Source organism: Rhodococcus koreensis, from assembly GCF_900105905.1.
Taxonomy (GTDB): Bacteria; Actinomycetota; Actinomycetes; order Mycobacteriales; family Mycobacteriaceae; genus Rhodococcus_F; species Rhodococcus_F koreensis.
This window is the reverse complement of the sequence record NZ_FNSV01000005.1, coordinates 8,844,574-8,900,048: the sequence shown is the minus strand read 5'-3', so window position 1 is coordinate 8,900,048 and position 55,475 is coordinate 8,844,574. Positions and strand designations below refer to the sequence as shown.

Genomic DNA, 55,475 nt, shown 5'->3' with positions numbered 1-55,475 from the left:
CTGATTCGGATCGAGGTCGGAGGCCTGCCCGGGGTCCTTGGGGACGAACCGCTTCTGTGCGGCCTGCTTGGTGACTCCCATGCTCTTGCCGATTTCGGTCCACGACGCCCCCGAACGGCGGGCCTGGTCGACGAAGTGACCGATGAGGTGGTCCGCGATTTCGCCCAGATGCTCGGCGGCGAGAACCGCGTCGGTGAGTTGCTCGAGCGGGGCCTCCGAGTGCACCTTCTTGATCGCCTCGATGAGGTCGTCGAGGCGGATAGGCGGGGTGGCGGGCGTTGAATTCTCCATGCGTCAACTCTAAGTTGACGCTCTCGAATCGTCAACCCCAGGTTGTCGATCGACGCATTCACGCCGATCCGCCCCGAGCGGGCAATGAGCGACGGGCGGTCTGCTACGTTGATGACTAGCAGATCTAGGGATAGGTGTTCTATGCATATCGAGAAGGACCTGGTTGCCGCGTCGGCCACTCCCCTGGTACTCGGAATTCTCGCCGAGGGCGAGTCCTACGGGTACGCCATCCTGAAGCGAGTCAACGACCTGTCCGGCGGACGGATCCAGTGGACCGACGGCATGTTGTACCCCCTGCTGCATCGGCTCGAACGGCTGGGATTGGTGTCGGCGTCGTGGGGCGCCTCCGACAGCGGGCGCCGGCGCAAGCACTACACGATCACCGATACGGGCCGGGAAATGCTGGCGGAACGGCGCGCTCAGTGGGACGTGGTCGCGGACGCGCTGAGCCAGGTGTGGCGCTCCGTCCAACTGCCCCCGGCACCCGCGGAAGGATGGTCGTGATGGATACCGACAAGGAACTCGAATCTCAGATCGGTCAGTGGCGGGGGTACGTCGAGCGCCGTCACGCGATATCGTCCGCCGACACGGATGAGATGGAAGACCATCTACGCGATCAGATTTCGGATCTGTCCGCCGCCGGCCTGAAGACCGACGAGGCGTTCCTGGTCGCGGTCAAACGGATGGGCAACGTGGACGACATCTCCCGCGAGTTCGCGCGGGAGCACTCCGATCGGCTGTGGAAGCAACTCGTCCTGCTGCCCGCCGCGCCCGACGGCGGTCGCACCCGCCCCACCCGTGAACTGTTCGTCGTTCTCGGGTTCGCGGTCGGCGCAGCACTCGTCCTCAAGGCAGGCTTGGCGACACTCGACGAGCAGGACCTCGCCCGCAACGTCAGCCTGTTCGTTCTTCCCTTCCTCACCGGATACTTCGCGTGGAAACGGAAGGTGACGCACCGACTGGCCGCGGCACTGGTGGTGCCGTTCGCCCTGGCGGCGGTGCTGTTGAACGTCTTCCCGTTCGTCTCGAACGGCTCCACCGAGGTGATCGCGGCGATCCACACACCGATCGCGTTGTGGTTCGCGGTCGGCGTCGCGTACGTCGGCGGCCAGTGGCGGTCGGACCGGCGGCGGATGGATTTCATTCGATTCACCGGCGAATGGGTGGTCTACCTGACCCTCCTCGCCCTTGGTGGCGGCGTGCTCATCGGCCTGACCGTCAATGCTTTCGACGCCCTCGGCCTGAGCGTCGAGTGGGTCGTCGAGGACTGGGTGCTGCCGTTCGGAGCGGCCGGTGCGGTCATCGTCGCCGCATGGCTCGTGGAGGCGAAACAGAACGTCGTGGAGAACATCGCCCCCGTCCTCACGCGTGTGTTCACACCACTGACGACTCTCATGCTGCTGGTGCTGCTCGTCGCATTCGCGACGACCGGCAGCGTGGTCGACGTCGACCGGAACCTGCTGATCCTGATGGACCTCATCCTGGTCGTCGTCCTGGGCCTGCTGCTGTACGCGATTTCCGCCCGCGACCCCTACCTGCCGCCCGACCTGTTCGACCGCCTCCAACTCGTCCTCGTTGCGAGCGCCCTCGCGGTCGACCTGCTGATGCTGTTCGCCATGCTCACTCGAATCGCGGAATTCGGCTTCACACCGAACAAGGTGGCCGCACTCGGAATGAACCTGGTTCTCCTCGTCAACCTGACCTGGTCGGCCGTTCTCATCCTCGGGTTCCTGCGGGGCCGCCGCGAATTCGGCTCCACCGAACGCTGGCAGACCCGTTACCTCCCAGTGTTCGGTGTGTGGGCGGCGTTGATGGTCGGCGTGCTTCCACCACTGTTCGACTTCGCGTGACGACGTCGTGACCGCTTACCGGGATTCTTCCAATGCGCGCGATACCTTCCGAATGACGCTGCCGCTGCGTAACATCAAGCACATCTCGCTGGAATCCCTCTGGAGGCCGACGTGGGTGGACTTGGTATCGATCTCGGAACTGCCAACACTGTCGTCGGAACTCCCGACGACGGCATCGTACTGAACGAGCCTTCTTTCATGTTGGTTCGGACGAAGGAACCGAACCGTGCTCTCGCCATCGGCACCGAGGCGCGAAGTCTCGTCGGCCGTACGCCTATCGGAATAACTCCGGTGCGGCCGTTGCGTGACGGGGTGATCGTCGACCTGGAGTCGGCGCGGACCTTCGTGACGGCGATCGTCAAACGGGTGTCGCCGGGCAGGCGATACGGGGTGCGGCCCAAGGCCGTCATCTCGGTGCCCGCCGGCGCCACTCCGCTCGAGCGCAGGGCACTGCTCGAGGTCGGGCACGAGGCCGGCCTGCGAAAAGTGGGGTTGGTGCCCGAGCCGGTCGCGGGTGCCCTCGGCTGCGGAATCAACCCGCTCGAACCGCGCGCCCACCTCGTCGTCGACATCGGTGGCGGCACTTCGGAAATCACCGCCATCTGTTTCGGTGGCATTCTCTCCCACCGCAGTTGCCGACTTGCGGGCGACGAACTGACCAACGCGCTGTACCACTACCTGCGGGAGGAGCACAACATCGTCGTCGGCGAGCTCACCGCCGAGCGCGCGAAGCTGGGCGCACCGGACACCGACGAAGGGCAGTCGCTCGTCGTCGAGGGCCGCGACGCCGCCACCGGCCGGGCACGGTTCGTCACTCTCGAAACCGAGGAGATCGTGGATGCATTGCGGGCGACCACAGCCGGAATCGTCCATACCCTGACCGAATGCCTCGAAGACCTTCCGCCGCAGGCGATCGGCGACGTGATGTCGGAAGGGCTGCTCGTCATCGGCGGCGGGGCGATGCTGCGTGGCCTGTCGCAACTGCTCGAGGAGGCGTTCGGATTCCCGGTGAAGACGGCCGAACGCCCCCTCACCTGCGTCGCCGAAGGCGCCACCGCCTGTCTCGTGCACCCCGAGGTCGTTGCCGCCTACAGCAGCTGATCACCGGGTCGGCGCCGGAGCAGGTGGTCGCGGGAAGTAGTGCTCGAGAATCTTCTTGACCACGGGGCCTGAAGTCGCCGACCCGAAACCACCACCACGGACCAGCGCCGTCACCACGATCTCGGGGGCATCGAATGGCGCCACCGCGGAGAACCAGGCGTTCAGTCCCTCCCCCGGCGCCGACGGATCCTCCGCGGTTCCCGTCTTGGCGCCGGCCGGTACCGGGAGGTCCGCGAGTTGCCCGGCGGTCCCGGCCGCCGCGGACGCCCGCATTCCCGCCCGGACAGGATCGAGACGGTCGGCGAACGCGAGCCGCTGTGGGGCCGCCGTGGGGATGGGGATCAGTTCCGGCCCGTACGCCGCGGCGAGCTGAGGGGTCACCATCGCGCCGGTGGCGATCCCGGACGTCCATCGCGCAACCTGGATAGGGGTCGCGCTGACCGTGCCCTGCCCGATACCCATCAACAGCGTCGACCCGGGATACCACGTGGCTCCGATGCTTCCGACGTTCTCCGGGGTGCCGAGAAATCCCTCCGCCTCGCCGGGCAAGTCGATCCCGGACCGCCGTCCCGCGCCGAGTTGGCTCGCGACGTCCGCCATCTTCTCCGGGCCCAGGAGCTCACCGAGCTTGTAGAAGTACACGTTGTCGGACCATTGGATCGCCTGCAGCATATTGTTCGGGCCCATCGGCTGCCAGTTCCGGAAAGTGTGCCCACCGTAGGTGTAGGCAGCGCCGGTCTCGATCACCGCGTCGGGCGACAGCACCGGATACTGCATATCCGTCGACGCGACGACAATCTTGAATGTCGAGCCGGGCGGGACCGCGGTCTGGGTGGCGTTGTTGACCAACGCACTCGGGCCCGGGGTCTGGCTCTGCGCCGCAAGCGCGACGAGGTCGGCCGGGGGTCCGTAGACATTGTTGTCGGCGCCCGGGACGCTGGCGAGAGCCAGCACGGCCCCGGTCCGCGCATCCATCACGACGGCGGCGCCGAGGTCGCCCTTACTGGTGCGCATCGCCTCCACGAGCGCATCGGTGGCCAGGGTCTGCACACCGATGTCGAGGTGCAGGCGCAGATCGTGGCCCCGCACCGGGTCGACGCGCTCGCCGGTGGCCACCGGATTGCCGGACGGATCGACGTACATGCACTGTGTGCCGTCGCTGCCGCGGAGCAGAGCGTCGTACTGCTTCTCGAGTCCCGCTTTGCCGACCCGTGATCCGAGTGCGAGGTGAGGCCAGCGTTCCATGTCGTCGGCGTCGGCGACCCCGACGTGTCCGAGGATCGACGCGAGTACGGCACCGTACGGGTACTGCCTGCGACCGGACGGCACCACGAGGACACCGGGAAGGTGCGCATCCACGATGCGCCGAGCCTGGTCGGGCGCGACTGTGCCCACGGCCACCTGGGTTTCGCCCTCACCGCCGGCGTCGATCAGGTCCGACAACTCGTCGGGTGACTTCGCGAGCAACGCGGCGAGCCGGTTGCGGGCGTCGTCGTCGCTGTCCTCGAACATCCGAGCGACCACCGCGACGGCGTACTCGGCGACGTTCACTACGAGAGGGACACCGTTGCGGTCGACGATCAGTCCGCGTTCGGCAGGCAGGCGGATGCACCGCATCATCTGTGCATCACTCATCGCCCGATATTCCGCACCCCGGTCGTGCTGCACCTGCCAAGCGAACACCGACATGGCGACGAGTGCGGCGATCATCGTCATCGTGCCCGCCGACATTCCGCGTGGGCGGCGCCGGCGCCGGGGGTCGGGGGCCCACAGCGGTCGCGCGACGCCGTCTCGGCGCACCGCGAGTACCAGTCCGATGGCGGCGAATCCGACGATCGCGGCCGTCCCGCCGTAGCTGAAGAGCGGAATCGGCATTCCGGTGTGGGGCAGCAGCGACAGACTCTGACCGATCGACACCAGCGCGTGGATTCCGAACAACCCACCGATTCCGGCAGCGACGAGTGCAGCCTCCCGGGTCCGTGCCGTGCGCGCGGCGAGTGCGGCCCGCCACACGATCACCGACGTCGCCACCACGACGGCCAGGCCGGCGATCAGACCCCACCCGTACACCAGGCTGGCGAACGCCAGATCGTGCTCCGATTCGGGGAGAAACTGTGCCCGCACGTCGTACAGCGGGTCACGCGCCAGACCCCACAGGCCGCCACTGCCGATCGCGATGTTCGCCTGCAACTCAGCCCACCCCGCGCCTGCCGGGTCGGCGTTGCTCGACAGGAACACGTGGACCCGTTCGAGCTGATACGGCCGGAGGAACAGCACCGCGAGCGGCAGCGACGCGATCCCCATCACGAACAACGGGACCAGCGGCAGCAGCGGGACCCGCGCGAGGATGAGCATGAACCCGGCCGTCGCAACGAGCACGACGGCCGTCGACAGGTCGGGCTGGACCGCGACGAGTGCTACCGGCACCGCTGCAATCGCCAGGGTCGCGACGAATCGTGCGAGGGTGAACCCACCCGCGAGCATGCCCGCGGGCACCAGAATCAGGGCAAGCTTGGCCAACTCGGAAGGCTGAACGGTGAACACGCCGAAGTTCAGCCAGCGCTGCGCGCCCTTCGTCGCAACCCCCGCCAGGGGAACGGCCGCAAGCAACAGGGTCGCCACCGCGAACACCGCCCAGCCGAAGGCGCGGAGGTCACTGATCCGCAGGCGGGACACCACCCACATGATCGCGAGTCCGGCCACCGCGAAGAGGAGATGGCGAACGGCGTGCCCCGTCATCCCGGTCGCCGTGAGATTCAGGAGTCCGAGCACGACGAGGACGATCGCCGCCCCGACTATCCACGGGTCGGATTCACGCTTGCCGTCCTGCATGGCTGCCCCCGGCACTCAGCAGCGTGCGTTTTCGGCGGGCATCAGCAGCGGCTCGGACGCGGCTGTTGCCGGGGCGCTCGTGATCGCCGCGACGGCGAGCGCGGCCCCGGGCGGCAGATCGGTCCGGACGATGCCGTACACCTGCTGCGACCCGGGCTGAACGCGCTCCGACACGTCGCCGCCCGCCCGCACCTCGCCCGAACAGCGGTCGTACACGTTCACCCTCCAGGTCACGGCATCGACAGTCGCCGCCGGATCGAGGTGGACGTCGATCCGGATCTCGCACGCCTGCCCGGGCCCGCACTCCCCGTTGGCGCGCGTGGCCGTGACGAGCGTGATCGGCCCGGCGCTGCCGGGAGCACCGACGTCGACGGGTGGCGGCACTCGTCCGGCATCGGTCGTAGCCGGCGTGGGCTGTTCGGCCGGGGGTTCCGGTGGCGGCGACACGGGTCGAATCTGATTCTGCTCCTCGGGATTCACCGGATTCAGGACGGCGTCCCAACCTCGCCGCAGGTCCGACCACGCCCGCGGAGCCATCCACACTGCGGCGAAAAGTATCAGGATCGCGACGAGCCCGAGGGCTCCCTGCCTCCGCGAGGGCCGTCTCTTCCTGCGATGCCACGGATTCCGGGCCGGCGGGAACCAGCCCGGCGATGCAAGGGTGGAACCGGTGTCCACCGGCGGCGGCTTCTCACCGGCCGTCCGCTCCTCCACTGTCCGGTCGTCCGGGCGCGGCCGCCCCCTGGTCGCCGCGACCAGCCGGGCGAGCTGGCAGCGTTTCCGACTCTCCTCGGCGGCATCGACGTCGGGTTCGACAGCCAGACGAACTCGCTGCAGCAGCACGTCGAGATCTGTTGTTTCGAGCAGCGATTCGTGCAACCGGCCGGGCAGTGCCGAACCGCGACAGTTCGTCGCGATGCTTCGGAACAGCCCGGTAACCTCCTCGGTCACGTCGTGGCCGGACACCGCACCGCGCGCGTACTCGATCGTGAGATGCCCGCTGTCGGACACCGTCACGTTCCGGAGACGGATGCGGTCCTGCCCCTCGCTGCGCGCCGGTTCGAGCTGATCGAGCGCATCGGCAACGAGCAGCGACGCCTGTGCCGGTGACAGTATCGCCGCCGCGAGGAGCCTTCCGAGTGCCACACCACTGACAGGGGCGGCGTGATCGGGTTGTTCGGGCGGTTCGGATCGAGCATCGGCGGGTTCGTTTCTCCTCGTGAGGAGCCCTGTCACTGCTTCGATCATCGCGCACCCCGACGCTCGGCCTCCCGCGCCGTGGGAACGAGACCGGAGCGGGCGGCGACGGACCTTGAGTTGGGCTTACCCTGTGCCGAAATCCTTTACGCCTGCGTCATTCCATTTAACTCCGGCCGATGCTCCGGCGTCCGCGAAATCGTCCCGTCCGCTTCCGCACATTCTCGTCAGCGTGCACTCGGGGGCACACCGAAGGCCTGCATCACGACCGCACCCCAGTCCCGCCATACCGGGCAGGGCACAGGATCCCGGTGGTTCAGGAACCGGATCACCTCATCGTTGAAGGCAGCGGAGGTCGGTAGAGACGAGTGCGCGGCGCGAACCGGGCAACCGTTGCGTTCGACGTCCAGGCGCCAGCCGTGCGGCATCAGCGGAAGATCGGCGGCCGACGCGATACTCAGCACGCGCACGTCCTCGGGCAGTACCTCACCGAAAACGGCCTGTGCGGTACCCGCGGTACCGAGCAGTTGGCGCGCGGCGGGTGTGTCCGGGTCGAACTGAAAGAAGACGAAGTCGATCGCGGGCACCGCCCACCGCAACAGGTCGCCGAACACCCTGCCCGGTCGGTCGACTTCCGGCGGCGGAAATCCGAGCGGGGTCTCCGGGAACACACCCACCAGGATCAGCACGTCCACCTGTGCCCGACCTGTGGCGACCGCTTCCCACGCGATCCAGCCGGCGTGCGAATGCGCGGCAACGGTCAACGGCCGCTGCAAGTTCGCCGCCTGCTCGGTGAACACGGCGACCTGTTCCTCGACGGGTCGATGGGTGTCGGCCGGTTCGTAGGGGGCGCCCGTTCGGATCGGGCAGGTGGCGTCGCGTCGGGGCTGCCCACCCCCGGTTCCGGCGTAGGAAAAGTAGTACACCTGTTCGCATTCATACCCCAGCCGCTGCACGTCGGCCCGGTGGATCGTCCCCTCCCCCGAACGCGAGTCGATGCCGGACATGACGAGCAGCGAACCAGCCTGTCGTGGTCCGGGTTCCGGATCGTCGTAGACGCGGGTCCGAACGAAGATCACCGACACGATCGTCGACGCGACGAGCACCGCGGCGAGCGCCGCGACGGGCCGCCTCAGCGGCGCACGGCCCATCGCCCACACCGTCAGTCCCGTTGCCGCTGCCGATACCGGCACGAGCAGCACGGTGAGGGCAGGCACGCGGTCGGCCAGGGCGCCCAGTGCGAGGATCGCCGCGCAATACGGCACCATCACCTCGATTCGCAGGCCCCGGCGCCACGCCCGCCCCGTGGCCGCGCGCAGGCCGGCGCCGCCCTGCCACGGCACCGGCCCGAGTATCGACACCAGCACCGCGACGAGCGCTACCGCCGGCCAGAACGCCCGCGAGTACAGCATCGCGTAGGCGGTCGCATCGGCGCACGACGCCAGCAGGACGGGACCGAACGCAGTCGCGTAGAACGCTACGGCGAAGCGGATACGCCTCGTGTCGAGTCCACCGAGCAGCCAGGCCATCAGCATGATCCGCACGGCCGACACGACGCCCAGCAGCACGATGCACTGCGACCACGAGTCGGTGCGTACCAGCAGAAGTCGCAGGTCCGCGAACTGATCCAGCGGCGGCAGCGCGACGAGGTGCAACAGTCCCGGCCACACGGGGACCACCCCGCACAGCGCCAACACGACGACCAGCACCGCGGCGGCCGCCAACGGCCACCACCGCGCCCCGCGCCGCACCCACCGGGCCATACCCTTCGCTGTACTCGCAGTCGGTGGTCGTGCACAACCCGGTCGGCCGGCCACGCAGGACTTCGTGCCGGACAACGCGATTCCAGAGCGCGACATCCGTGACCTCGGCATGACCTCCGGCGGAAGAATGAACATGACATAGCCGGGGCGTATCGGGGAGGATGATCACCTGATGGACGGTGCGGAGGTCGGAAGCCACGGGTCGCTCATGACGTTCGACCAGTTCGAGGACATCTTCCGGGTGGCCGCCAGTATCGGCGTCGTGAGGGACGACTTTCACCGATTCGACGACGTCGTCACCGGGAAACTGTACGACCTGCTGCTGGTCGCCCAGTCAGATGCAGCGGCCCAGCACCGGCACGTCATCGAACTCACCGACCTGCCGATCACCAGAGGCCTGCAGGAGAACATCGGGTTGTTCCGGGAACTCGGCCCGCACCTTCGGGTCGACCCGATCCTCGCGCGACTGGCCGCCTACCCGCCGCTCGACGGCGTCCTCGCGGTCGACACCCGATCAGGGCTCCCCGACATCACCGGCGGACTGGGCGTCGCCCTCGCGCGCACCTTCCGCATCGTCTACCCCGAGCTGAGGACCCTGCGGGCCCGGACCACGCACTGGTCGCTGGTCAGCACCCTCGTCGACCTTTATCTCTGACGTCACCGGCGGCGGGCCACTGTCCGTTCACAGCTGTGGGAACACCCCTGGGGGTGCAAACATCCACCCCCGGATGGACGGCCGACCACCCCTCTGGGGGGAGTTGGCGGGGCCCTGTAACGGCGAAGACTGGTGTCAGTCCACAAGGGACACGGAAACCCACCCCCACCACACTCAGGAGAAACGCAATGAACTCGACCAAGACACGCATCGCCGCAGCCGCCGCAACAGGCGCCGCCCTCGGACTCGGAATGTTCCTGGGCCAGAGCGCCACTGCCGTCGCCGCACCCGCGCAGTCGACGTCGCCTCAGGTCGTCTCCCCGGACTCCGGGCTCTCCCCGTACAAGGTCGAGGTCAGGGACCGTATCGGTTGCGCCAATGCATGGCCCATGGTCGCATGCGACGCCCCCGACGAGGACGTGCCCCCGCAGGTCACCCTCGTCGAGCCGGGCACCACCCTGGTCGAGCCCGGTGGCACGTCCCTCTTCGGACCCGCATCCGCGACCATCCATCAGGTCAATTACCCCCTCGAGCCCGACGACGGCGTGATCTCCCACCCGCTCGATCCCGACATGCCCTGGATGTGATGTGACGACGACCTGGAGTAGACGACTCTGGATTGATGGATCTGCAGATTCTCGGCCGCCGGAGCCAATGGCACCGGCGGCCGAGGTGTGTGCGACGACGCGTGCCGTGCGCAGCCGGAGTATTTAGAAAGACGAACCATCACTGACATCCGTCCCCGCGAGGAGGACGATGAAACAGACCGGTCTCGCTCTGATCGTGGAACGAGTCGCGTTGTCGCGGTCTTTTCGAAACGATTCACCCTCTCCGCAGTTCCCGATCGAACGTGAGGCGGCCGAGATGACGGCAGAAAACGTGTTGGGCTCGCAGACCGCCGATCAAGAATGTCAGGACTGCGGCTACGAACCGGAGCTGAAGCGAACTCTGGGCTCCTTTCAGGTGTTCGCTGTCTCGTTCGCGTTCATCTCGGTGGCGGTCGGGATCTTCGGCACCTACGACGACGTACTTCGCGACGCCGGGCCGGTGGGGATCTGGCTCTGGATCGTCGTGGCGTTGGGGCAGACCCTGGTGGCGCTGGTGATCGCCCAATTCGCGGCCCGCATCCCACTCAGCGGCTCCTCCTACCAATGGGCGTCACGGCTCGCCAACCCGAAGGTCGGCTGGTTGTTCGGATGGCTGACCTTCTGTTACCTGGCCCTCGGCGTGGTGACGGTCGACAATGCGATGGCAAGCTCCGCCCTCATGCCGCTGTTCGGCATGGAGCCCGACGAGGGCACGGCGCGCATGATCACGCTCGCCGTGGTGCTTGTCCAAGCGGTGCTCGTCGTGTTTTCCACGCGCCTCGTCGGCTTGATCACGTCGGGCGCGGTAGGGCTCGAACTGGTGATCGTCGTGGTGCTGGCGATCGGGCTCTTCGTCGCCGTGGCGCTCACGGGCGAAGGCTCGGTCGGCAATCTCACCTCCCGCGGTGTCACCGAGGGCGCCCCCAACTATTTCGCCGTCGGCGGCGGATTGATGGCTGCGACGATCATGGGGCTTGCCACCCTCGTCGGCTTCGACTCCGCGGCGAACATGGCTGAGGAGGCCAAGGATCCGTTTCGCAGCGTCCCACGCGCGATCGTGGGATCGGTCGTGGCGGCGGCGGTGCTGGGCCTGGTGTTTCTGATCGCGCTCACGATCGCGATCAAAGATGTTCCCCGGATCAGCGACAGTGACACGCCGGTGGCGGCGATCCTGCGCGATCAGCTGGGTCCGGTGATGGAGAGGACACTGCTGGTCGCGATCGCGTTCGCCTTCTTCGGCGCGGGAATGGTGACCTTGGCGACCTGCTCGCGGATGGTGTTCGCGATGTCGCGCGACGCGCGTTTCCCCGCTCACCGGCTGATGCGCCGGGTCAATCCGCGCACGCAGACACCCATTCCGGCGACCATCTTGATCGTCGTCGTGGGGGTCGTCCTGATGGCCGCGCTGCCTGGCGGCGCACTGCTGGAGTTGCTCACGGTGGGAACGGTCATCTCGGCGGTCCTCTACGGCGGGATAATCGTCCTGTATCTCGCGGTCCGCAAACGATTGGATCGTAGGGCGGGCGCGTTCGATCTCGGGCGCTTCGAACTGCCGATCGCAATCGGTGCACTGGTGTGGTCGGCCTTCGTGGTGTTCGTGATCGTGTCGCCCTCGAGTGCGTTGACCTCCATACTGATTGCGATCGGGTTGCTCCTCGCCGGCGGGGTGTATTTCGCCTATCTGTTGATATTCAAACGCGAGGTACTGGACACCGAGCCCGGAGACGCCGATGTCTTCGCGCACTGACCGAGGTATGACGCCTCTGACCGCCGCCACCGTGCTCACCGGTGACGTGGTGCGTCCGGGCGATTCCGGGTACGAGCAAGCGCGGGTCGGCTGGAACCGCCTGTATTCCCGCTACCCCGAGGCCATCGTGTTCTGCTGCGACACGCAGGACGTGGTCAACGCGGTCTGCTGGGCCCGAGAAGAAGGCATCGCCCTCCGTGCCCGCAGCGGACGCCACAGCCTCGAGGGGTGGTCATCACTCGATGGCGGCCTCGTGATCGACGTCAGCCGGATGAAGAACATCGAGATCGACGAATCGGCGGGTACGGCGACGGTGGGAACGGGTCTGACGCAGATGGAGACGGTCGCGGCGCTCGGACAACACGGCTTCGCCGTTCCGACCGGCTCGGAGGGCGGTGTCGGACTCGGCGGAGTGATTCTCGGGGGTGGCTTCGGACTATTGACCCGCAGCATGGGCATGGCCTGTGACAACCTGCTCGCCGCGGAGGTCGTGGTTGCCGACGGCGCGCGCTCGGCGAAGGTCGTGGAGGCCAGCGAGCACAGCAACTCCGACCTGCTGTGGGCGTGCCGCGGTGGGGGCGGCGGCAACTTCGGGATCGCGACGTCCTACACGTTGAAGCTGCACGAGCTGTCTGACGTCACATTCCTGGTCGCGAAGTGGACCGGTCACGGCGACCTGGGTGACCTACTTCGAGCATGGCAGCGCGAGGCGCCGGTCGCCGACGAGCGGCTGACGAGCGCACTCGAGGTAGATTCCACCGCGGTCGAGCTGTCTGCACTGTTGCACGGCTGTTCGCGGCAAGAACTCGAGGACCAACTGCGCTCGCTGTTGACGATCGGCAGTCCCGAGGTGACGGTGACGGAGGGTGCCTGGCCGACCGTGTACGGCGACGTGGACAGGGGTCCGAACGACGTCGCCTTCTGGAAGTTCTACTCCCAGTTCGTCACCCGCCCGTTCCCCGATGAGGCGATCGACCTGATCGTCCGCTTCATGGACAACACACCCAGCCCGCCGAGCAACTTCTTCTGCTCGAGCTTCGGCGGGGCCGTGCGGCACGCGCCGCCAGGGGGATCCGCGTTCCCGCACCGCGACGCGCTGTTCTACTGCGAGCCGGGCGCGGCGTGGAACGACCCCGCCCTGAACTCGGTGGCGCTGGGCTGGGCCTCCGACTTCTGGCGCGCGCTGCGCCCCTACGGCGACGGCGCGTATGTCAACGTGCCGAACGCGTCCGCGTCGGACTGGGAGCGCGAGTACTACGGCTCCCACCGCGAGCGGTTGCGCGAGGTCAAGGCCACCTACGACCCGGAGAACGTGTTCACCTTCGAGCAGAGCGTGCCCCCGTCGCCTTGCTGACCCGTCGCGAGCCCTACGCTGTGGCGATGGCGGTCAACCGAAGTCGCAAGGCCAGAGGAGCCCGTAAACGCAAGCGTCGGATGGACAGTGTCGAGCACGACCTCACCGACGAGCAGTGGAGTGCGCTCACCGAGGCGTGGGGCGGCTGCGCGTATTGCGGTGCGACCGACAAGCCGCTGCAACGCGACTGCGTACAGGCACTGTCGCGCGGCGGGCGGTACACCCTCGACAACATCGCCCCGGCCTGCGGCTCCTGCAACGCCAGCAAATGCAACGACGAGGTCACCGGCTGGCTGCGGCGCAAGCGGCTCGACGAGCGCGCCTTCCTGCTGCGTCACATCGAGATCAAGACAGCACTCGCGTTGCGGTTCCCCGCGTAACCACCGGCAACGACCGCAGCTGCTATTTGGTGCCGAAGATGCGGTCGCCTGCGTCGCCGATGCCGGGCAGGATGTAGCCGTGCTCGTCGAGTTGGCGGTCGACGGCGGCGGTGTAGATCGGCACATCGGGATGCGCCTTGTCCAGCGCGGCAACGCCTTCCGGACAGGTCAGCAGGCACACGAATTTGATGGATTTGGGACCGCACTCCTTCAGCCGCTCCACCGCCGCCACCGCTGAATTGCCGGTGGCCAGCAGCGGATCGACCACTACCACGTCGCGCTCGTGCAGGTCGCCGGGCATCTTGAAGTAGTACTCGACCGCCACGAGGGTCTTCGGATCGCGGTACAGACCGATATGCCCCACCCGCGCACCCGGCACGATCGTCAGCATGCCGTCCAGGATGCCGGTACCCGCGCGCAGAATGGAGACGAAGACCAGCTTCTTCCCGTCGATGACCCTGCCGGTCGTGACCTCGAGCGGCGTCTCGATCTCGACCTCCTGCATCGGAATGTCGCGCAGCACCTCATACGTCATCAGCGCGGAGATCTCGTTCGCCAGGCGCCGAAAGCTGTTGGTGGAGGCATCCTTACGGCGCATCATCGTGAGCTTGTGCTGCACCAGAGGGTGGTCGATCAGGTGTACTGTCCCCATGTGTCCGTCCTCGTTTCGTTCTAGAAGACCGTGCCGTCGCTGACGACGGAGAGCGGAGGCAGCCCGCCTCGCGTGCGCTGTGCCAGCGCACGGCCCGCCGCCCAGGTGCCGCCCTCGAGGACGCAGGCCAGCGGCATCTCCCGGGCATCCAGACCCAGGCGTGCGCGCACCAGCGGGGCCAGTTCGTCCAGCAGCGCGACCGTCAATGCGCGCCACTCGACGACCAGTTCGTCGCCCGCCGCCCAGCTGCACACAGCCCAGTCGGGGTCGCGCAGGCGCAGCGCGCCGGTGTCCAGCAGCAGGCCGCCGTTGCGGTATTCGGGCAGGCCCGTCAACGCGTCCAGCCCCACCACCTGCACACCGGCCCACTGGAAAGGCTCGAGCAACGAATAGGTCAGCCACTGCGACAGTTTGTGGAACGGCACCCAGCCCCGGGTCAGACCCGCACCGTCCACTGCCTCGTGAGGCCAGCAGTCGCCCAACGGTTCGGCGCCGATGGCGTTGCCCGCCGGCCAGATGCCCGACAGCGACGTCAGCAGCTGCGACAGGATGTCGTGGGCCGCCACCGTCGACGCGGCCGGCCCCTGCGGCGCAACCAGTAGGTCGAACAGTCCACCCGGCCGGCCGTGCGGACCGAACACGTCGGGTTGCGCGGCGAGCGCCTCGCCCAGTCGGCGCAGCAACAGCACGCGACCGTCGAGTCCCACCAACGGATTCGACGGACCCACCTGGAACGCCTCGGCCAGCCGGTCCGCGTCCAGGCCACGAAGTCCGGCCGCGTCGACCTGCAGCGGCCGCGTCACGTCGCTCGAGAACAGTCCGCCCAAGAAGGCGTGCCAACTCGCGACGCCCAGACCCTCGGAACGGGCGAAGTGCTGTCCGCTCGCCGCCTCGCGGTATCGCCAGTCGGGACCGGCGCCGGCATCGAGCAGCACGCTGACAACGGCGAGGTCGATCATGGCGCGGGCGCGGCCCGGCGCGTCCAGCGCGGCCAGGCGCGCGTCCAGCCCGGCCTTTCGCTCCACTCCGCCGGCCTCGAAATGGCGCCACCGGCTGTGGTAGGGAATCTTCAGGTCCGGATAGCGGGCACGCGTGACGTCCACGACCTCGCCCGCGGCCGTATGCAGCGCGCCGTCGTCCACGCCGAACCAGCGTGAACCGTCCTCGCGCGCGCGACGCAGCAGCAGTTGCGCGCGTTCCCGCACGGCGGACGTGGTGCGCAGGGCCGCGGCCGCACCCTCGGCCCGCCCGACGTCCAGTGCGGGACCGACGCCGGTCACGCTCATTCGTCCAACTCCCGCCCCTTGACCTTCGCCAACTCTTCGGCGTCCGGCACCGCGCCCGGGGTGAAGTAGCCGGCCGCCATCTTCGCGTCGATCTCCACGCGCGCGTCGGCCGGAATCAGGTCGGCGGGGAGGTCCACCCGCTCCCCGACCTCGATCCCAGACCCGGTGATGGCGTCGTACTTCATGTTGCTCATGGAGACCAGGCGGTGGATCTTTCGGACGCCGAGCCAGTGCAGCACGTCGGGCATCATTTCCTGGAAGCGCATGTCCTGCACGCCTGCCACGCATTCGGTGCGGGCGAAGTACTGGTCGGCAGTGTCGCCGCCCACCTGGCGCTTACGGGCGTTGTAGACCAGGAATTTGGTCACCTCGCCCAGCGCGCGGCCTTCCTTGCGCGAGTAGGCCACCAGGCCGACACCGCCACGCTGCGCACCCTGGATACATTCCTCGATCGCATGTGTGAGGTACGGACGGCACGTACAGATGTCGGAGCCGAACACGTCCGAGCCGTTGCACTCGTCGTGCACCCGCGCGGTCAGTTCCACCGCGGGATCGGCCAGGTCTCGCGCGTCACCGAAGATGTACACGGTCTGCCCGCCGATCGGAGGCAGGAACACCTCGAGATCCGAACGCGTCACGAGCTCCGGGTACATGCCGCCGGTCTCCTCGAACAGCACGCGCCGCAGATCCGTCTCGCTGCAGTGGAAGCGCTCCGCCACACCCGGCAGATGCCAGACGGGCTCGATCGCCGCCTTGGTGACCAGCGCAGCACCGCTGGGCAGCAGGAAACGGCCGTCCGGGTGCAGCCGACCTTTCTGGATCGCCTCCATGATCTCCGGCAGGATCACGTGTGCCTTCGTCACGGCGATGCTGGGCCGGATGTCGTGCCCCGCCGCCAACTCGGCCGCGAAGACCTCGGCGACCGTGGCACCCCACGGGTCCAGGCTCACGATCTTGCCGGGCTCGCTCCACTGCGGATACGGGCCGATGGCGTTGGTGGGCGCGGTGTTGGTGAGGTCGGCCTTGTGGTGGCGCGACAGTGCACCCGACGCGACCGCCAGAGCCCGGTAGATGCTGTACGAGCCGCTGTGCGTCCCGATCACGTTGCGGTGGGCGCGATTGGTGGTGGTGCCGACCACCGGACCGCGCTCGGACGCCGTGGGTGCGCCCCAGTTGACCGGAATAGCCCCGACGCCGCCACTGTGGGACGTCAATCGGATGTGGCCGGCGGGGTTTTCGGGCGTCGCGGCAACGGGTTCAGCGGACATGACATTCCTCCGTCAAGGAAGGCCCGGCGGCACGGCATGCCTCCGGAACGTGTCTCCGGCGCCGGATGCTGCCTGCGACCGGAAACCGAAGCATAACCACTCTTCAGCCACAATGTCGTGCGGCGAATGCGCCGAGCGTTCAAGCCGCGCACATGCCTCCGATAGTGTCGCCGTGGTGACGAAGAATCGAGCGCGCGCCGTGGACCTGCGAACCCAGGACGAGGCGGACGACGTCTTCGCGTGTGGAGGCGCGTTGCAGGCAACCGCGCCGTCGCGTGCACACGATCACGCCGCGGCCCGCGCCGGCCGGCCGGATGTGCTCGACTTCGTCGAGGCCGACAACGAGGGCAGGCTGGCGAATCTCGTCCCGCTGCGGATCGGGCGGATGATCGCCTCGCCGTTCGCCTTCTTCCGCGGCGCCGCCGGTCTGATGGCGGCCGACCTCGCCGCCTCTCCGGTCACCGGATTGACGGCGCAGCTGTGCGGTGACGCGCATGCGGCGAACTTCGGCCTGTACGGGACGCCGGACGGTCACATTGTCATGGACATCAATGACTTCGACGAGACGCTCCCCGGTCCGTGGGAATGGGATCTCAAGCGCCTCGCCGCCAGCCTGGTACTCGCCGGACGCGAAGGCGGTGTGACCGAAAGCGGGTGCGCCGAGGCCGCCGAAGACGCCGTCAGGTCGTATCGACGCACCATCCGCGATCTCGCCGAACTTCCGTTCCTCCAGTCCTGGAATGCGCTGCCCGACAAGTCGGTGCTTGCGCGAGCGAAGGCCGACGCTCTGCTCGACGACTTCGACAAGGCCGCGCAGAAAGCGCGACGCAACACCAGCGAGAAGGTGGCGGCGAAATGGACCGCCCACATCGAGAACCACGAGACCGGGATCCGCAGGCGACGGTTCATCGACGATCCGCCGATCCTCACCCACGTGGATCGCGCGACCGCCGATGCGGTGACCGACGGGCTGGAACGCTATGTCGAGTCGCTTCGGGAGTCGCGACGGAACCTGATCACCCGATTCGCCGTGTCCGACGTCGCCTTCCGGATCGTCGGAACCGGCAGCGTGGGTCTGCGCAGCTATATCGCCCTGCTGCACGGCAATCGGGACGAGGTGCTCGTACTTCAACTGAAACAGGCCCGGCCGTCCGCACTGGCGGCATACCTGCCGGTCGACGAACCGAAGCACGAGGGCAAGCGGATCGTGCACGGCGCCCGGCTGGTGCAAGCGGAATCGGACATCCTCCTGGGCTGGACGACCATCGACGGCCTCCCCTACATCGTGCGGCAGTTCCGAAACCTCAAAGGCGACATCGATCCAACCGGTCTCGAGCAGGATCATCTCGATGACTACGGCCGCCTGGCCGGCGCCCTGCTCGCGCGTGCACATACCCGCTCCCTCGATCCGCGGGCGCTCGCCGGATACTTCGCCGGCGACACGGAACTGGACGAGGCGATCGGACGGTATGCCGTCCGCTACGCCGATCAGACCGAAGCCGACCACGCAGTGCTGGTGGCCGCCGTGAAATCGGGGCGGATCGCCGCCGAACCGGTCTGATCCGGCACGACCAGCTCGATCGTCGTGGGCCGAGACAGATCGCCACTCCCCGAGATACGACGCGCGGTTGCGCCTCGTATCCACCCGAGCCGGAATGCCTCGGATTCGTGAGTGTGAGTGGCGACCTGTTTCGTCGCAATCAGAAACCTACCTCGCCCCTCCGACACGAATCTCCCGGCCGGACTCTGCAGCGGCGGACCGCCGTCGCCGCCAGCTGAACCACCGGAGGGACAAGGCGAGCACTCGCGGCACGACGAAATAGACCGCGGTGGGAACGACGACCCCGGTCAGCGACAAGGCTCGAAGCCAGGTCGGCCAGGCGGCAGCGATCGGGCCCGACAGCGTCATGACGGTCATGCCCAGTGTGACGAGCGGGAAGATCGAGACCCAGGTGACGGCGACCCGCAGGTGGATGGACGGCACCGACACGACGTCCCGGACAGGCCGGCCCGCACGCTTGCGGCGCGGCTTTGTCACCGCCGGGGCGAGTTGCTCGACCACTGCGGATGCGAGAGCGAGAGATTCCATCCTGAGGCAGCCCTTCCGAAACTCCAACTATTCAGTTGCACTTGGAGCGTAAAGCGTGGCGAAGCAACTTGCAACCAAACAGTTGGAGTTTGTCGTAGGATTCACCGGTGGCGTGGGATACCGAACGAACCAAGCGACTCCTCCTCGAGGCCGGCGCCGAGGAGTTCAGTGCGTTCGGCCTGGCCGGCGGCCGAGTCGACCGGATCGCCGCGAAGGCAGGCGTGAACAAAGAGCGCATCTACCAGTACTTCGGTAAGAAGGAGGCGTTCTTCAGCGCCGTCGTCGAGAGTGAACTGACGGCGTCACTCGCCGCCGTCGAACTGTCCGGAGACGGAGTGTCCGCCGTCGCCGACTACGCCGGCCGTCGATTCGACTACCAGCGCACGCACCCGGCCTTCACCCGCCTGCTGTTCTGGGAAGGCCTCGAACTCGAGGAACCGGTAGCCGAGGAAACCCGTCGGAAGCACGCGCAGGCGCTGGTTGCGGGAGCACGGAAAGCCACCGACCTTTCCGTGGCCGACGCCCAGGAACTCCTCATCACGGTGATCACACTGGTCGACGGTTGGGTCACGCTCCAGACCGCGGACCGGCTGTTCTCGCCACCTCGTTCTCGCCGCGACGACCGGGATTCACGAAGACGCGAATTCATCGTGATGACCGTCGAAGCCGCCACCCACGCAGCGATCGCCCGGACCGATCGGACCTGACCCATTGCGGTGCACCGGAGCGGATCGAGCTGGCAAGGTCTAGTCATGGCATTCGGGTGGCGGTCGGTCGCTGCGGAGTGGCCGCTGGTGATACCACCCGTCGCGGTTGCGGTGCTGGGCCTGACGTGGGGCCGCCACATCGGCACAGTGCTAGCGCTCGCCGTCGCGGTGGTCCTGGTCGGTGCGGTGCTCGCGGCGGTTCATCACGCCGAGGTGGTTGCGCACAAGGTCGGTGAGCCGTTCGGATCGCTGATTCTCGCGGTCGCCGTCACCGTCATCGAGGTCGGACTGATCGTGACGTTGATGATCTCGGGTGGTCCGGCGACGGCGTCGCTGGCCCGCGACACCGTGTTCGCGGCGGTGATGATCACCGTCAACGGCATCGCCGGGTTGTCGCTGCTCGTCGGCTCACGAAGGTACGGAGTCGCGCTGTTCAATGCGGAGGGAACCGGCGCAGCACTGGCGACGGTGGCATCACTCGCGACGTTGAGTCTGGTGCTGCCGACCTTTACGACGAGTCGGCCGGGTCCCGAATTCTCCTCGGCCCAATTGGTATTCGCGGCGGTGGCGTCGCTGGTGCTGTACGGGATGTTCGTCCTCACTCAGACCGGCCCGCACCGGCACTTCTTCCTGCCGGTCATCGCCGATGAACCGGAAACCGGCGACCGGAACTCCGCACCCCCGACCGGCAGGATGGCCGGGATGAGCCTCGCCCTGCTGGTGGTGGCGCTGTGCGCAGTCGTGGGGTTGGCGAAGGTGGAATCACCCGCGATCGAGGATGCGGTCGAGGATGCCGGATTGCCACAATCCATCGTCGGTGTGGTCATCGCGCTGCTCGTGCTTCTGCCGGAAACCCTCGCCGCGGTGCGGGCGGCGCAGCGAAACCGGATCCAGATCAGCTTGAACCTGGCCTTCGGATCCGCGATGGCCAGCATCGGCTTGACCATCCCCGCCATCGCCGTCGCGTCCATCTGGCTGGACGGGCCGCTTCTGCTCGGCCTCGGTCCGACCCAGGTCGTGCTGCTCGCGATCACCGTGGTGGTGGGCATGCTGACGGTGGTACCCGGCCGCGCCACCCGACTCCAGGGCGGCGTCCACCTGGTGCTGTTGGCCGCGTACGTGTTTCTCTCCGTCAACCCTTGAGCGCGGTCCGCTACCTCGCCGCCCGTGGAGACGTCACCAGCGCGCCCGCCGGATTCGCGTTCGGGTAAGTTTCCGCGCATGAGAACCGCATCGTGGGTCAGCGCGGCGACTGCGGTGTTGCTCGGCGCCACCGCTGCCGCAGCGTGGAGGAAAGCGAGTCTTGCCGATCAGGCCAGGCGCGAAGCGGAGGTCGCACTGGATGCGGCGCTCGAGCAACTCGAAGCGATGACCCGGATCGCCGAAGCCGCGCAGCAAGCGCTCCCACGGCCGCTGGAAGTCGAGTTCGACGTCCAGCGCATCCGTGGTCCCGTCGACCGATTCCGGCTCCGCAACGTCGGAACGGGAATCGCCACCAACGTGCGATTCGTCGTCGATCCCGCCGAGGAGCAGAATCGGCGGGTCCCGACGCCGCAGTGGCTGGATGAAGTCGCGGTGACGCTGCTGCCGAAGGAGTGGGCCGATTTCTCCGCGAGCGCGCTGTCTCCCGTCGCCGGCTCGTGGCGAATCGTGTTTCCGGCCTTTGTCACCGTGATTCACGACGAGGCCGGGACTCCGCGACGATTGGACCTGCCGACGGCCGTCGTCACCGAGGACGGCGTGATCGGCTGACTGCCCGACACCAGCACCCGGCGAGACGCGATCGAACGTTCACTGCCCTAGCCGGTCCTCGACCAGGTCGAACCAGTCGAGCACTGCGCGCTCGTACACGATCCCGAAGTCGAGGGTAGCCATCGCGAATCGGTTGGATCCGTGCACGGCGGCGTCACGCTCGTACTCGGCGAGCTGACTCTCGTGGGCCGCGCGGTGCGAGTCCAGCATCGCGGCCAATCGCTCGGGCGGAAGGTGCGCGCCGAACGCGACGGTGAGAAGCAACGGGTAGCGAATGTTCTCCTGGCCGGGTTCTCGCTCGATCCATTCCGCGAACGCCCGGCGACCCTCGTCGGTGAGCGTGTAGGGCTTGCGTTCGCGGGCACCGCGCTCCCCCGCCTCGATCAAACCGGCACGCTCCATTGCCGCGAGTTCTCGATAGACCTGGCTGGTCGTGATCGACCAGAACTTGCCGATGCGTTCCTGCGCGGTCACCACCAGATCCCATCCGGTCTTGGAACCCTCGTGCAGGAACCCGAGGAGCGACGCCGCAGTGGCGTTGAGGGGGCGTTCGTCCATCTCGCGGTCCTTCGCTCGATCGGGGGTTGACATTCCACTGTGTCATATCGATCATGGTCATCAGCGACATTCCACAGTGGAACGTCATCGCCAAGGAGGGTCCGATGCAATACGCGGACAACATCCGGATATCCGATTCCGAACGCGACCAGGTCGTCGGTGAACTCGGGCGGCACCTCACCGCCGGGCGGCTGACCATCGTGGAGTTCGACCAGCGGGTGGCAGAGGTCTATCGATCGACCACCCGGCAGCAGGCGCATCAGGTGTTGCGCGATCTACCGTCCGCAGCCTCAGCAGTTGCCACTGCCCCGGTCGCGACACCACCCAACCGTCCCGCGCGTCGCCGCATCCCGGGTCACCAGCAGATCGAGTGGCTCGCCTGGGCCGTCGCGGGCGGAATCAATTTCGCGATCTGGGGCATCATCTCGCTCGCTACCGGGATGATGATCTACTTCTGGCCGGTGTGGGTGATAGGCCCATGGGGGTTGGTGCTACTGGGCCGGACCCTGCTCGGCCGCGAGAGCGGGTGCAGCAAATTGACCGACGCTCTGCGCGACGACCGGATGAGAGCCGTCGCGAGTCGGTGAGCCGCTGCCCGCACCCGTCCCGCTCAGCCGAACTGCGTCACCCGGTGAAACGCGTGGTCCAGAGTCGGATCGTCTCATCGGCGGCACCGCGCTCCCTCAGCCACCCGTGCACACCGCCCGGGTGCGCATCCCAGCGGTCGAGGACACCCTCGATCGCCTCGGGGACGGCACCGCGCAGATCGCGGTCGTTGGGATGCGCCTGACCGAGTTCAGGGGCGAAACGGGTAATGCGCGCCAGGACGGCAGCCATGTGTTGGTTGGTCGATTCGTAGTCGGCAACGATGCGCTCGGGTTCGACTCCGGCGGTGCGCAACAGCAAGGCAACCGCGACCCCGGTGCGATCCTTGCCGGCCGCGCAGTGCAGCAGCACCGGGCCGGGCGCGGTGGCCGCCACTTGCAGGACGTCCACGAGTCGCTCCGCCGCATTCGCGAGGATGCCCTGGTAGATGTCGGCGAGCCTCGCCCCCTGATTCGGCGCGGCGACCTCGGCGTCTGACAGCAGGGAGATCTGGTGCACCACCGTCTCGGCCGACCGCAGCGGGTGCTCCCGGGTCGCGAACTCGCGGGGGCTGCGGAGGTCGACGACGGTGCGGACAGGCCATTCGTCGACCGCGGTGGGGCGGGCGTCGCCCGGCGCGGGCAGTGCGCTGCGATACAGCACTCCGGTCCGCGTCCGACCGCCCTCGGCAACGGGAAGTCCGCCGAGGTCACGCAGGTTGGGGAGTACGTCGAGGTCGGTCACTGTCATATGAGCTTCTTTCCGATGGAGGAGGCGCTGCGGTCGAGTCGCCGGGTCGGTTCCACAACGATGTCGACGGAGCTGGTGCCGAATATTCATCTATACAACTAGCCTAAACCACGATGCCGGACAACCGGCTGGTGAATGCATCTGGCCTGCAAAGACGGGCATCACTCGCGAGACTTGCCATCGATGGGTCCTCTAGACTTACGGAATGCCGAGCAAAACGCCGACTGGTCGGGTGCCGCTCTACCGGCAGGTGCAGGACGTCTTGTTGCAGCGACTCGACGGTGGCACGTTGCAGCCGGGAGACCGGTTGCCGCCCGAGACCGACCTTGCGGCCGAACTCCGCGTCAACCGGCTCACGGTGCGGCAGGCGATCGGCGAACTGACCCGGGCCGGGCGGCTGGTCGCCAAGCAGGGGTCCGGCACGTTCGTCGCCCCGCCGCCCCGGCACTTCCCCATCGAACTCGCCGCCCGTTTCATCAACGATGCCGACGGTCTCAGCGAGGCGTTCAGGTCGGTGGGCCGAGAACTGACCGAGTCACTCGTCTCGAGCGAGATCGTCCTCGGCGGCAGTGCACCGCGAGTAGAGGAGTATCTGCCGGGATGCCGGTTGCGCCGCGTCGACACGGTGCTCGCGGTCGACGGTGAGCCGTGGTTCGCGAACTCGGTCTGGATGGACGACCGCCGGTTCGCCGACATCGACGGGCACCTGCGTGACGGCGTGCCGCTGTACACCGTGTGGCGTGACGTCTACGGCGTTCGACTGAAGGCCGCGTGGCGTTCATTCGCCGCGGGCGCTGCGTCTCCGCAGGTAGCAGCACTGCTCGGGGTACCGCCGGGTGCGGCGGTCCTTTTTCGCGACGGCCTGAATCTCGACGAGGACGAAGCCCCCACCGTGTACATCCACCGCGCGTGTCGCAGCGACCGGGTGCGGTTCGTCGCGAACTACGCCGCGCAAGACTGACCGGGTATATCCGGAGCGCGGGTCGGCCAAACCTCGACGCTGTGACCAGGCCAAACATTCCCGGGCGCCGACCGGGCAGGGGCGGCGCGGACCAGAAATAGGTATACCCCCCGGTGATTCGGCCGATGTGTCCCACACCCCGCATGGGCGACGATGTGAGCTGTCTCACTCATAAGCACGGAGTCGCCCGATGGTCCGACGCCGCCACTGACGGAGGATGCCCGCACCGATGAACGCACAACCGATGACCTGCGGTGACTACGTCACGGCCACCTTCGCCCGCGACTTCGTCGCCGACGGGTTCGACCACGACACTGTCGAGCGCATCCACCGCGGGCTGTTCGACGAGTGGACACACGCCCTCGCCCAATCGGGCCTGTTCAGCAACGGAACAGTCGCGGACGCCCTGGACTCCTGGCAGGACGACCCGCACTCGCTCCTCAGCGCCCTGCTCGCCAACGCGGACGAAATCACTCTCAAGCGCTACGACCTCGTCTGGGAAGCCCTGGAACGAAGCGCTCACGCCGGGTCGGCCGACGCCGTCGTCGAATACGCATGACCCGCCCGCCGGCGGCAATGTCACCGCGAAGTCCACCCCGGCCGGGCCCGACCCCACCGCTGCACCGACCACACCACCCACACCGACGAACGAGACCATGAGCACCAACACTTATCCCACCATCGAAACCATCCGCATCGGGCAGTACGGCCACGAATGCCGCTACTGCGGGCACGCCGTCGCGAAGGACGGCCCGGGCTACCGGCACACCACGACCGGGCAGTTCCGCTGCGATCCCACCAGTCGAGCGCTGCAGGAAGCGCGACTGTCGGACAGCCTGGTTCGGAGCTGAGCACGATGAACGTGCACGCGATGCAGTTGCTCCCGCCGCGCGACGGCCTCGCCGACTACCGCGACGCGGTCGATGCGCTGGCCGCCCTCGAAACCCAGGGACCCCTGCGGGCCGACCCCCGCACGGCATTGCTGTTCGACAGCCTCACCGACGACCTCATCGAGGCCGCTCAAACGAACGGCCTGGGTGACACGATTTCACAGCGCGACATCGTCGCCATGATCGATTCCGCGATCTCCCGCCCGCGCCCGTCACTCTGAATCGGCCGAGCCAGAAGCGCGCTGCCGGGCGCACCCATTCGATTCATGGGGCCCGGGTTGGGCGGTGACGATCAACTCGATGCCGCTCCCCCGCCTGATGGTGTTGTAGATCGGGCAGGAGGCCGCGAACTTCGCAGCCAAAGCGTCCGCCGTCGACTGGTCGACGCCGCGAATATCGATGCGCACTTCCGTGAACTCGTATCGAGTCGGGTCGGCGGAACCCCGTCGATGGGACGCGTGCACCTCGATGTGGGTGACGGGGATGTCGTCGGCCTCCGCGTTCGACTGGATGTTCGCCATCGCGCACGACGTGACGGCGGCCAAGAGCAGTTCGCCTGCCTGAATGGCCTCGGCCGGGCCGAACCTCGAATCCGAGACGAGGTGGTTCTCACGTGCATCGAGGATGAAGCGCCCCGGCGTCCCGGCGACGGTATGCCCGAACACCTGCGCGACGTCCGAAGTCACCGCGACGTCCGCAGTCACCGTGAGGCCTCGGTCGCTCGACGTACCCGGTTGGCCCACTCCCCACTCTGCACACGAGGGAGCCCGAGATTCTCGCGGAGCGTGCTCCCCTCGTACTCGCTGCGGAACAGTCCTCGTTTCTGCAACTCGGGAACGACCTGCCGGGTGAAGTCCTCGAATCCGCCGGGTTGATACGGCGCCTGCACCATGAAGCCGTCGCACGCTCCCTGCCGGAACCATTCCTCGAGCCCGTCGGCGACTTCTGTCGCGGTGCCGATGAACCCACCCTCGACACGGCCCCCGTAACGCTTTCCGAGTTCGCGCAGCGTGAGCCCTTCGCGCTCGGTCATCTCCTTGACCTCCTGGTAGTGGCCCTCGACGCCGGGAACTTCGACGTCGGGAAGCCGCTCGTCGAGCGGGAAGGTCGAGAGGTCCACATCCAAGTGGTATGCGAGCGTGGACAGACCCCCGAGGGGCGGTACGAGGTCGAAGAGTTCCTCGAACGTCTGCTGCGCGATCGCGGACGTCGCCCCGACGACGGGCGCGACGGACGGGAGGATCTTCACGCCATCCGGGTTGCGACCGTGCGTCGCCGCCCGTTCCTTGATCTCCGTGTAGAAGTCCCGGGCGGACTCGAGTGACGCGTGGCTGCAGAAGATCACATCGGACCAGCGTGCTGCGAAGTCCTTGCCCTTGGCGGACGCACCGGCCTGGATCACCACGGGGTAGCCCTGCGGTGGCCGGGGTACGTTCAGCGGTCCCTGCACCGTGAACCAGTCGCCCTTGTGGCGAATCGGGTGCACACGATCCGGATCCGCGAACAACGGCTGTTCGGTGTCGAGGACGAGAGCGTCGTCCTCCCAGCTGTCCCAGAGCTTGCCCGCGACCTCGAGGAACTCGTCCGCGCGCTCGTAGCGCTGATCACGGGGAAACTGCTCGTCCCGGTTGAAGTTTCGCGCCTCCGACTCCTGGAACGAGGTCACCACGTTCCAGGCGGCGCGTCCCTCCGTCAGATGGTCCAGTGTGGCGAAGGACCGCGCGACCGTGAACGGCTGCGCATACGTGGTGGAAACCGTGGCGGCGAGGCCGAGGTGCGAGGTGACCGCACCCATCGAAGACAGGACGTGCAGCGGGTCCAGTCGCATCGAACCGAGGGCACCGTTACGCAACTGGGAGTCGGGGCTGCCGCCGAACCGGTCGGGCACCGACAGGATGTCAGCGAAGAATGCAAGGTCGAAACGAGCATCTTCGAGCGTACGAGCGATGTTCTGGTAGTAGCCGGCGCTGAGCCAGCCGGGAACCGACCCCGGGAACCGCCAACCGCCGGGCCTGCCGGGGCCGGCGGTGACGAAAGCGGCCAGATGCATGAGAGAGGGAGACATGTGTGGTGATACCTACTTTGCAAGAGCCTGAGTGATGACGGACTTGATCGAGTCGAACCGCGAATCCTGCAACCAGGTTGTGACGTCGACGCGCTCCGGATACACGCCGAGTTCGTGAAAGTTGTCCGCCAGGTCCTGGGTTCCGTTGATCGCCGCCGCATCGACGGCAGTGAATTCTCCGGCGCCGGAGTAGGACAGGCGCTTCGCCTTCACCAGGTCGAGATACACCTTCTCCTCGAGATCACTGTTCCCGAAACCACCCAGCTCGGCAAATGCGGCTACCGCGACCTCGGGATTGCCGTCGATCCAGCGCTGCGCATCACGCACGTTCCGGACCAGTGTGGCCGCGGTATCCGGGTGATTGAATGCGAAGTCCTCACTTGCGACGAAGAAGGCGTAGTCGTAGGTCTTCACGTCAGGCAGCGCGACCGCGTTGTGTTTGCGCTTGGCCAACTCGATGGTGGGCTGCCAACTGATCCACGCGTCGACCTTGCCCTCCGCGAAGGCCGCTTCCGCGTCCGCAGCGGGAAGATTGACGTATTCGACGTCTTCGAGTGTGAGGCCCACCGATTCCAGGTACTTCACCAAGCTGTACGTCCCGGTGGTGCCGCGATGATCCGCGACCTTGCGTCCTCGCAGATCTGCACCCGACTTGATGTCCGATCCCTGCGGAACGAGGATGTCCACCTCGTTGGCCGGAAGTGGATACGCGACCAGCGGAACGATCGGTACGCCACCACCGATCGCGTAGATCACCGCAGTGGCGGTGGCGAAGGAGAAGTCGACACTTCCGGACTTGACGGCTTCCATGACCGGAAGGGAGGCCGGGAATCCCGACGGCCACTGGACAGGGACTCCAAGATCCTTGGCGAGGTCGAATCCGCCGAGATTGTTGCGCAGGATGGTGCCGGGCTCTGCCTTCCCGTCGCCGATCAATGCGTATCGCACCTCGGTCAAGGGACCGCCGGCGGAGCCGGAAGCCGATGCGCCGCAACCAGTCAGCGAGAGAGCGGAGAGGCCGAGGACTCCGGCGCCTGCCGCCTTGAGGAATCCTCGCCGATCGAGGGCGCGCAATTGTGAAGGGACGCGGGGTGACATGAGGGGTGAAGACCTTTCGGTGAGACTGGGGATCAGGCGAGTGCGTTGTCTGCCTGGAGGAGTCCGTCGAGCAACTCCTCCTTCCAGGCGGCGAGTTGGGCGTCTCCACGGTGCCGTGGCCTGGCCTGCCCGATCCGCAGATCGCGGGTGATGCCCTGTTCGGTCAGGAGGAGCACACGGTCGGACAGCACAAGTGCCTCCTCCACATCGTGGGTCACGAGCAGGACCGTTCTCGGTTGCTCGGCCAGGACGCGTTCGAGGAGTTGCTGCATGGCCACGCGAGTGATCGCGTCCAGAGCGCCGAAGGGCTCGTCGAGGAGGAGGACGTGAGGCCGGTGCAGCAACGCTCGGGCGAGCGCCACCCGTTGACGTTGTCCGCCCGAAAGTTCTGACGGCCAGTCGGTCTCACGCCCGGACAAACCTACTTCGTTCAGCAGCTCCACTGCGCGTTCGCGTTGGTGCCGGGTTCCGAGCTGCACGTTGTCCAGGACATTCCGCCACGGCAGCAGTCGATCCTCCTGGAACATCATCCGCGACATCGGGCCGCCCGACCTGTCGCCGGTGGATTCGACCGCGCCGCGCGTCGGTTGTTCGAGGCCGGCGATGATGCGCAGAAGCGTGGACTTGCCGACCCCGCTGGGTCCGAGGAACGAGACGAACTCGCCGGGCGCGACACTCAGGTCGATATCGTGGAGAACGGTCTTGTCCCGGTAGCGGTGGCCGATTCCGGACAATTCGAGGCCGACGAGGTCGGTGGGCGGCATCAGCGATTCCCTCCCTGGTAGTGGGGATTCCACCGCAGAACCCGGGCTTCGATCAGCCTGGTGATCTGGTCGGCGAGTAGTCCTGCGACTGCGTACAGCAGGATCGCGAGAACGATCCGGTCGTTGCGCAGCATGTCCCGGCCGTTCTGGGCCAGGAACCCGATGCCCTCGCTGGTGGCGATCGTCTCGGCGATCACCAGCGTCAGCCAGGCGACTCCCAGCGCATACCGGATGCCCGTGAGAATCATCGGCATGGCCCCGGGAATGATGATGTCCCGTATGCGAGCGCCCCGGCCCAGTCCGTAGGACTCGCCCAGCTGAACGAGTTTCGGATCGACGGTGCGAATTCCCGCGACGGTGTTGAGGTACACGGGAAAGATCACACCCAAGGTCACGAGCACGACCTTCGGGAGTTCACCGATGCCGAACGCCGCGATCAGCAGCGGGACCAGGGCGAGGTGCGGAAGGGCACGCAGCATCTGCAGGGTGCGGTCCACCAACCCCTCGGCGATCTTCGACAGTCCGACGACGAAGCCGAGCGCGAGTCCGATCGATGCTCCGAGGGCGAACCCGATCAGGATCCGCCGCAGGCTGACCGTCAGGTGCCGCTGCAGCTCTCCCGCGGCCCACAATTGGTCTGCAGTGGCCAGGACCTTGCTGGGTGGAGGCAGGATCGAGGGTGAGATCGCCCCGGTCGAGGACGCCCATTGCCAGCCGAGAATCACGAGGACGGGCACCACCCACTGCAGCAACGACAACGGTTGAAGTCGGTAGCGAGGAACGGAACGTCGCGGCCGGCGGGGATCCTCCGTCGGCTCGGCCCGGGCGGCTCGCGGTGCAGCAAGTTGTGTCTCAGACATTCCCGGCGACACCTGATCCGGGTTGTGCTGATTTTCGGATACGAACTCGCGCTGAGTGGATATTCATGGCTTCTCCTTGTGCTGACGCCGAGGAGCCTACGAACATCTGCACAACGTTGTCTGCATCTGTATACACATGGATTCAAACTCTTTACTTCGGTTGTCCGCCTCTGGTAAGGCTTGCTTCACGGCACGGCGTTCGTGCCCGGACAGGGGAACTCGGTGGAGAGAGAATCATCGGTGTACAAGCAGCTACGTGAGCGGATAACGGGTGGCGCCGATCGGCCCGGGACGATGCTGATACCGGCGACGATCGGCGCGGAGCTGGGACTGTCCCGCACACCGGTGCGGGAAGCGCTGCAACGGCTCGAATACGAGGGGCTGGTTGTTCAGGCACCGCGCGGATACCGCGTACGTGAACGCACCGCCGAAGAGGTTCTCGAGATCTGCGAGGCACGGATCGCACTCGAGTCCGCGATCGCCTACTCCGCCGCGACCCGTCACACCGAATTGGACCTTGCACGGTTGACCCGACTGTTCGAGCAGGCGATCGAATCACCCGACCCCTCGACGAGCCTGGCGCTTCACAACGAATGGCACGGCGCGCTTCGGAGCGCGGCACACAATCAGACCATCACGCAACTGATGGACCGGCTGGACGCCCAGTTGCGGGTCTACGACGCCGAGGAAGCGCAGGCCTCGTCCAATCTGCAGCAGATCGAATCGGAACACCGCGAGATCCTGACCGCGGTGCAGGCCGGCGATGCCGAGAAGGCGCGAATCCTGATGATCGCGCACCAGGCGCGCACCCGCGATCTCCGGATCGCAGCAATGGCGCGGCGGTAGATCACCCGCACCGCCGTGCGACCGGACCCCGCAATCCCGACCGAAGCCGGGCGTGCCGCGGCGGCGTCTGCCCTGGCTGGTGGCCGCCGTGGCGGTGCTGGGGACGCCGCTCGGGCCAGCTGGGCCGTGTGGCCCCGTGGCCGATCCGTTCGACACGGTCGTCATCGACGAGCACGTCACCGAGATGATGCTCCTGGCTACGAAATGCCGCCATCACAGCACCGCCACATGACGGCTCAGCCCGCGATCGTCGGACTCATAAAGCCGTCGTCTTGGCCGGCCGGTTGCTGCCGAAGAGTTTTCGTGCCTGGTATCGCACCAGCCCGAAGCCCACGTCGATGACATAGAAACGGGCGGTCACGAGGAATTCCTGAAACTTGTTGCGGTTGACCGCATAGCTCAGGGAACGGACGAGTTCGGTATCGGCTTCGCCGAGCTCCGCCAGCCGCTCGAGGTTCTCGCGAGCGAACAGCTCACCGCCCTCCCCGGCAGCGTTCAAGTACATGCGGCGGACCGCCCTCGACGGGATCTCCCGGGGCAGGCTCGTGCACTGTCCGGATGCACCCACGATGTGGAGTCCGATCATCGTCCGCAGGCACTTCTCGCATCGGCCGCAGTTGTATTTGCTCGCCAGATTCCACCAGCACACCCGCAGGTGATTCATGGCGACCGCGGACTCCTTGATGCGGGCCAGTTTGGCAACACGGTCCGCTTCGATGCCGTCGTGCACGATCTCGACATCACTGCTCGACCACAGCGGGTCGAGGTCGGGATGCGTCCCGAGCGGGGCAAGCCGCGATTCGTCGTCGGACGCCGGAATGTAGACCTTGCGCAGGTGAGGGGACAATAGTAGCGAAACGTGGGCGAGGAAGGCGCCGTGTGCCTGGCTCTGCCAGTGCGGTCCGTGCTTGGCGTGGAGCAGGCGAACATTGGATCGGACCTCGATCAGCTCCTTTCCGAGTTCGGTCGCCATCGTCCGGGCCCGATCGACCGCCTCCTCCCACAGCACGTGGTTGTCGAGACTGATATCCAGTCCGTGGATGATGATCAAGTGCGTGATCTCATCGAGATGCTTCAGTGCGGTGTAGAAGGAGTCCACGCCACCGGAGAAGAAGCACCCGACCCCTCGACGGTCCTGTTCCAGCGGGCTGGGTGCCGCGGTCTCGGCCTGCGTGGAGGTGCGCTGAAGCATCTCGGGGAACCAGTCGAGCAGCACGTCCTGGGCGGCCAGGCTGCCCTCCAACGCGGTATTGTCGACGGCCGGGGTGATTGCGAGCTGCAACCCTTTTCGCATCGCTGTCACACGAAGCGTGGGCAGCCACGGGGTACCGGTGACATCGACAGCCACGTCGGACTCGGTCCACACGGTGAACGATTCGCCATCGATCACCAGCTCCGCAGTCGAGCGGTACGTGTCGTCAACCGACACCGAAGCCTTCAGTTCCATTGCCGCACCTCAATATAGGTATTCATTCGAGTTCCTCGTTCAGCTCTGTGTGACTCTCGCAAGTTACCGCACCGTGTCGTCGTCGGCCGAGCAACCATCGGAGTGGGACCGGGAACGAAGGAAGCCTGCGTCACTGAGCACCGGGCCCCGCAGCGGCGCCTACCTGCCTGACCAAGTCCCGAATCTCCTGCGCGACGAGATGGGGTTCGACCAGCGGAATGTAGTGATGACGGTTCACCGAATAGACGTGCCGTCCGGACGGGGAGAGTTCCGCGGTTCGGCGGTGCGCGATGCCGAGGAAATCGCGATCGCGATCCTTCTCGGGTGGGATCCTGTTCGACGAGATCGTGGTGAGCGAGACGTCGGGTATGTGGGGGCCACTGTCGTGAAGCGCAGTGAAACTTTCGCGGAAGGCTCGCCACTCGGCCCGCGCAGCGCGGACGGAGTTCATCGTCGATCCCTCGTCGACCGCTTCCTTCAGCGCCGCACCCTGCAAGAAGCGGTAGTAGGACTTCCCCAGCAGCGGGCGAAGAAGTTTCAACCGCGCCAGAATCACCTGCGAACCGTACAGCACCGAAGCACCCCGCATGGCTGCCATCATCCGCTCGGGTTTGCAGATCTCCGACACTTCGTCGACCAGAGCGACGGCCTTGATCGTGTCCGGTCGACGGTTCGCCGCCACGCGTACCACCGGGCCGCCGTAGCTGTGTCCCACAACGACGCAGGGGCGGTCGACGGTGGCGTCGAGGACGGCCAGATGGTCGTCGAGTATCCGATCGAAATCGCGTCCGGTCTCGTCGGGGTCGCTGAGTCCGTGCCCAGCGCGGTCATACACGATGGTGTGTGCAAACTCGGCAACCAGTGGTTGAACAAGCGACCAGGTCGATCGACTCTTTCCCATCCCAGCCTCGAAGAACACCGACACCGACCCATCTCCGGCAGTGCAGTAATGCAACCGACGATCGGCGATGAGAACAAAGCTGGACTTACTTTCAACAGGCATGGTGGAGCGGCCCTTCGGTCGGGCGCTGTGCGGCGGCGACGTGTCACGCCTCGAAATACACCGCTACGCGCCTATTTTCCTGCTCGGTGGTCTCTCGGAAGTTGGCACAGTTACTGATTCGAACTGATTCACCATACCCAGCACCGAAAATCGACTCGCCATCCCCATCGGCAGTGATGACAGACGGACGGGTCGGGTACGGGAATCCATGGATCTCCAATACCTGAGGTCGGTTACCGGGCCTCCTCACGAACTGGACTGTCGAACTACCCCTTTGGAATTGGACTCAGAACGTCAGGTCGATGCGCTGCGCCCACCTGACCACCCTCGACGCGCAACTGCGCGAGCGCGGGGTTGGTTTGCGAACGCACCGTCGCCCAGGTCCCCGACACCCTCGGTGTTCGAGGCCACCACCGGCGCCGATCTGGCTGTCACCTGGGTGTATCGAGGTCACTATGTCCGCAGCGACATCGCCACTCAAAACCATTGCTGTAATTGCCAACCCGTTGACCCAGTGGCCGACATAGGCCGTACCGTATGCGGCGACCGTCAGATCCGCGCCGGATCTTGATCTGCCTGAACACATCTGTGGGCGTTACTTTGTGGGTCACGTTCGGGAAGATCGTGCCAGTACGGCACACTTCGACGGAAGATGGTGGAATCGGGATTCGGTGGTGTGATGACCGGGGACGCGCGTGCCTGGCATCATCACCGTGAAGAGAGGGATCAAGGCATGGCAGTCCAAGCATCCATCGACCTCGTCGGGGTGAACGTCATCAAATCGGTGTTCTCCATCGATGGCAAGCACTTCACCGTGCAGACATCGGCCAACGTTTCCCTGGACCGGAGCGGAACGCCCTGGCTGCCCCCGGGAGTCGTGGTGGCGATGACGACCGAGCAGGACTTGGAGCTCGACGCCCCCGTCGATCCTGCCGCGCTGTCCGGTGCCGAACAGGCACGTGACCTACTGCACTCGTGGTACCCGCAACTCCACACCCCGAGCGTCGTCGCGCCCGTCATTTCAACAAGCGATCGTGAGGGCGGCGGCGTCGGATGCTTCTTCAGTGGCGGTCTCGACGCGTTCTACTCCGTTCTGGAGAATCGAGCCGAGATCACGCATCTCATCCTGGTGCACGGATTCGACATCGATCCTCGTCGCCCGAAACCATACGAGCGAATATCGGCAGGTGCGCGCGAAGTTGCTGCCGAGATGGGAGTAGAGCTGATCGAGATTCGTACCGACCTCCAGTTTCTCCACACGAGACACGGAAACAACTGGGGTAGCACCGCACATGGCGCTGCGCTCGCACATGTGGCGCTCCTTCTCTCACCCCACCTACGCAAGGTGATTGTGGCCGCGTCCGGGTCCTACGACACGGGCAACATGACCCCGCACGGGAGTCATCCGGATCTCGATCCGCTGTGGTCGAGCGGAAACCTCGAGATCGTTCAGGACGGTACGGAGGCCCACCGGATCGACAAGGCCGAGGCCATCAAGGACAGCGATCTGGCGATGCGCCACCTGCGCGTGTGCAATTTGAACTGGGACGGCGACTACAACTGCGGGAAGTGCGAAAAGTGCATCCGCACAATGATCAACCTGTACATCGCCGGAGGGCTGGAACGGTGTGAGACGCTTCCCCATACGATCCCGATCGAGAGAATGAACCGCATGCACGTCACGTCGGGGGCTTTCCCCTTCGCGAAGGAGAACCTCGACGCGATGCGCGCCCGGGGAATCCGCGACGCCGAGCTGGAAGCCGCTCTGCAACGCATTCTCGACCGCACTCCCCGCGAGCAGCGAATTCTCGAGTACCGGTGGTTGCTCTTGGAAGTTGCGCCGCGCGTGCCGCGCGTCTTGATCGGCCTCCTGGTTCAGCGTCTCCGGACAATTCGCGCTGATCGATCCTCGCACTCTGCGTAGCATTGACCGTGCGCGAAGAAGCATGACAGCGCTGTCGTGAATACCCGAGCAAGAAGAGCGGCATCCCGAGCCCGTGGTGGGCGGGGCTGTGCCGAGTTCCGCCGATACCCCGCTCCGGCCTTTCGTGGCGTACAGCAGGATAGCGAGAACGGGTCCGGTCGTAGGGATTGGTGGACCACACCCTGCAGATGCTGCGTGCCCTTCCGCACCTCGCCGTGGTCCCGCTGGTGATCGTCTACACGTTCGCCACCAGCGAGGGCATCCGGTTCCTGGCCCAGAACGGCCGGGACATGCTGCGCATCTTCGACTACGAATTCGCGCGCGCTTCGGAGCGCGGCACACAATCAGAGGCCTCGTCCAATCTGCAGCAGATCGAATCGGAACACCGCGAGATCCTGACCGCGGTGCAGGCCGGCGATGCCGAGAAGGCGCGAATCCTGATGATCGCGCACCAGGCGCGCACCCGCGATCTCCGCATCGCAGCAATGGCGCGGCGGTAGATCACCCGCACCGCCGTGCGACCCGGACCCACCGCACCCGTCCACTACCATCCTTCGCAGATGGGACGCGCGGTCTGGGCGCCCGGTGAGACGAAGGATCGGCAATGACGAACGACCGCAGCGAGAGCCCGCAATCCCACCCGAAGCCGGGCGGCCCGCGGCGGCGACTGCCCTGGCTGGTGGCCGCCACGGTGGCGGTGGTGGGGGTTGTCGCCGTCGGTGCGTACGTGCTGACCGCCGGATCCGACGACGCCGGCGAAGCCCACGACTTCGCACCCAGCGCGGACAATCCCGACCCGTCACTGGCAATCAAGGGGATCGTCACGGTCGACTATGGGCCCGCCGATCATGTGCAGGCACCGCAACGGGTGGCCTACGACCAGAGTCCGCCGTTCGGTGGTGCACACGATCAGTACTGGGCTAGCTGCACCGGAATTGTCTATCCCGATGCGATCCGCACCGAGAACGCCGTGCATTCCCTCGAGCACGGGGCCGTGTGGGTGACCTACGACCCGGATCGTCTGAGCGCCGACGACATCACCGCACTGGCGGCGTACGTCGAGGGCGAACCGTACACCCTGATGTCGCCGTACCCGGGTCTCGGTTCGGCAGTGTCGCTGCAGTCGTGGGGTCACCAACTCCGACTCGACGACGTCCACGACCAGCGGATCGCCGACTTCCTCACAGCTCTGCGACAGAACCCGAACACGTACCCGGAGCCCGGAGCGACCTGCTCGACGGTGCGCGGCGGATTCGACCCCGCCGATCCGCCGCCGTTCGATCCCTCCGCACCGGGCACGGATGCAGTTCCGGTGGACGGCAACTAGCGCCGGAAATTCCTGCCGAGAATTTCGGCGACGGTGTCGATATCGCGCTTGCTCATTCGACTCATTGGTAGAAGCACAATGAGGAGGTGAGAGCGATGTTGTCGGCACATCTGTTGTCCGGTCTGACCAGTGACGAGGTCGATCTGATCGTTGCGGATGAACTGCATCTGCTCGATGCCACCGTATGAGCGGCGGTGTCCGCCACGGCGCGCGCACCGTCAGTCGCTTCGGGAAATGTCTGCGTCGAGCGTGGCGGCGATCCGGTCTCTGATCAAGCGGTAATCGACGTCGGTCACGAAACGGTGCACCGGCCCCCGCGCCGGAGTGACGCCCCAGACACTCGACCGCCCATCCACCCGGTGCACCCGGGGTTGGGCGTCGGTGGCGGACAGCACGACCGTCGGGTCGAGCATCACGGCGGCTGCGACGGAATCGTGTGAGGTGTAGATCGGGTGCTCTGCGCGGTAGGTGCTGGTGCAGTACCGGTGGTAGTCCTCGGTGATGTCGCGGACGAAGGCCGCGACCTTCCCCGATGCGGAGCGAGCGACCAGGTCGGCCCAGGTCAGTCGAAGTCGGCCGGTGACATTCGTTCCCACCCACGTGATCGGCCCCGGCGCCGCCGCGACGGTCGCGGTCGCGGCCGGATCGTGGTTGGTGTTCGTGTCGCCTTTGCCGAGGAACTGTGGTTGCAATGCGGCCTCGGCACTTCTCCGCGAGGCGGATCCCATTCCGCCCATGATGGTGACGGACCGGAACCGCGTCAGGATCTGTGGGTCGCGTGTGACGGCGGCGGCGATGTTCGCAAGCGGTCCCAGGCAGAGCAGGTCCACCGATCCGGGCCGGTCTTCCGCGGCGCGGAAAAGTTGCTCGACGGCGGAACCGGACGCCGGACCGATGCCCGGCGGTGGCCGATGGCCGCGGTCGCCGAGTCCGTCGACACCGTGTGCGGACGGAGTTGCGGGCGGTGGCCCGGGACGCGGCAGTCCGATACACACCGGAACGTCGCGAAGGCCGACAACAGACAGGACGGTGAGGGCATTCGACGCAGCCTGTGTTTCGGTGCAGTTGCCGAACACGCTTCCTACACCGACGATCTCGGCGCAGGGGTCGTGCGCAATGGTAAGCAGGGCAAGGGCATCGTCGACGCCGGTGTCGGTGTCGACGAGTACGTAGCGAACGACCACTGCCCCGTCCTGTCCCCGCGATCCGCCATCCAATCGGACTCGAATGCACTCGTGCGCAGTCTAACCGAGTCAGCAGCGCTCGCACCCGTGCCGTTTCAGTAACTGAACGTGACCGCCCCCTCGTCACCGATCAACTTCCACATCGGAACCGTCCCGGCGAGTTCGGCATTGGATACCAGCGCGTCCTTGTCGAGGTGCTTGGCCTCGAAGCAGATCGGACACACCATGTACGTGCCGCCCGCGCTCTCGAATCGTGCAGCCAGATCAGGAAGCGGCGGGCAACCCTCGCAGGCGACGCCCTGGATCGTGCCGTCGAGCGCGAGCCGTACCGCTTCCTTCGTGAGAAACATCAGCGTCTGGCGCTGTTGTTCTGCCGCGCCGACCGCGACCAGAAACGCAACCGTCACCTTCTCGGCGTCCTCGAGACCGGTGGTGAGACTGACCACTGCTTTATTAGTCATGGATCCGAGTCTTCGCCGCATGATAACTGCCGACAAGGGCCCGAGGGGACAGTATCGCGTCTAACCTGAGGAGGTGTTCGAAGAGCATCCGTTACAGCAGATTTCGATGCGGCGGAATGGCGACAGTAAGGTCACCGTTCGCCTCGAAGTCCGCCGGAGTCGCTCCACCAGCGCAAACGTCGCCGAGCATGTCGGGATTCACCCGCGCCTGCTGGCCCGGATCGGAGCCGAGCCCCGTCAGCAGACACGGGTGAGTCACCAGGGAACGACCGCACTGTTCACACTGATACCGGAGGCAGATGCACACGGGATCGACGCCGTTCAGGTAACTGATGGTGGATGCCGTCGGATCGGCGCCGAGCCCGGACACGCGGTGGTCCTCGACCTCCGGTGTATCGATCCCACCATCTCCGAGGCAGAGGCCGAAGTCGAGGGTGAATTCGTCGAGCGACTCGACGACGACGGGCACCACCACCGCCTCGTGGTCCTCGCACCGCACGGCGGCGCCATCGAAAGCCGCACGGATCGGCAGGCCGAGCAGGTTTACGCGTCGCTCGGATCGCGCGATTCGACGCTGTGGACGTGCAAAGGGTGGCGACCGGCAGGCAACGCATACCGGGCATGGCACATTTCGTCGGGCGATCTCAGTGTGCGCAGCTTCCCGCTTCTACGCTCCCTGGGTGCACGACGATTCCAGTGGGCGGTGTCGTTCCACGGCTACCGAGGACACGACGTCCTCATCGGGGGCCGTGCACCCGCACGCCTCAAATCGGATGTCCTCAACGCAGTCGCGAAGGCACTCGACGGAACCGGAGTCCGTGTTCGCGTAGCCGATCCCGGCGAACGCTACAGCGGTAGTTCCGCGTCCAACCTGGTCAACCGCCTCACCGTCGACGCTGCGGGCGGAATTCAGATCGAACAGTCCCGACCCGCGCGGACGCTGTACGGAGAAGCCATCGCTGCCGCTGTCACAGGGGTCTGCGAATCCTGGATCGCCGCGGACGCCGGTCGGTGATCACCTCATCTGGTCGCCGATACCAATCGTCGCCGGTGCGACTCACCCACCGGGCGCCCAGCACGGCCCGTCCGGAGGCGGCGTGTGCTCGTAGCCCGGATAGCACGGCAGCACCTGAGGTGGCGCTGGTGCGGGCACGGGTGCTGGTGCGGGCACGGGTGCCGGTACCGGTGGCGAGCCGGGCGGGAGACACGGTCCGTCCGGAGGCGGTGTGTGCTCGTAGCCGGGGTAGCAGGGCAGCACCTGGGGTGCGGGCGCGGGCGCGGGTGCCGGTGCGGGCACGGGTGCCGGCAGCACCTGCGGTGATTGCGGCGCCGGAGTTGCTGCCGGCGGGACCTCGTCCTGAACCGGAGCCTCCGCGGCCGGTGGCACCTGCTCGGCCGCCGTCGGGTTCGCCCTGGCGGTCGGTGATGGGGCGGGTGTCGGCCCGGCCGCGCTGGACGCTGGCACGGGCACCACGACGTCGGGTGATGCCGATTGCGACCCGATGATCACACCCCCGACGATCGCGACGGCAATGATCGCGGCGAGCGCAAGCCCTGCGAGCAGGAGGCGGCGGTTGCGGTCGTTCGGAGGGATCGCGGGAGTGGGATCGGCGGCAGGCTGCGGACCTGTCGCCGCGGCGCGAGCGGCGGCCGCGGCCAGGTCGCTCGGCGACCGATAGCGCCGCGCGGGATCGGCTGCCGTTCCGCGTGCGATCACAGCCTGCATGCCGACGGGAAGCGTCGAGAACTTCGACGACGGCAACTCCCGGCCGTTCGACGCGAACTGCCCGCCGGTCAGGCACTCGTACAAGACGGTGCTCAGACCGGGGACTCCCGCCACGGCGCCGGGAGCCGTGGGGAGCCCGACGTCCGTGAGCTGAACCAGTCCCCCGTCCAGCACGACGACGTTCGCCGACGCCACTCCCCGCTCGACCAGCCCCGCGGCGTGCACGGCCTCCAGCGCCGCGGCCAATTGCTGGACGACTCCGACCGCGCGAGATGCCTCCATCGGTCCGCCCGACTGAAGGATTGTCCGCAGGTTCGTTCCGCCGATGAGCGGAGTCGCGAGGTAGAGCCGGTTTCCGATCTGCCCGAAGTCGTGGATCGCAACCACGTGCGGGTTCCGGATGTGCGCCGCGATGCCTGCTTCACGGACGAACCGATCACAATATTCGTCGTCCTCGCTCGCGTCCCGAGGCAACGCCCGCACCGCGACGTGCCGAGCGGTGACGGTGTCGAATGCCGCCCACACCTCGCCGTTCTCGTCCACCGACAGCGACCGGTCCAGCCGGTATCTGCCGAATAACGCTCCACTTTGCATTGCCACTCTCCGCCGATCGAAATTGCCGCGTCTGCGGGACTGTGCACCGGGGACGGGCGACACATCGGAGAGGCGCGCCCGCCTCCACCGAGATTCTAGGCGGTGGCGCCCGGCGGTTCGCGGTGGAGACGATCAGGGCACGTCGAAGGTGCCGAAGCCCGGAAGCAACGCCTGTGGATACTCGGCCGGGGCCATCGTGCCGACGACGATTCGCCCGCTGCCGGTGGCCACGTCGATCTCGGGGCGAGGCGAATCGGTCGACCCGGCGGTTCCGATGGGGATCGTGGCCGCGCCGGTCGCCCCGGTGTTCACGTTCAGCCAGTGCACCCGCACAGCATTCGCCCGCATGGCGTTACCCGGTCCGGGTATGCACGTGTCCGCACTGATGGGATTCAGGACGTAACACTCGCTCACGGTGCGAAACCGCACGACTCCGGGTACCCGACCCGTGACTGCGTCGACGGTGAAGTAGGCGGCGAGAACCGGGCTCATCCCGATCGGTGGGACCTGCAGGGTCGTCACACGTTCCGTCGTATCCTCGGGCGCTGCGACAGCAATGCCCTGCCCGGCCGCTGCGATCACCGTTGCAATGCCGACTCCGGCGAGAAGCTTTCCTGCTCCACGCATCTGAATTCCCCCTCCTTGCCCCGAGCCGTTCAGCGCGAAGGGCTCCCCCCTGCATCCTAGGGGCCGCACGAGTGTCGCCGGATCGGAAGTTGCCGGATCGGAAGTTGCCGGATCACCGGCTCTGCTGCGGCATCCGCGATTGATCGGTGCAGTTTTCGCACGTACCGCCATCAGGCATGAATGCCGGCACGGTCGAGTTGAGAGACTCGTTGCGGGCTCAGGTCGAGGATGACACCGATGTCACGCACCGAGAGACCCGATCGGCGCAGATGCGCCACCGCGGCCCGCGAAGCCCGCGCTGCGCATTCCTGCGCGTGGGCGGCAGACTCGACCTGCCAGTGGGCGGCGCGGGCCTCCATGAGCGCCGCGGAATCTCCGATTTCGTAGTCGAGTTCCACCTCGACGTCCTCGGCCCGAACACCCCGGACCAGATGGACGGCCTCCGCCACGATGGCGGACACCTGATCGAGCCGCCGAGCCTGGGTGAGCACGCCTTCGACTCCCGGAACCTCCACCACCCACGATCCGCCGCGACGGGTGGCCGTCGCCGTCACCTTCATCACGAACCTCCCGGCCCGTATCTCGTGTGAATATTCGTCCTCCCGACCACAAGTCTAGCCCCCCTCTACTGCGCACAACGACACGGACAGAAGACATTCAGAGTGCGCAATTGCCGGACGACAACCCGTCGCTGTCACCAGAAATCGAGTGCCTGCGCAGTCGCGGTGGACTCGGCATGCGTGGGCCGGAGTGCACCGCCGATCGCGTAGACGGTGTGCCCGACCGTCGCGACGGACATCCCGTGAGCTCCGGTGGGCATGGGCGGCAACGCCGACCAGGTCGCCGAAGCGACGTCGTAGGCCTCGACCGTCGACAGCACCCGGGTCGGCTGTTCACCGCCGACTGCGACGATGCGGCCGTCGATGAACGCCGCCCCGAGCCCGCCACGAGGGGTGGGCATGCCGGGCAGCGTCGCCCACGTCCCCGCAACCGGATCGAAGCGTTCGACCGCGGCCGTGTTCTGATCCGACGCCAGATCGCGGCCACCGATCGCGTAGAAGTACTTCCCGTCCGACACCCCGGCCAGATGCTCCCGTGACGTCGGAATGTCCTCGACGGTCGTCCACTTCGTTCCGTCGAACACCTCTGTCGACGCCACCAGTTCGCCCTCCGCCTGACCCCCGGCGACGACGATCTCGTTGCCCACCACGGCCGCGGCACCGGCCGCCCGCGGCACGTTCAGCGGGGGCAGGTCCACCCAGTTGCCGTCCCGCAGCGCGAGCACCCGGTCCGACGTCGTACCGGTAAGGTTCGGCCCTTCCGGCACCCAGCCTCCGAGGACCACCAACTCGCCGCCGTATTCGACGGCCATCGCATGATTGAGCGGGACCGGAAGGTCGGGACCGGCCTTCCAGGTGTCGATGGCCGGGTCGTTGCCCTCGACCTTCGGGGTCGACCCCACATTGTCGAGTCCGCCGACCACCCAGATCGTCCCGTCCGCGACGGCAGTCGCGGTCTGCTGGCGGGCGATCGGCGCGTCCCTCAGCGGACGCCACGCCGGTGCCCATTGCGTCTTGCGTGGCGCGATCTGCAGCGCCTCGGAAACAGCTGTCGATTCGGCGTGCGTGGGCTTGATGCCGCCGCCGACCGCGTACACCGTGTTGCCGACCGCGCCGACCGCCATCCCGTGCCGCGGCGTGCGCAGAGCAGGCAATTGCGACCACGTCCCTGCGATCACGTCGTAGGCCTCGACCGTGGAGAGCACCCGGGTTGGTTCTTCACCGCCGACTGCGACGATGCGGCCGTCGATGAACGCCGCTCCGAGCCCGCCGCGGGGGGTGGGCATGCCGGGCAGCGTCGCCCACGTTCCCGCAGCCGGATCGAAACGTTCGACCGCGGCGGTGTTCTGATCCGACGCCAGATCGCGCCCGCCGATCGCGTAGAAGTACTTCCCGTCCGAGACGCCTGCCAGATGCTCCCGTGGCGTCGGGATGTTCGGGACCGTCGTCCACTTCGTTCCGTCGAACACTTCTGTCGTAGCCACCAGGCCACCGTCCGCCTGTCCCCCGGCGACCACGATCTTGTCGCCCACCACGGCCGCGGCACCGGCCGCCCGCGGCACGTTCAGCGGGGGCAGATCGACCCATCGCCCGTCGCGCATGGCCATCACCCGAGCGGAGGCGACGGCTGTCAGGTTCTGGCCTTTCGCTTGCCATCCGCCGATGAGTACGGGCTCGTCGTTGTAGGTGACGGCCATCGCATGATTGAGCGGGACGGGGAGATCGGGGCCGGCCTTCCAGGTGTCGATGGCCGGGTCGTAGCCTTCCTGCCGGGCGGACACACCGTTGTCGTCCAACCCTCCGAAGACCCACATGGTGCCGTCCGCGACTGTCGTCGCCGTCTGCTGACGGGCGACCCGGGCGTCGGCGACCGGTCGCCACGCCGCGGTCGGGTCGACGGCCGGGGGCTCACCCGCTTGCTGGGCGGTCGGTCCCGCGGCGCCGGGTCCGGTTGCCTCCCTGAACACGAGGTAACCACCACCGGCCAGCACCAGCGCCACCACCAGCGCGAGCACGGTCAGGATGCGGCGCCGCCGGGTGCGGGCCTGCCGACTGCTCCCCGGCACTCCCGGTGGCGGCCAGGGCGACGGACCCGTCGGTGGCCAGGGCGACGGACCCGTCGGCGGCCAGGGCGACGGACCCGTCGGTGGCCAGAACGGGCCCGAGGGGTGCGACTCCGGCTGGATCTGCTCGGTCGGTGCGAAGACTGGGCGCTGACCGTCCGAATCCTCGAACCGGATCTGACGGTAGCCACCGGCATCCGCCGCCGACGGATGCGACTCGGCCGGCTGGGCGGGTTCCAGGGGTGCCAGCGCCATCGCGTCCGAACGCAACCCGATGTGTCGCTGCGCGGCTTGGAGTTCGTGTCCGAACTCTTCGGCGGACGCCGGCCGAGCGAACGGATTCGACGCCATCGCCCTCTCGATGACGGCGCACACACCGTCCGGGATGCCTTGAGCGCGCAGGTCCGGCACCGTCAGGGTGCTGATCCTCACGAACTGCGCGACGAGTTCCTCGCCGGTCTTCCGCTCGAACGCCGCCCGCCCCGCGATCAGCGAAAAGATCGTCGCGCCCAGACCGTAGACGTCCGAACGTGCGGTCGGCGATTCGCCGTTGAGGACTTCCGGTGCGGTGAACGCCAGTGATCCGGTGAACCCGCCGGTGGCGGTTTCGTAGCCGCCGGCGATGTGCGCAATGCCGAAATCGGTCAACTGCGGCTCGCCGTAGTCGGTGAGCAGGATGTTCGCGGGTTTGATGTCCCGATGGAGGGTGCCGGTCCGGTGCGCCGTCTCCAGTGCGCCCGCCAGCTTCACTCCGATGCTGATCGCCTCCGGCCAGGGCAGCGGACCTTCTCTGCGTATCTGCACCGCCAGCGAGTCGCGGGGGTGGTAATGCATGACAATGTACGGGCGACCGGTCTCGGTCACGCCGACCTGCAGAATGTTGACGATGTTCGGGTGGCCGGAGAGCCCGCCCATCGCGTAGCCCTCCCGCAGGAACCGCTCGCGGTTCTCGGAGTCCAGGTCCGACGTCAGGACCTTGATTGCGACGATTCGACCGAGCGAACGCTGCAGACAGCGGTACACGACACCGAACCCGCCCCGGCCGACCTCCTCGGCACCCGCGAAACCGGCAGCGTCCAACTCCGCCACGATCCCGTGGCCGACTGCGCGGATCGACGCCGCCTGGGTCGCGTCTGGGTCGAAAACTGCCATCGAGCGCCTCAGTTCCATCCGACATCCGCGTCGGCGCGTTCAGCGTCGAAGACGCGAATATCTTTCTCTCTCAAGGGCGAAACGCGGAATTCTCTCGTCGAATGCCGACGGGAACCGCCGTGTCCAGCAAGTATTCGACGCGTCGCGAAGCGCGTCAAGATGACAATTTCCCCACCCCAGGGTGCCTAGCGGTGGCCACGATTTCGTGTCGCGTCGGCAACACCGCACCGATCGGGGGCCTGCTGCTGCGCTAGAAGGTGCCGTCGTAGAGCGCGTAACCGCCCGCTCCCGCTGCCTTTGCACGATACATCGCCGAGTCCGCCCGCCGAACGAGCTCTTCACGGGTGCACTCGGGATCGGACAGTGCAACACCGATACTGGCACTGATCGGCCACTCGAGTGACCGCGCCCGGTTCAGGTCGGCGAAGCTACCGGCGATCCGGGCGGCAATCGCGACCGCCTCCGCCGCGCCCGCGACGTGCTCACAGACGACCACGAATTCGTCGCCGCCGAGGCGGGCAACGGTATCGCCCGGGCGCACCGCCGACCGCAGATGCCTGGCGAGCACGATCAGCGCGTCGTCGCCAACCGCGTGACCGAGGCTGTCGTTGACGGTCTTGAAGTCGTCGAGATCCACCAGCAGCAGCGCCACGCGCGGGCCACCGTGCGGCGCCGCGTCCAGGGCCTCGCCGAGCCGGCGGCGAGCCAATGTGCGGTTCGGCAATCCCGTCAGCGGGTCGTGCAAGCTCTGGTGCACCAGCGCGGCCTCGGCCTCGATACGGCGGATCGCCGCGGAGAGCACGGCTGTCACCGAACGCAAAAAGGTCAGGTCACGCTCGGTGTAGTCACGGGGACGACGACTGTGCGCCGTCAACACACCCCACACCTCTTCGGAGCCGAACGGAACGCACACCCCGCTCTGCAGCCCGCGCCCGCTCATCCCCGCCGTGGAGAACCGGGATTCGTGGACCCGATCGGTGCACACGATCACCGACCCATTTGCAGCGGCGTACCCGGGCTGCGATCCCGGCCCCGGCGAGAACGTCTTCGGACCGGGCTCGGGACCGCGGTAGGCGAGCACCGTGAGTTCGCCGTCGTCGGCCACCCGTGCGATCGACGAACAGTGCACACCCATCAGCGCGGCCGCCGCCCCAGCCGCCGCCGTGAGGAGTTCATCGAGGTCTCCGCCGACGGCGAGTTGGCTCAGGTCGGCGATCGCCTGCTGCTCCCGGGCCCGGTACGCGGACTCCCCCAATGCGCGCTGCAGGCGTTGCTCGTCGTGTTCGGCGCCGCGGCGATCCTGGGCAATCGACCCGATCACCGCCGGCCCGGTCTCCGTGTATTCGAGCACGAACGTCGAAATCAGCATCGGGATCGGCTCGCCCGTGACGAAATGGCGAAACTCGGTCAACCCGGTCCACTCTCCCCGGTCGGCCAGAGCCGACTCCACGTCACGCGCCTGCACGAGGCCGACGTCGGTGAACAGTTCCGCCGTCGTCCTCGAGTACGCATGCACGGCATCACCGAATCCGAGGACGCCGACACCCGCGGGATTGACGTACACGATCCGACCGGACACGAATTCGGACACGAACACCAACGCCGGACTGTATTCGAGGACCGCGAGCAGCATCCGCGAATCCGGCAGCGACTCCATGGACACTCCCTCCGCTGCGAACCTTCCGTCCTCCACCCGCCTCGACCTCCATCCACGATAAGCGTTCCCGGAAGTGACGCCTCGCGCGTCCTCACGCCATTCTGCCGCGCCTGCCGTCTTGAGTCCCGTCCCACGCCCGCGGGCGTGGGACGTTGATTCCGCCTCGATGTAGGGGCACCATCGTGGGCATGCGCAGAGCGCGTTGGCCGGCATTCGCGCCGCCGACAGCCAGTGGGACCGCAGTGCACGGTCCCACCATTCTCGCGTCCGGAACTCACCACACCCTCGACCTCCTCGGAATTGTCGCGTTCTCGTCGGGAATCCACGTCCGTCTCGCGTTGACCGCCACGGGGCGGACCGCCGAGCGCGCACACCACGAGACACGGGTGCTGTCCGATCCGGCGGATCCCGACACCCAATGGTCGTATCTGTCGGTGCTGCTGCAGTTGGGGTCTGTCGTCGGCGTTGCCGACCCCTATCTGCCACGGTCCGGCTCACCCCGGAAGTGGGGTGGAGTACCCGCCTACCGCACGGAGCCGAACTACTGGCTCGGCACGTGTACGCGCCCACACGACATCATGATCTCGGCGGGGTGGCCGGAGATCGGCCTGGGGCCCACCTGTCTGACTGCGCTCCTGGAACCGAGTCCGTCGACCGTCACCTCCGACTGACTCGAGGTCCAACCTCACCTATTCCGGAGTGGTTGCGGCTAGCGTCGGAACCACAGGCCGCGAGACGGAGGTTCACGATGCGTTTGTCCACCCGGAACCAGCTCACCGGAACGATCACCGAGGTCACCCTCGGCAGTGTGATGGCGACAGTGAAGGTGCGTCTCGACGGAGGCGAGCAGATCGTCACCGCGTCCATCACGAAGGAGGCGGTCGAGGAACTCGGTCTGCAGGCCGGCGTGGCTGCGACGGTGCTCGTGAAGTCCACCGAGGTGATGCTCGGCGTCGAGTGATGGACTAGTGCGCCGAGATCGTGAGGGAATCGGACGCTGTCACGACCTCGAACGGCATCTCGATGTGGGCAACCGTCCCCGCACGTGGTCCCGGGCGGACGGAGAAGCTGCCGCCGGCCGCGACGACGCGGAGTTCGTGCGACGTGAGTCCGATGTGCCCTCGGCTGAGACTGCGGTCGATCGCTTCACGGGAGATGCCGCATCCGTCGTCGGTGACGTCGAGGACCGCATGCTCACCCGTCCGAGTCAGTTCGACCCGGACGGTGCGTGCTCTCGCGTGCTTGACCACGTTGCTGAGCAATTCGCGTGCGGCGCTGAACAGCACGTCGTCGGCCGAGGTGCGTAAGTCGTCGTCCCATTCCACGGTCTGGAGATCCACGTCGAAACCGCCGCGCGCCTGGGCGGACCGGACGATGTCGCCGAGAGCACGGGCAAGTCCGACGCGATCGAGCACCGTGGGATGGAGTTCCGAGACGGTGGCCCTCAACAGAGACGCGGATTCGGTGAGTGCGTGGGTGATGCGATCGACGGCCTCCGGATCGGCGCCGCCGGTGAGGTCGTCGAGATCCATCTTCGCGGCAAGCACGAATTGCAGCGCCCCGTCGTGGAGTTGCTCGGACAACGCACGTCGTTCGCGCTGTTCGAGGCCCATCAACTCCGCGAGCAGGGCGGTGCGGTCGTGGACGAGGTGACCGATGGTGAGCACCCTGGATCGTTGAATTCTACTGAGCACGACTGCGCCCGCCGAGAGGATGGCAAGTGCCATCGTGCTGAGCAGGATGGACGACCACGGTTCCTCGTTCGACGCCATCGTGGCCCAACTGGCGGCGAGGAACACCAGCACCGTGGGCACGACCACGGAGGCGCAGACACCCGGGCGTAGCTGAGTGCAGGCCAGTAACGGGATCACGAACAGTCCGTTGGTCAAGATGTCGGCGGTCCAACTCTGTTGCGCCGCAATACCGGTCAACAGTGTGAGGCTACCGATGACCGCAAGGTCCACGAACAGGGCGAGCCACATCGCGTTCACCGGACCCGGACCTCCTCGGCGGGTCCACAGCGCGAGCCCGACGGTCCAGAATGCGTCGCCGGTCAGGATCGCCAGGCACACATTCGCATCGTTCATGGGCGGGACGAACAGCAGTGTCAACGCGATGAAGAGCGCAAGCACACCACGCAGTGCGACTTGCAGGTGCGCGCCGCGATACGCGTGTTCGAGGACGATGCGTTCGAGATCCGGGCTGCCGCCGAGATCCGCGGGTAATACCGATGACTCAGCCATGGAACGGCCTCCTCGGCCGGGCGACTCCGACAGGAAGATCCGGGGTACATCAACTGCTGGACCTGCGACAATGCCCCAGAATTCTAGCACCGTCACGTTTTCGAACCGCGGGATCGACGGCCCACGCCCGCTCGCCCACCACCAGGAGTGTTCGGGGCCGATCCGTCGATGCGACGCGACACCCCGGTATTCGTGGGAACATCTCAGGCGATCGGTCCCGCGGACCGAACCGAAAGGGGTGTGACGCATGACCAGGATTCGACGGCGGTCCGCGGTGGCTCTGGCCTCGATCGCCGGTGCCTCGTCTCTTCTTCTCGCTGCCTGCACCCAGGATGCGTCGTCGACCGACGGCACCGAGTCCGTCGCACCGAGCGCCTCGAGTGAGCCACCGTCAGCCGAACCGGCCGTCAACGGCGTCGATGCGAAGCAGTACGCGTCGAGCGACCCGGAGAGCGACGCGTTCGGCTTCGTCACGCCGTCGGGAAAATGGTTGTGTGCGATCATTCCCGACAAGAAGCTCGCCGGATGCGCTTCGCATCCCACCGCGGGGCCTTTGGGAGTCCCGGGAACCCCGCAGATCGCGTCGCCGGACGGCGGCCCGCCCGCCGAGGCCGACCTCATCGCAGTCGAGGCGGGGAAGGAGCCGAACTTCCAGAACTGGAATGAGGCACTCTTTCCCGGCAACGCCAATGTCCTCCCCTATGACACCACCCTCGCGGTCGACGGATTCAGTTGCAATGTGCAGTTCTCGGGAGTCTCGTGCCGGGAGGATGCGACGGGCAAGGGCTTTACCGTCGCCACGAACGGGTACAAATTTGAATTCACGCCGCTGCCGGTGAGCATTCCCAGCGTAACCCCACCACCGATCGCGCCCACCGCCGCACCGCTTCCCCAGCAGGCCCGCGGATCGAATCAGTGTGGCCCCGTTACCTACCCGGAGACGGGAAAGCCCGCGACCGTGGTCATCGTGAAGGGGACACTCCGGTGCGACGAGGCGCACACGATGCTCACGAAGTACTTCACGGGACGCGACAAGAGTGAACCGGTGTACAGCTTCGACGGGTGGGAATGCCGCCTCGCGGGAGACCCGGAATCGGCGGAGATCGGCTACACGATCAACTGCACCGACGACAACGGAAACACCGTCGTCGCACAGCCGTAGAAGGCCCGTGCGCACCCATCGCCGATGAGTCGATCGTCCGTGCGGTTGCGGAAGCAACATTCGGTGCGATCGGGGGGCAGGCCGATGAAGTCCCAGCGAGACTCGTACCCCGATGTCTACGCTGGCGCCATGCACCCACCGAATGACCAGGCCGGTACCTGGGAAGGTTCGTGGCTCGCGGCGATGACGGTGATCAAGAGCGCTCAGCTGGTTTTCACACCGGAGAACCGCCCGCCTTCCGAGCTCATCCCGCTCGTCGAACCCCTGAGCCGGCTGGGTGATGCGCTTCGGGCGACACCGCCCGACCCCGAAGAGTCCCGTCGGCGCGCCGCCGACCTGGTCGCCGATCGAGACCTGATCACCTGGGCATGCCGGCCGGACCAGCCCAGCCAGATCCGGGAGTTCGGGGCAACCCTGGCCTTCCTGTCCATGAAGCTGACCACCTGAGCCTCCGGCCTCACGGCGAACGAGGTGACCGGCGCAGCTCAGAATTCGTAGTCGACGACGACCGGCGCGTGATCGCTCATCCGGCGATCCGCCGCCGGGTCCCGGTCGGTGCCGGCCGTGACCGCCGTCCGCGCCAGTTGCGGCGTCGCGAGGTGGTAGTCGATGCGCCACCCGACATCGTTCACGAACGACTGTCCCAGCCACGACCACCACGAGTAGGGACCGTCGACGTCCGGATGGTGTCGCCGGACGACGTCGACGAGGGTGCGCGGCGACACGATGGAGTCGAACCACTCGCGCTCCTCCGGCAGATAGCCCTCGGCCTGATTGCTGCGCCGCCAGTTCCGTACGTCGTACCGGGTGTGCGCAATGTTGAGGTCACCCATCAACAGCAGTTCTCTGCCCCGCGCGCGAGCCGTGCGGCGCGAGCGGGTCAGCTGGCGCGCGAACGCGGAGAGAAAGCGCATCTTGCGGTCGTAGCGGACGCCCCCGTCGGGGGCCTCCCGCATCCGCCCGGGCTTCTGGAGATGGGCAGGCAGGCCGCCCTTCGGCAGATACATCGAGACGACGGTGATCGGCGACTCGGCGAGGTCGACCTCGATGTACCGACCATGGTTCGCGAACTCCCCCAGACCCCGAGCCAACGGCTCCGGCTCCAGTTCGACTCTCTCGATATGCGTTTCACCCGGTGCCTGCACCAGCGCCGTGCCGCTCCACGTTCGAACCGCGATGGGTGCGCATCGAGTGAGGATCGCGACACCGTTGCGGCCGGCGAACTCGCCCTCGTCGTATGCGAGGTGATACCGGCCGAACACCCCCGGCGGGATGGCGGCGGCACGAGCGCGGACCTCCTGCAGCGCGACGACGTCGGGTTCACGCTCGCCGAGCCAGTCCTCGAAGCCGCGCCGCTGCGCCGCGCGGATCCCGTTGATGTTGAAGGTCGCGATTCGCACGGGACACAGTGTAGGGATCCGTCCCACTCCGCCCCCACTCCGGCGGGACAGTCGCCCGCCCGCACACGGGTTTCGCGGAGTTGGCCGATTTGTGTGTGAACTGGAGTACTGATTGCTAGCGTTCGCGTAGTCGAGCCCACCGTCGGGGGGAGTTGGTGATGCGGATCGCCAGAATGCGGCGAGGTGTGGCTACCTCAGCCCTTGCCGTGTCGGTCGTCCTCGGGGTCGCGACGAGCCCCGCACCCGCCGTCGCGTCGGCCGAGACGTTCTTCTTCAACGACGTCGGGTCGACGGCCGTCCCGCGGGCCGACTGCGGTCCCGGTTCGCTGCCGGAGACGGGTATGCAGGGCGACGTTCCGGCCGAAGACCGCAACAGCGGACGAAGCACCCAGGGTTATCGATGCAACATGTCGCTGCTCGGGGCCTGCAGGATCGCGGTGGTGGCCTGCTGTCGGTGACCTACGACCACTGCTCCTACACCAGCACGTTCTTCCCCGGGAACCTGCTCGACCCCGACACACCCGGCGTGCAGGTACTCGACGTGTCGAACCCCGCGCAGCCGGTGCTGTCCACGACCCTGAACGAACCCGCGATGCTGGGTGGCACCTGGGAGAGTTTGAAGGTCAACAAGGCACGCAAGTTGCTCGCAGCCACCGCGGTCCCGGCCGCCGCAGGCACCGGCTACTTCTCCGTCTACGACATTTCCGACTGCGCCCACCCCCGGTTGCTGAACCGAGGTGCCGGGACCGATGTCACCATGCCGCTGCCGTTCATCTCGCATGAAGGCGGCTTCTCCCCCGACGGCAACACCTACTGGGTGTCCGGACCCGCCCCGGGGTTCCTCAGCGCCATCGACATCCGAAACCCGGCCGAGCCACGGATCATCTGGCAGGGATTGCACGGACTCGGCGGGCACGGTTTCGGCATCACCCCCGACGGGAACCGGATGTACCTGTCCAACCTCGGTGGGATCACCGTCCTCGACATCAGCGCTGTCCAACGCGGCGAACCGTATCCCACCGTCCCGCAACTCGCCACGTACCTGTGGACCGACGGGTTCTTCAACCAGCACAGCATTCCGGTCACGTACGACGGAAAGCCCTACATCTTCACCGTCGACGAAACGGGCGGCGGTGGAATCAAGGTCTTCGACGTCGCCGACCCGGCGCACGCCGACATCGTGCAGAAGATCAAGCTCGAGATCCAGCTTCCCGCCAACACCGCCGCGAACCTTCGGTCCTCGCAAGGCGGCTCGGTCTTCTCCTACGATCCGCACTACTGCGTGGTCGACCGCCCCGCGGACCCGACCGCACTCGCGTGTTCCTGGGAGTCGTCCGGGATCCGTGTGTTCGACATCCGCGACCTCGGCCACATCCGGGAGGTCGCCTACTACAACCCGCCGGCGCAGACCGGCAAGAATCTCCAGCTGACCAATTCACCACACGCTCTGTCGTCGCTGATCGGTGTGTCCCTCTTCGATTTCGTTCCGCTCGCCCGCGCCGTCTTCGAGGGCAAGACGGATCCGCGGATCGCGTTCGGCCCACGCGCAGGAATGGTGGCGTTCGGCGACCTGTCCGCGGATTGGTGCTTCTCGCCACCGGAATTCCACGGCAACCAGATCTGGACCTCGTGCAGCGACAACGGTTTCATGGCGCTGCAGTTGGACAACTCCGTCTATCAAGCACCGGCGAATCAGGCTCCGACCTATGGGCAGTGACATGCGGCGGTCGCCATTCCGCCGTCCCATCATTCTATTGCTGTGCGCCGTGCTGCTCGGTGCCGGCGGGATTGCAGCCGGAATGTGGCTGCAGTCGGCGCGCAACACCGGCGTCGTCGGGGTTCAGCTGTCCCCGGCCGACGTCGGTTTCGCACAGGACATGTCGGTGCACCACGAGCAAGCGGTGCTGATCGCCCAGACACTGCCGCGGGACGTCGACCCGCAGATCCGGGTCATCGCCGACCAGATCGTCGCCGCGCAGACTTCCGAGATCGCGACGATGCGCGGCTGGCTCAATCTCTTCGACGAACCCTTCACCACAGCGCGGCCGATGCAGTGGATGCACGGTTCCGATCACGTCATGAGCGAACAGGGCGGCGCACCAATGCCGGGAACTGCAAGCACCAGCGAGATCACCCGCCTTGCCGGCCTGCACGGAGCAGACGCGGAGTCACTCTTCCTGCAACTCATGATCCGGCACCACCAGGGAGGCGTCGAGATGGCTGAGGCAGCCATCCACGCGGTCGCCTCGGAACCGATCCGCCGCGTCGCACGCGGGATGATCCGCGATCAGAGCAACGAGATCGCTGTGATGACAGCACTACTCGGCGCCAGGGACGCGAATCCACTCCCCCACCCCTAGGCCGCCCCTAGGCCGATCCACTCGATCGTGGCGGCAGGTCGGCGGAGGGCCTGTCGAAGGTTTTGTACGGCCACATTCCCTCACGAGTAGCGTTCATGTCAATCGCAGCCTTCTCAGATGCGCGACCTTGCTTGCAGTAGAGGGAATGACAGTATCGCCGATGGGGTCTAGATTTGGCCGCACAAATAGATGTAGCCTTGTGCAAAACCGAAGGAGCCTTCATGACGCATCGGCCGTCGCAGCCACGGACAGATTCACCGCGGTATCTCACCGAGGACCGCCTGGCGATCCGGGACCTGGCTCGCGAGTTCGCGATGACGCAGGTGCTGCCGGTCGCGAACGAGTTGGATCCGGTGCAGGGCACGATCCCGGACACGTTGAAGAAGGCGATGGCCGAGGTCGGGTTCTTCGGGATCATGATCCCCGAGGAGCACGGCGGTCTCGGCCTCGGCGTGTTCGAGTACTGCCTGGTCGCGGAGGAGTTGTCGCGGGCGTGGATGAGTGTGTCCGGGCTGCTGGCCCGCGGCAACGGGATGGGCGGCGGCTTCACCGCGGAGCAGGAGGCGGCGCTGCTGCCGAAGGTGGCCCGCGGTGAGTACCTCGGCGCGTACGCGTTGTCCGAGGCCGAGGCCGGCTCGGACGTCGCGAACATCTCCTGCCGCGCGACCCGCGACGGCGACGACTGGGTGATCAGCGGCACGAAGATGTGGTGCACCTACGCCGACGAGGCCGACTACCTGGTGCTGTTCGCGCGCACCGACCCGAACAAGGATCCCGCGAAACCGCACCGCGGGATCAGCGCGTTCCTGATCGAGAAGCAGCGCGGAGGCTTCCCCGAAGGGATCAGCGGGACGAAGATCCGCAAGATCGGGTATTTCGGGTGGAGCACGTGGGAGTTGTCGTTCGACGGCTTCCGGGTGCCCGCGTCCGCGATGCTCGGCGAGGAGGGCAAGGGTTTCTACCTGGCGGTCTCCGGTCTCGAGGTCGGGCGGGCGCACACCGCGGCCCGGGCGATCGGTCTGGCCCGGGCGGCGTTGGAGGATTCGATCGCGTACCTGCACACCCGCCGTCAGTTCGGGCACGAGTTGGCCGACTTCCAGCATCTGCGGTTCAAGATCGCGACGATGGCCGCCGACATCGAGGCGGCGCGGCAGTTGATGTATGCGGTGGCCACCGATATCGACACCGGCCGTCGGTGCTCGTTGGAGGCGTCGATGTGCAAGCTGGTGGCGACGGAGATGGCCGAGCGGGTGACCAGTGAGGCCGTGCAGATTCACGGCGGTGCCGGGTATACCACCGACTTCCAGGTGGAGCGGCACTGGCGCGATGCCCGGTTGACGAAGATCTTCGAGGGCACCAGCGAGATCCAGATGCGGATCATCTCCGACGAACTGCTGGGCGCCGCAAGGTAATCGTGGTGCTGGATCTGGTGCCCTCTCGATGTACCGGCGTCGACTGAGCGAACGCCGTGTCCACCAGCCGATTCGGGCGTCACCCATGATCCAGCGATAACGGCCGGGACCGCGGAATACAGTGGCGGTCCCGGCCACGCCGACTGCTACTTGCCGCGCAGACCGATCGGGTTGCCGTCAGCGTCGGCAAGCACGCACACTCGCGCCTCCGGGGCGATCTGGCGCGGGGCGCTCCGCTCGGTCGCACCTGCCGCGAGCAGGGTCGCGCGGCTCGCATCGAGATCC

The 55,475-nt window shown here is 66.8% G+C and carries 56 protein-coding genes and 2 pseudogenes (2 of these 58 only partly in view); 30 read left to right on the top strand and 28 right to left on the bottom strand.

Translation table 11 applies throughout. The features are described from left to right. Positions 1–291, bottom strand: partial view of a Clp protease N-terminal domain-containing protein gene (locus tag BLV94_RS45260; protein WP_072943390.1) — the 5' end (the start) only. Its footprint begins 453 nt before the window's first position; the window shows 291 of its 744 coding nt (coding positions 1–291); its start codon is at positions 289–291; its stop codon lies beyond the left edge, outside the window. Between the two features lie 141 nt (positions 292–432). Here BLV94_RS45260 and BLV94_RS45255 point away from each other — a divergent pair, with 141 nt between their 5' ends. The 3 genes from BLV94_RS45255 (at position 433) to mreB (ending at position 3,242) form a co-directional block, all read left to right on the top strand. Then, positions 433–795 carry a PadR family transcriptional regulator gene (locus BLV94_RS45255; protein ID WP_072943389.1) on the top strand — a complete coding sequence of 121 codons (363 nt, stop codon included), beginning with the start codon at positions 433–435 and terminating at the stop codon, positions 793–795. Next, positions 795–2,141, top strand: a complete 1,347-nt coding sequence (locus BLV94_RS45250) for a permease prefix domain 1-containing protein (protein ID WP_072943387.1) — start codon at positions 795–797, stop codon at positions 2,139–2,141. Before BLV94_RS45255 ends, BLV94_RS45250 begins: the two co-directional genes overlap by 1 nt. 111 nt (positions 2,142–2,252) lie before the next feature. Beyond that, a complete protein-coding gene (gene mreB / locus BLV94_RS45245; RefSeq protein WP_072943386.1) occupies positions 2,253–3,242 on the top strand; it encodes a rod shape-determining protein in 990 nt (329 codons plus the stop codon). Here mreB and BLV94_RS45240 read toward each other — a convergent pair whose 3' ends face one another. The 3 genes from BLV94_RS45240 to BLV94_RS45230 form a co-directional block, all read right to left on the bottom strand. Next, on the bottom strand, positions 3,243–6,074 hold the full coding sequence (locus BLV94_RS45240) for an FtsW/RodA/SpoVE family cell cycle protein (RefSeq protein WP_072943385.1): 2,832 nt from the start codon (positions 6,072–6,074) through the stop codon (positions 3,243–3,245). It lies immediately after the preceding gene. A gap of 15 nt (positions 6,075–6,089) precedes the next feature. Further along, complete coding sequence (locus BLV94_RS45235; protein WP_241031224.1) at positions 6,090–7,220, bottom strand: hypothetical protein; 1,131 nt, start codon at positions 7,218–7,220, stop codon at positions 6,090–6,092. A gap of 278 nt (positions 7,221–7,498) precedes the next feature. Further along, a complete protein-coding gene (locus tag BLV94_RS45230) occupies positions 7,499–9,034 on the bottom strand; it encodes a hypothetical protein (protein WP_083395876.1) in 1,536 nt (511 codons plus the stop codon). 172 nt (positions 9,035–9,206) lie between these two features. On the opposite strand from BLV94_RS45230, the gene BLV94_RS45225 reads away from it, so the two are divergent. The 5 genes and pseudogenes from BLV94_RS45225 to BLV94_RS45205 all read left to right on the top strand — a co-directional run bounded on the left by BLV94_RS45225 (position 9,207) and on the right by BLV94_RS45205 (position 13,757). After that, the gene (locus tag BLV94_RS45225) at positions 9,207–9,689 is read left to right on the top strand and encodes a DUF1931 family protein (protein WP_072943382.1); all 483 of its coding nucleotides are present in this window, start codon (positions 9,207–9,209) and stop codon (positions 9,687–9,689) included. Positions 9,690–9,877: 188 nt separating this feature from the next. Continuing rightward, positions 9,878–10,276 carry a hypothetical protein gene (locus BLV94_RS45220; protein ID WP_072943381.1) on the top strand — a complete coding sequence of 133 codons (399 nt, stop codon included), beginning with the start codon at positions 9,878–9,880 and terminating at the stop codon, positions 10,274–10,276. Positions 10,277–10,553: 277 nt separating this feature from the next. After that, positions 10,554–12,023: an APC family permease gene (locus tag BLV94_RS45215; protein WP_072943490.1), complete on the top strand. Its 1,470-nt coding sequence runs from the start codon at positions 10,554–10,556 to the stop codon at positions 12,021–12,023. A gap of 7 nt (positions 12,024–12,030) precedes the next feature. After that, positions 12,031–13,444: pseudogene (locus BLV94_RS45210) on the top strand (FAD-binding oxidoreductase). Positions 13,445–13,457: 13 nt separating this feature from the next. Beyond that, positions 13,458–13,757 carry an HNH endonuclease gene (locus tag BLV94_RS45205; protein ID WP_083395875.1) on the top strand — a complete coding sequence of 100 codons (300 nt, stop codon included), beginning with the start codon at positions 13,458–13,460 and terminating at the stop codon, positions 13,755–13,757. 22 nt (positions 13,758–13,779) lie between these two features. On the opposite strand, the gene upp is transcribed toward BLV94_RS45205, so the two are convergent. From upp to BLV94_RS45190, 3 genes are read right to left on the bottom strand one after another with little or no spacing between them, the layout of a single operon-like run. Beyond that, positions 13,780–14,409 carry a uracil phosphoribosyltransferase gene (gene upp / locus BLV94_RS45200; RefSeq protein ID WP_072943378.1) on the bottom strand — a complete coding sequence of 210 codons (630 nt, stop codon included), beginning with the start codon at positions 14,407–14,409 and terminating at the stop codon, positions 13,780–13,782. A 20-nt stretch (positions 14,410–14,429) separates the two neighbouring features. Then, positions 14,430–15,695, bottom strand: a complete 1,266-nt coding sequence (locus BLV94_RS45195; protein WP_072943377.1) for a URC4/urg3 family protein — start codon at positions 15,693–15,695, stop codon at positions 14,430–14,432. Further along, a complete protein-coding gene (locus BLV94_RS45190; protein WP_072943375.1) occupies positions 15,692–16,963 on the bottom strand; it encodes a GTP cyclohydrolase II in 1,272 nt (423 codons plus the stop codon). The genes BLV94_RS45195 and BLV94_RS45190 overlap by 4 nt, the downstream gene beginning before the upstream one ends. A gap of 175 nt (positions 16,964–17,138) precedes the next feature. On the opposite strand from BLV94_RS45190, the gene BLV94_RS45185 reads away from it, so the two are divergent. Beyond that, entirely contained in the window at positions 17,139–18,524 is a 1,386-nt protein-coding gene (locus tag BLV94_RS45185) for a DUF2252 domain-containing protein (protein WP_072943489.1), read from the top strand. Positions 18,525–18,671: 147 nt separating this feature from the next. Here BLV94_RS45185 and BLV94_RS45180 read toward each other — a convergent pair whose 3' ends face one another. Next, positions 18,672–19,052, bottom strand: a complete 381-nt coding sequence (locus BLV94_RS45180; protein WP_072943374.1) for a putative antibiotic biosynthesis monooxygenase — start codon at positions 19,050–19,052, stop codon at positions 18,672–18,674. A gap of 107 nt (positions 19,053–19,159) precedes the next feature. Here BLV94_RS45180 and BLV94_RS45175 point away from each other — a divergent pair, with 107 nt between their 5' ends. The 3 genes from BLV94_RS45175 to BLV94_RS45165 all read left to right on the top strand — a co-directional run bounded on the left by BLV94_RS45175 (position 19,160) and on the right by BLV94_RS45165 (position 21,511). Further along, on the top strand, positions 19,160–19,759 hold the full coding sequence (locus BLV94_RS45175; RefSeq protein WP_072943372.1) for a TetR/AcrR family transcriptional regulator: 600 nt from the start codon (positions 19,160–19,162) through the stop codon (positions 19,757–19,759). 45 nt (positions 19,760–19,804) lie between these two features. Then, complete coding sequence (locus tag BLV94_RS45170) at positions 19,805–20,902, top strand: calcium:cation antiporter (RefSeq protein ID WP_072943370.1); 1,098 nt, start codon at positions 19,805–19,807, stop codon at positions 20,900–20,902. A gap of 78 nt (positions 20,903–20,980) precedes the next feature. Further along, entirely contained in the window at positions 20,981–21,511 is a 531-nt protein-coding gene (locus BLV94_RS45165; protein WP_072943368.1) for a hypothetical protein, read from the top strand. A 39-nt stretch (positions 21,512–21,550) separates the two neighbouring features. Here the strand turns inward: BLV94_RS45165 and BLV94_RS45160 are convergent, their stop codons facing one another. Then, the gene (locus BLV94_RS45160) at positions 21,551–22,069 is read right to left on the bottom strand and encodes a PadR family transcriptional regulator (protein ID WP_072943488.1); all 519 of its coding nucleotides are present in this window, start codon (positions 22,067–22,069) and stop codon (positions 21,551–21,553) included. Positions 22,070–22,173: 104 nt separating this feature from the next. Between BLV94_RS45160 and BLV94_RS45155 the strand changes: the two genes are divergently transcribed. After that, a complete protein-coding gene (locus BLV94_RS45155; RefSeq protein WP_074933972.1) occupies positions 22,174–22,656 on the top strand; it encodes a DUF1707 SHOCT-like domain-containing protein in 483 nt (160 codons plus the stop codon). Between the two features lie 37 nt (positions 22,657–22,693). Here BLV94_RS45155 and BLV94_RS45150 read toward each other — a convergent pair whose 3' ends face one another. Continuing rightward, positions 22,694–23,404, bottom strand: a complete 711-nt coding sequence (locus BLV94_RS45150; protein WP_083395874.1) for a tyrosine-protein phosphatase — start codon at positions 23,402–23,404, stop codon at positions 22,694–22,696. Positions 23,405–23,609: 205 nt separating this feature from the next. Between BLV94_RS45150 and BLV94_RS45145 the strand changes: the two genes are divergently transcribed. The 4 genes from BLV94_RS45145 (at position 23,610) to BLV94_RS45130 (ending at position 25,476) form a co-directional block, all read left to right on the top strand. Further along, positions 23,610–24,365, top strand: coding sequence for a GntR family transcriptional regulator (locus BLV94_RS45145; RefSeq protein ID WP_072943340.1), 756 nt, complete (start codon positions 23,610–23,612; stop codon positions 24,363–24,365). Between the two features lie 229 nt (positions 24,366–24,594). Next, a complete protein-coding gene (locus BLV94_RS45140; protein WP_072943339.1) occupies positions 24,595–24,924 on the top strand; it encodes a hypothetical protein in 330 nt (109 codons plus the stop codon). A gap of 97 nt (positions 24,925–25,021) precedes the next feature. After that, a complete protein-coding gene (locus tag BLV94_RS45135; RefSeq protein WP_043824059.1) occupies positions 25,022–25,216 on the top strand; it encodes a hypothetical protein in 195 nt (64 codons plus the stop codon). A 5-nt stretch (positions 25,217–25,221) separates the two neighbouring features. Next, entirely contained in the window at positions 25,222–25,476 is a 255-nt protein-coding gene (locus BLV94_RS45130; protein ID WP_072943337.1) for a hypothetical protein, read from the top strand. Here BLV94_RS45130 and BLV94_RS45125 read toward each other — a convergent pair. From BLV94_RS45125 to BLV94_RS45105, 5 genes are read right to left on the bottom strand one after another with little or no spacing between them, the layout of a single operon-like run. Then, a complete protein-coding gene (locus BLV94_RS45125; protein WP_244163816.1) occupies positions 25,468–25,959 on the bottom strand; it encodes an OsmC family protein in 492 nt (163 codons plus the stop codon). The two genes, BLV94_RS45130 and BLV94_RS45125, sit on opposite strands and share 9 nt — an antisense overlap. Beyond that, positions 25,956–27,320: an LLM class flavin-dependent oxidoreductase gene (locus tag BLV94_RS45120; protein WP_072943336.1), complete on the bottom strand. Its 1,365-nt coding sequence runs from the start codon at positions 27,318–27,320 to the stop codon at positions 25,956–25,958. Before BLV94_RS45120 ends, BLV94_RS45125 begins: the two co-directional genes overlap by 4 nt. A gap of 12 nt (positions 27,321–27,332) precedes the next feature. Continuing rightward, positions 27,333–28,418 carry an NrtA/SsuA/CpmA family ABC transporter substrate-binding protein gene (locus BLV94_RS45115; RefSeq protein WP_072943334.1) on the bottom strand — a complete coding sequence of 362 codons (1,086 nt, stop codon included), beginning with the start codon at positions 28,416–28,418 and terminating at the stop codon, positions 27,333–27,335. Positions 28,419–28,450: 32 nt separating this feature from the next. After that, complete coding sequence (locus BLV94_RS45110; RefSeq protein ID WP_072943333.1) at positions 28,451–29,182, bottom strand: ABC transporter ATP-binding protein; 732 nt, start codon at positions 29,180–29,182, stop codon at positions 28,451–28,453. Continuing rightward, entirely contained in the window at positions 29,182–30,042 is an 861-nt protein-coding gene (locus BLV94_RS45105) for an ABC transporter permease subunit (protein ID WP_083395872.1), read from the bottom strand. The genes BLV94_RS45110 and BLV94_RS45105 overlap by 1 nt, the downstream gene beginning before the upstream one ends. Before the next feature lie 222 nt (positions 30,043–30,264). Here BLV94_RS45105 and BLV94_RS45100 point away from each other — a divergent pair, with 222 nt between their 5' ends. Both BLV94_RS45100 and BLV94_RS49045 read left to right on the top strand, forming a co-directional pair. Beyond that, positions 30,265–30,888, top strand: a complete 624-nt coding sequence (locus BLV94_RS45100; protein ID WP_095864325.1) for a GntR family transcriptional regulator — start codon at positions 30,265–30,267, stop codon at positions 30,886–30,888. A 52-nt stretch (positions 30,889–30,940) separates the two neighbouring features. Further along, positions 30,941–31,120, top strand: a complete 180-nt coding sequence (locus BLV94_RS49045; RefSeq protein ID WP_143051475.1) for a hypothetical protein — start codon at positions 30,941–30,943, stop codon at positions 31,118–31,120. Positions 31,121–31,144: 24 nt separating this feature from the next. Here BLV94_RS49045 and BLV94_RS45095 read toward each other — a convergent pair whose 3' ends face one another. Then, positions 31,145–32,335, bottom strand: a complete 1,191-nt coding sequence (locus BLV94_RS45095; protein WP_072943331.1) for an adenine nucleotide alpha hydrolase family protein — start codon at positions 32,333–32,335, stop codon at positions 31,145–31,147. Positions 32,336–32,465: 130 nt separating this feature from the next. Next, positions 32,466–33,236, bottom strand: a complete 771-nt coding sequence (locus BLV94_RS45090; protein ID WP_244163815.1) for an alpha/beta fold hydrolase — start codon at positions 33,234–33,236, stop codon at positions 32,466–32,468. A gap of 835 nt (positions 33,237–34,071) precedes the next feature. On the opposite strand from BLV94_RS45090, the gene BLV94_RS45085 reads away from it, so the two are divergent. From BLV94_RS45085 to BLV94_RS45075, 3 genes are all read left to right on the top strand, one after another. After that, a complete protein-coding gene (locus BLV94_RS45085) occupies positions 34,072–35,262 on the top strand; it encodes an adenine nucleotide alpha hydrolase family protein (RefSeq protein WP_072943362.1) in 1,191 nt (396 codons plus the stop codon). A 170-nt stretch (positions 35,263–35,432) separates the two neighbouring features. Then, entirely contained in the window at positions 35,433–35,762 is a 330-nt protein-coding gene (locus BLV94_RS51290) for an FCD domain-containing protein (RefSeq protein ID WP_072943328.1), read from the top strand. Positions 35,763–35,866: 104 nt separating this feature from the next. After that, positions 35,867–36,589 carry a DUF3105 domain-containing protein gene (locus tag BLV94_RS45075; protein WP_072943326.1) on the top strand — a complete coding sequence of 241 codons (723 nt, stop codon included), beginning with the start codon at positions 35,867–35,869 and terminating at the stop codon, positions 36,587–36,589. A gap of 218 nt (positions 36,590–36,807) precedes the next feature. Here the strand turns inward: BLV94_RS45075 and BLV94_RS45070 are convergent, their stop codons facing one another. The 3 genes from BLV94_RS45070 to BLV94_RS51285 all read right to left on the bottom strand — a co-directional run bounded on the left by BLV94_RS45070 (position 36,808) and on the right by BLV94_RS51285 (position 38,604). Further along, positions 36,808–37,773 carry a nucleoside hydrolase gene (locus BLV94_RS45070; protein WP_072943325.1) on the bottom strand — a complete coding sequence of 322 codons (966 nt, stop codon included), beginning with the start codon at positions 37,771–37,773 and terminating at the stop codon, positions 36,808–36,810. A gap of 95 nt (positions 37,774–37,868) precedes the next feature. Further along, positions 37,869–38,234 carry a DsrE family protein gene (locus BLV94_RS45065; RefSeq protein WP_072943323.1) on the bottom strand — a complete coding sequence of 122 codons (366 nt, stop codon included), beginning with the start codon at positions 38,232–38,234 and terminating at the stop codon, positions 37,869–37,871. A gap of 91 nt (positions 38,235–38,325) precedes the next feature. Then, positions 38,326–38,604, bottom strand: a complete 279-nt coding sequence (locus BLV94_RS51285) for a hypothetical protein (protein WP_244163814.1) — start codon at positions 38,602–38,604, stop codon at positions 38,326–38,328. 3 nt (positions 38,605–38,607) lie between these two features. Between BLV94_RS51285 and BLV94_RS45060 the strand changes: the two genes are divergently transcribed. Continuing rightward, positions 38,608–39,249 carry a poly-gamma-glutamate hydrolase family protein gene (locus BLV94_RS45060; RefSeq protein WP_244163813.1) on the top strand — a complete coding sequence of 214 codons (642 nt, stop codon included), beginning with the start codon at positions 38,608–38,610 and terminating at the stop codon, positions 39,247–39,249. A 42-nt stretch (positions 39,250–39,291) separates the two neighbouring features. On the opposite strand, the gene BLV94_RS45055 is transcribed toward BLV94_RS45060, so the two are convergent. The 5 genes from BLV94_RS45055 to BLV94_RS45035 form a co-directional block, all read right to left on the bottom strand. Further along, positions 39,292–40,554, bottom strand: a complete 1,263-nt coding sequence (locus BLV94_RS45055; RefSeq protein WP_072943322.1) for a protein kinase — start codon at positions 40,552–40,554, stop codon at positions 39,292–39,294. A 132-nt stretch (positions 40,555–40,686) separates the two neighbouring features. Continuing rightward, entirely contained in the window at positions 40,687–41,181 is a 495-nt protein-coding gene (locus BLV94_RS45050) for a hypothetical protein (RefSeq protein ID WP_072943320.1), read from the bottom strand. 170 nt (positions 41,182–41,351) lie between these two features. Continuing rightward, a complete protein-coding gene (locus tag BLV94_RS45045) occupies positions 41,352–41,741 on the bottom strand; it encodes a hypothetical protein (protein ID WP_072943318.1) in 390 nt (129 codons plus the stop codon). A 134-nt stretch (positions 41,742–41,875) separates the two neighbouring features. Then, entirely contained in the window at positions 41,876–44,956 is a 3,081-nt protein-coding gene (locus BLV94_RS45040; RefSeq protein WP_072943358.1) for a serine/threonine-protein kinase, read from the bottom strand. Positions 44,957–45,206: 250 nt separating this feature from the next. After that, positions 45,207–46,613: a sensor domain-containing diguanylate cyclase gene (locus BLV94_RS45035; RefSeq protein ID WP_072943356.1), complete on the bottom strand. Its 1,407-nt coding sequence runs from the start codon at positions 46,611–46,613 to the stop codon at positions 45,207–45,209. Between the two features lie 188 nt (positions 46,614–46,801). Here BLV94_RS45035 and BLV94_RS45030 point away from each other — a divergent pair, with 188 nt between their 5' ends. Next, positions 46,802–47,284 carry a hypothetical protein gene (locus tag BLV94_RS45030; protein ID WP_072943316.1) on the top strand — a complete coding sequence of 161 codons (483 nt, stop codon included), beginning with the start codon at positions 46,802–46,804 and terminating at the stop codon, positions 47,282–47,284. Between the two features lie 77 nt (positions 47,285–47,361). Then, on the top strand, positions 47,362–47,574 hold the full coding sequence (locus tag BLV94_RS45025) for a TOBE domain-containing protein (RefSeq protein ID WP_072943314.1): 213 nt from the start codon (positions 47,362–47,364) through the stop codon (positions 47,572–47,574). A 4-nt stretch (positions 47,575–47,578) separates the two neighbouring features. Here the strand turns inward: BLV94_RS45025 and BLV94_RS45020 are convergent, their stop codons facing one another. Beyond that, positions 47,579–48,856: a sensor histidine kinase gene (locus BLV94_RS45020; RefSeq protein ID WP_072943312.1), complete on the bottom strand. Its 1,278-nt coding sequence runs from the start codon at positions 48,854–48,856 to the stop codon at positions 47,579–47,581. Between the two features lie 247 nt (positions 48,857–49,103). On the opposite strand from BLV94_RS45020, the gene BLV94_RS45015 reads away from it, so the two are divergent. Both BLV94_RS45015 and BLV94_RS45010 read left to right on the top strand, forming a co-directional pair. After that, the gene (locus tag BLV94_RS45015) at positions 49,104–50,018 is read left to right on the top strand and encodes a hypothetical protein (RefSeq protein WP_072943310.1); all 915 of its coding nucleotides are present in this window, start codon (positions 49,104–49,106) and stop codon (positions 50,016–50,018) included. A gap of 129 nt (positions 50,019–50,147) precedes the next feature. Next, positions 50,148–50,465, top strand: coding sequence for a hypothetical protein (locus BLV94_RS45010; RefSeq protein ID WP_072943354.1), 318 nt, complete (start codon positions 50,148–50,150; stop codon positions 50,463–50,465). 38 nt (positions 50,466–50,503) lie between these two features. On the opposite strand, the gene BLV94_RS45005 is transcribed toward BLV94_RS45010, so the two are convergent. Continuing rightward, positions 50,504–51,418, bottom strand: a complete 915-nt coding sequence (locus BLV94_RS45005) for an exodeoxyribonuclease III (RefSeq protein ID WP_072943308.1) — start codon at positions 51,416–51,418, stop codon at positions 50,504–50,506. Between the two features lie 158 nt (positions 51,419–51,576). Here BLV94_RS45005 and BLV94_RS45000 point away from each other — a divergent pair. The 3 genes and pseudogenes from BLV94_RS45000 to BLV94_RS44990 all read left to right on the top strand — a co-directional run bounded on the left by BLV94_RS45000 (position 51,577) and on the right by BLV94_RS44990 (position 55,190). After that, positions 51,577–53,135 (top strand): annotated as a pseudogene (locus BLV94_RS45000) (LVIVD repeat-containing protein). After that, on the top strand, positions 53,125–53,778 hold the full coding sequence (locus tag BLV94_RS44995; protein WP_072943306.1) for a DUF305 domain-containing protein: 654 nt from the start codon (positions 53,125–53,127) through the stop codon (positions 53,776–53,778). The pseudogene BLV94_RS45000 and the gene BLV94_RS44995 overlap by 11 nt, the downstream one beginning before the upstream one ends. Before the next feature lie 221 nt (positions 53,779–53,999). Continuing rightward, entirely contained in the window at positions 54,000–55,190 is a 1,191-nt protein-coding gene (locus BLV94_RS44990) for an acyl-CoA dehydrogenase family protein (RefSeq protein ID WP_072943304.1), read from the top strand. A 146-nt stretch (positions 55,191–55,336) separates the two neighbouring features. Here BLV94_RS44990 and BLV94_RS44985 read toward each other — a convergent pair whose 3' ends face one another. Further along, positions 55,337–55,475, bottom strand: partial view of a VOC family protein gene (locus tag BLV94_RS44985; protein ID WP_072943302.1) — the 3' end only. The gene runs 191 nt beyond the window's last position; only the last 139 of its 330 coding nucleotides appear in the window; its start codon lies off the right edge, out of view; its stop codon occupies positions 55,337–55,339.

What these genes read in the sequence shown, in the direction of transcription:
- BLV94_RS45255 (WP_072943389.1), top strand. Translation starts at nt 433, where the DNA reads ATGCATATCGAGAAGGACCTGGTTGCCGCGTCGGCCACTCCCCTGGTA.
- BLV94_RS45250 (WP_072943387.1), top strand. Translation starts at nt 795, where the DNA reads ATGGATACCGACAAGGAACTCGAATCTCAGATCGGTCAGTGGCGGGGG.
- BLV94_RS45240 (WP_072943385.1), bottom strand. Translation starts at nt 6,074, where the DNA reads ATGCAGGACGGCAAGCGTGAATCCGACCCGTGGATAGTCGGGGCGGCG.
- BLV94_RS45230 (WP_083395876.1), bottom strand. Translation starts at nt 9,034, where the DNA reads ATGGCCCGGTGGGTGCGGCGCGGGGCGCGGTGGTGGCCGTTGGCGGCC.
- BLV94_RS45225 (WP_072943382.1), top strand. Translation starts at nt 9,207, where the DNA reads ATGGACGGTGCGGAGGTCGGAAGCCACGGGTCGCTCATGACGTTCGAC.
- BLV94_RS45220 (WP_072943381.1), top strand. Translation starts at nt 9,878, where the DNA reads ATGAACTCGACCAAGACACGCATCGCCGCAGCCGCCGCAACAGGCGCC.
- BLV94_RS45215 (WP_072943490.1), top strand. Translation starts at nt 10,554, where the DNA reads ATGACGGCAGAAAACGTGTTGGGCTCGCAGACCGCCGATCAAGAATGT.
- BLV94_RS45205 (WP_083395875.1), top strand. Translation starts at nt 13,458, where the DNA reads ATGGACAGTGTCGAGCACGACCTCACCGACGAGCAGTGGAGTGCGCTC.
- upp (WP_072943378.1), bottom strand. Translation starts at nt 14,409, where the DNA reads ATGGGGACAGTACACCTGATCGACCACCCTCTGGTGCAGCACAAGCTC.
- BLV94_RS45195 (WP_072943377.1), bottom strand. Translation starts at nt 15,695, where the DNA reads ATGAGCGTGACCGGCGTCGGTCCCGCACTGGACGTCGGGCGGGCCGAG.
- BLV94_RS45190 (WP_072943375.1), bottom strand. Translation starts at nt 16,963, where the DNA reads ATGTCCGCTGAACCCGTTGCCGCGACGCCCGAAAACCCCGCCGGCCAC.
- BLV94_RS45180 (WP_072943374.1), bottom strand. Translation starts at nt 19,052, where the DNA reads ATGGAATCTCTCGCTCTCGCATCCGCAGTGGTCGAGCAACTCGCCCCG.
- BLV94_RS45170 (WP_072943370.1), top strand. Translation starts at nt 19,805, where the DNA reads ATGGCATTCGGGTGGCGGTCGGTCGCTGCGGAGTGGCCGCTGGTGATA.
- BLV94_RS45165 (WP_072943368.1), top strand. Translation starts at nt 20,981, where the DNA reads ATGAGAACCGCATCGTGGGTCAGCGCGGCGACTGCGGTGTTGCTCGGC.
- BLV94_RS45160 (WP_072943488.1), bottom strand. Translation starts at nt 22,069, where the DNA reads ATGGACGAACGCCCCCTCAACGCCACTGCGGCGTCGCTCCTCGGGTTC.
- BLV94_RS45155 (WP_074933972.1), top strand. Translation starts at nt 22,174, where the DNA reads ATGCAATACGCGGACAACATCCGGATATCCGATTCCGAACGCGACCAG.
- BLV94_RS45150 (WP_083395874.1), bottom strand. Translation starts at nt 23,404, where the DNA reads ATGACAGTGACCGACCTCGACGTACTCCCCAACCTGCGTGACCTCGGC.
- BLV94_RS45145 (WP_072943340.1), top strand. Translation starts at nt 23,610, where the DNA reads ATGCCGAGCAAAACGCCGACTGGTCGGGTGCCGCTCTACCGGCAGGTG.
- BLV94_RS45140 (WP_072943339.1), top strand. Translation starts at nt 24,595, where the DNA reads ATGAACGCACAACCGATGACCTGCGGTGACTACGTCACGGCCACCTTC.
- BLV94_RS45135 (WP_043824059.1), top strand. Translation starts at nt 25,022, where the DNA reads ATGAGCACCAACACTTATCCCACCATCGAAACCATCCGCATCGGGCAG.
- BLV94_RS45130 (WP_072943337.1), top strand. Translation starts at nt 25,222, where the DNA reads ATGAACGTGCACGCGATGCAGTTGCTCCCGCCGCGCGACGGCCTCGCC.
- BLV94_RS45120 (WP_072943336.1), bottom strand. Translation starts at nt 27,320, where the DNA reads ATGTCTCCCTCTCTCATGCATCTGGCCGCTTTCGTCACCGCCGGCCCC.
- BLV94_RS45115 (WP_072943334.1), bottom strand. Translation starts at nt 28,418, where the DNA reads ATGTCACCCCGCGTCCCTTCACAATTGCGCGCCCTCGATCGGCGAGGA.
- BLV94_RS45110 (WP_072943333.1), bottom strand. Translation starts at nt 29,182, where the DNA reads ATGCCGCCCACCGACCTCGTCGGCCTCGAATTGTCCGGAATCGGCCAC.
- BLV94_RS45105 (WP_083395872.1), bottom strand. Translation starts at nt 30,042, where the DNA reads ATGTCTGAGACACAACTTGCTGCACCGCGAGCCGCCCGGGCCGAGCCG.
- BLV94_RS45095 (WP_072943331.1), bottom strand. Translation starts at nt 32,335, where the DNA reads ATGGAACTGAAGGCTTCGGTGTCGGTTGACGACACGTACCGCTCGACT.
- BLV94_RS45090 (WP_244163815.1), bottom strand. Translation starts at nt 33,236, where the DNA reads ATGGGAAAGAGTCGATCGACCTGGTCGCTTGTTCAACCACTGGTTGCC.
- BLV94_RS45085 (WP_072943362.1), top strand. Translation starts at nt 34,072, where the DNA reads ATGGCAGTCCAAGCATCCATCGACCTCGTCGGGGTGAACGTCATCAAA.
- BLV94_RS45075 (WP_072943326.1), top strand. Translation starts at nt 35,867, where the DNA reads ATGACGAACGACCGCAGCGAGAGCCCGCAATCCCACCCGAAGCCGGGC.
- BLV94_RS45065 (WP_072943323.1), bottom strand. Translation starts at nt 38,234, where the DNA reads ATGACTAATAAAGCAGTGGTCAGTCTCACCACCGGTCTCGAGGACGCC.
- BLV94_RS45055 (WP_072943322.1), bottom strand. Translation starts at nt 40,554, where the DNA reads ATGCAAAGTGGAGCGTTATTCGGCAGATACCGGCTGGACCGGTCGCTG.
- BLV94_RS45050 (WP_072943320.1), bottom strand. Translation starts at nt 41,181, where the DNA reads ATGCGTGGAGCAGGAAAGCTTCTCGCCGGAGTCGGCATTGCAACGGTG.
- BLV94_RS45045 (WP_072943318.1), bottom strand. Translation starts at nt 41,741, where the DNA reads ATGAAGGTGACGGCGACGGCCACCCGTCGCGGCGGATCGTGGGTGGTG.
- BLV94_RS45040 (WP_072943358.1), bottom strand. Translation starts at nt 44,956, where the DNA reads ATGGCAGTTTTCGACCCAGACGCGACCCAGGCGGCGTCGATCCGCGCA.
- BLV94_RS45035 (WP_072943356.1), bottom strand. Translation starts at nt 46,613, where the DNA reads ATGGAGTCGCTGCCGGATTCGCGGATGCTGCTCGCGGTCCTCGAATAC.
- BLV94_RS45030 (WP_072943316.1), top strand. Translation starts at nt 46,802, where the DNA reads ATGCGCAGAGCGCGTTGGCCGGCATTCGCGCCGCCGACAGCCAGTGGG.
- BLV94_RS45025 (WP_072943314.1), top strand. Translation starts at nt 47,362, where the DNA reads ATGCGTTTGTCCACCCGGAACCAGCTCACCGGAACGATCACCGAGGTC.
- BLV94_RS45020 (WP_072943312.1), bottom strand. Translation starts at nt 48,856, where the DNA reads ATGGCTGAGTCATCGGTATTACCCGCGGATCTCGGCGGCAGCCCGGAT.
- BLV94_RS45015 (WP_072943310.1), top strand. Translation starts at nt 49,104, where the DNA reads ATGACCAGGATTCGACGGCGGTCCGCGGTGGCTCTGGCCTCGATCGCC.
- BLV94_RS45010 (WP_072943354.1), top strand. Translation starts at nt 50,148, where the DNA reads ATGCACCCACCGAATGACCAGGCCGGTACCTGGGAAGGTTCGTGGCTC.
- BLV94_RS44995 (WP_072943306.1), top strand. Translation starts at nt 53,125, where the DNA reads ATGGGCAGTGACATGCGGCGGTCGCCATTCCGCCGTCCCATCATTCTA.
- BLV94_RS44990 (WP_072943304.1), top strand. Translation starts at nt 54,000, where the DNA reads ATGACGCATCGGCCGTCGCAGCCACGGACAGATTCACCGCGGTATCTC.